General features: G+C 44.0%; 38 protein-coding genes and 2 tRNA genes. 26 read left to right on the top strand and 14 right to left on the bottom strand.

Going from position 1 to position 40,524, the window contains the following annotated elements:
- The first annotated feature begins 279 nt into the window (after positions 1–279).
- The 4 genes from VPNCDNU1_RS26275 to VPNCDNU1_RS26290 all read left to right on the top strand — a co-directional run bounded on the left by VPNCDNU1_RS26275 (position 280) and on the right by VPNCDNU1_RS26290 (position 2,214).
- Entirely contained in the window at positions 280–750 is a 471-nt protein-coding gene (locus tag VPNCDNU1_RS26275) for a DUF1842 domain-containing protein (RefSeq protein WP_104403117.1), read from the top strand.
- Positions 751–998: 248 nt separating this feature from the next.
- Positions 999–1,085, top strand: a tRNA-Leu gene (locus tag VPNCDNU1_RS26280).
- 24 nt (positions 1,086–1,109) lie between these two features.
- Positions 1,110–1,183 (top strand) — tRNA-Cys (locus VPNCDNU1_RS26285).
- 227 nt (positions 1,184–1,410) lie between these two features.
- Entirely contained in the window at positions 1,411–2,214 is an 804-nt protein-coding gene (locus tag VPNCDNU1_RS26290) for a tetratricopeptide repeat protein (protein WP_371410818.1), read from the top strand.
- A 66-nt stretch (positions 2,215–2,280) separates the two neighbouring features.
- Here VPNCDNU1_RS26290 and VPNCDNU1_RS26295 read toward each other — a convergent pair whose 3' ends face one another.
- Genes VPNCDNU1_RS26295 through VPNCDNU1_RS26310 form a run of 4 tightly spaced genes read right to left on the bottom strand, consistent with a single transcriptional unit; the run spans position 2,281 to position 6,001 of the window.
- Positions 2,281–3,090, bottom strand: a complete 810-nt coding sequence (locus tag VPNCDNU1_RS26295; protein WP_104403118.1) for an ATP-binding cassette domain-containing protein — start codon at positions 3,088–3,090, stop codon at positions 2,281–2,283.
- A gap of 3 nt (positions 3,091–3,093) precedes the next feature.
- A complete protein-coding gene (locus VPNCDNU1_RS26300) occupies positions 3,094–4,071 on the bottom strand; it encodes an iron chelate uptake ABC transporter family permease subunit (RefSeq protein WP_104403119.1) in 978 nt (325 codons plus the stop codon).
- Positions 4,068–5,120 (bottom strand): FecCD family ABC transporter permease, encoded by a 1,053-nt coding sequence (locus VPNCDNU1_RS26305; RefSeq protein WP_237324226.1) that lies wholly within the window; start codon positions 5,118–5,120, stop codon positions 4,068–4,070. Before VPNCDNU1_RS26305 ends, VPNCDNU1_RS26300 begins: the two co-directional genes overlap by 4 nt.
- Complete coding sequence (locus tag VPNCDNU1_RS26310) at positions 5,120–6,001, bottom strand: Fe(3+) dicitrate ABC transporter substrate-binding protein (protein WP_104403120.1); 882 nt, start codon at positions 5,999–6,001, stop codon at positions 5,120–5,122. Before VPNCDNU1_RS26310 ends, VPNCDNU1_RS26305 begins: the two co-directional genes overlap by 1 nt.
- A 150-nt stretch (positions 6,002–6,151) precedes the next feature.
- Between VPNCDNU1_RS26310 and VPNCDNU1_RS26315 the strand changes: the two genes are divergently transcribed.
- Positions 6,152–6,367, top strand: coding sequence for a DUF3820 family protein (locus VPNCDNU1_RS26315; RefSeq protein ID WP_101114321.1), 216 nt, complete (start codon positions 6,152–6,154; stop codon positions 6,365–6,367).
- Positions 6,368–6,406: 39 nt separating this feature from the next.
- Complete coding sequence (locus VPNCDNU1_RS26320) at positions 6,407–6,649, top strand: hypothetical protein (protein ID WP_104403121.1); 243 nt, start codon at positions 6,407–6,409, stop codon at positions 6,647–6,649.
- A 252-nt stretch (positions 6,650–6,901) separates the two neighbouring features.
- Here VPNCDNU1_RS26320 and VPNCDNU1_RS26325 read toward each other — a convergent pair whose 3' ends face one another.
- Entirely contained in the window at positions 6,902–7,780 is an 879-nt protein-coding gene (locus VPNCDNU1_RS26325; protein WP_104403122.1) for a LysR family transcriptional regulator, read from the bottom strand.
- A 103-nt stretch (positions 7,781–7,883) separates the two neighbouring features.
- On the opposite strand from VPNCDNU1_RS26325, the gene VPNCDNU1_RS26330 reads away from it, so the two are divergent.
- The 3 genes from VPNCDNU1_RS26330 (at position 7,884) to VPNCDNU1_RS26340 (ending at position 10,508) form a co-directional block, all read left to right on the top strand.
- Positions 7,884–8,555 carry an HAD family hydrolase gene (locus VPNCDNU1_RS26330; RefSeq protein WP_104403123.1) on the top strand — a complete coding sequence of 224 codons (672 nt, stop codon included), beginning with the start codon at positions 7,884–7,886 and terminating at the stop codon, positions 8,553–8,555.
- 363 nt (positions 8,556–8,918) lie between these two features.
- Positions 8,919–9,056: a CIA30 family protein gene (locus tag VPNCDNU1_RS29370; RefSeq protein ID WP_371410819.1), complete on the top strand. Its 138-nt coding sequence runs from the start codon at positions 8,919–8,921 to the stop codon at positions 9,054–9,056.
- A gap of 171 nt (positions 9,057–9,227) precedes the next feature.
- Entirely contained in the window at positions 9,228–10,508 is a 1,281-nt protein-coding gene (locus VPNCDNU1_RS26340) for a serine hydrolase domain-containing protein (RefSeq protein ID WP_104403124.1), read from the top strand.
- Between the two features lie 77 nt (positions 10,509–10,585).
- On the opposite strand, the gene VPNCDNU1_RS26345 is transcribed toward VPNCDNU1_RS26340, so the two are convergent.
- Positions 10,586–10,834 (bottom strand): hypothetical protein, encoded by a 249-nt coding sequence (locus VPNCDNU1_RS26345; protein WP_101114331.1) that lies wholly within the window; start codon positions 10,832–10,834, stop codon positions 10,586–10,588.
- Between the two features lie 354 nt (positions 10,835–11,188).
- Between VPNCDNU1_RS26345 and VPNCDNU1_RS26350 the strand changes: the two genes are divergently transcribed.
- The gene (locus VPNCDNU1_RS26350; protein WP_104403125.1) at positions 11,189–13,648 is read left to right on the top strand and encodes a M9 family metallopeptidase; all 2,460 of its coding nucleotides are present in this window, start codon (positions 11,189–11,191) and stop codon (positions 13,646–13,648) included.
- A 442-nt stretch (positions 13,649–14,090) separates the two neighbouring features.
- Here VPNCDNU1_RS26350 and VPNCDNU1_RS26360 read toward each other — a convergent pair whose 3' ends face one another.
- On the bottom strand, positions 14,091–14,474 hold the full coding sequence (locus VPNCDNU1_RS26360; RefSeq protein ID WP_104403126.1) for a helix-turn-helix domain-containing protein: 384 nt from the start codon (positions 14,472–14,474) through the stop codon (positions 14,091–14,093).
- A 90-nt stretch (positions 14,475–14,564) separates the two neighbouring features.
- Here VPNCDNU1_RS26360 and VPNCDNU1_RS26365 point away from each other — a divergent pair, with 90 nt between their 5' ends.
- From VPNCDNU1_RS26365 to VPNCDNU1_RS26375, 3 genes are all read left to right on the top strand, one after another.
- On the top strand, positions 14,565–15,047 hold the full coding sequence (locus VPNCDNU1_RS26365) for a DUF2938 domain-containing protein (protein ID WP_174715170.1): 483 nt from the start codon (positions 14,565–14,567) through the stop codon (positions 15,045–15,047).
- A 164-nt stretch (positions 15,048–15,211) separates the two neighbouring features.
- Positions 15,212–15,478 carry a hypothetical protein gene (locus tag VPNCDNU1_RS26370; RefSeq protein ID WP_104403128.1) on the top strand — a complete coding sequence of 89 codons (267 nt, stop codon included), beginning with the start codon at positions 15,212–15,214 and terminating at the stop codon, positions 15,476–15,478.
- A gap of 229 nt (positions 15,479–15,707) precedes the next feature.
- Complete coding sequence (locus VPNCDNU1_RS26375) at positions 15,708–16,994, top strand: DEAD/DEAH box helicase (RefSeq protein ID WP_104403129.1); 1,287 nt, start codon at positions 15,708–15,710, stop codon at positions 16,992–16,994.
- Positions 16,995–17,105: 111 nt separating this feature from the next.
- Here VPNCDNU1_RS26375 and VPNCDNU1_RS26380 read toward each other — a convergent pair whose 3' ends face one another.
- Positions 17,106–18,074: a DUF6929 family protein gene (locus tag VPNCDNU1_RS26380; protein WP_104403130.1), complete on the bottom strand. Its 969-nt coding sequence runs from the start codon at positions 18,072–18,074 to the stop codon at positions 17,106–17,108.
- Between the two features lie 623 nt (positions 18,075–18,697).
- Entirely contained in the window at positions 18,698–19,672 is a 975-nt protein-coding gene (locus tag VPNCDNU1_RS26385) for a DUF6929 family protein (protein ID WP_104403131.1), read from the bottom strand.
- A 255-nt stretch (positions 19,673–19,927) separates the two neighbouring features.
- Here VPNCDNU1_RS26385 and VPNCDNU1_RS26390 point away from each other — a divergent pair, with 255 nt between their 5' ends.
- From VPNCDNU1_RS26390 to VPNCDNU1_RS26400, 3 genes are all read left to right on the top strand, one after another.
- Positions 19,928–21,310: a DNA-3-methyladenine glycosylase 2 family protein gene (locus VPNCDNU1_RS26390; protein WP_104403132.1), complete on the top strand. Its 1,383-nt coding sequence runs from the start codon at positions 19,928–19,930 to the stop codon at positions 21,308–21,310.
- On the top strand, positions 21,307–21,795 hold the full coding sequence (locus VPNCDNU1_RS26395; RefSeq protein ID WP_104403133.1) for a methylated-DNA--[protein]-cysteine S-methyltransferase: 489 nt from the start codon (positions 21,307–21,309) through the stop codon (positions 21,793–21,795). The genes VPNCDNU1_RS26390 and VPNCDNU1_RS26395 overlap by 4 nt, the downstream gene beginning before the upstream one ends.
- 215 nt (positions 21,796–22,010) lie before the next feature.
- Positions 22,011–23,243, top strand: coding sequence for a sensor histidine kinase (locus VPNCDNU1_RS26400; RefSeq protein ID WP_145959494.1), 1,233 nt, complete (start codon positions 22,011–22,013; stop codon positions 23,241–23,243).
- A 47-nt stretch (positions 23,244–23,290) separates the two neighbouring features.
- Here the strand turns inward: VPNCDNU1_RS26400 and VPNCDNU1_RS26405 are convergent, their stop codons facing one another.
- From VPNCDNU1_RS26405 to VPNCDNU1_RS26425, 5 genes are all read right to left on the bottom strand, one after another.
- A complete protein-coding gene (locus VPNCDNU1_RS26405) occupies positions 23,291–24,226 on the bottom strand; it encodes a LysR family transcriptional regulator (RefSeq protein ID WP_104403135.1) in 936 nt (311 codons plus the stop codon).
- A gap of 211 nt (positions 24,227–24,437) precedes the next feature.
- Positions 24,438–26,909 carry a nitric oxide reductase activation protein NorD gene (locus tag VPNCDNU1_RS26410; protein ID WP_237324227.1) on the bottom strand — a complete coding sequence of 824 codons (2,472 nt, stop codon included), beginning with the start codon at positions 26,907–26,909 and terminating at the stop codon, positions 24,438–24,440.
- 34 nt (positions 26,910–26,943) lie between these two features.
- A complete protein-coding gene (locus VPNCDNU1_RS26415; protein ID WP_104403136.1) occupies positions 26,944–27,765 on the bottom strand; it encodes a CbbQ/NirQ/NorQ/GpvN family protein in 822 nt (273 codons plus the stop codon).
- A gap of 205 nt (positions 27,766–27,970) precedes the next feature.
- Complete coding sequence (locus tag VPNCDNU1_RS26420) at positions 27,971–28,330, bottom strand: ribulose bisphosphate carboxylase small subunit (protein ID WP_104403137.1); 360 nt, start codon at positions 28,328–28,330, stop codon at positions 27,971–27,973.
- 50 nt (positions 28,331–28,380) lie between these two features.
- A complete protein-coding gene (locus tag VPNCDNU1_RS26425; RefSeq protein ID WP_104403138.1) occupies positions 28,381–29,799 on the bottom strand; it encodes a form I ribulose bisphosphate carboxylase large subunit in 1,419 nt (472 codons plus the stop codon).
- Between the two features lie 528 nt (positions 29,800–30,327).
- Between VPNCDNU1_RS26425 and fba the strand changes: the two genes are divergently transcribed.
- From fba to VPNCDNU1_RS26475, 10 genes are all read left to right on the top strand, one after another.
- Positions 30,328–31,392 carry a class II fructose-bisphosphate aldolase gene (gene fba / locus VPNCDNU1_RS26430; protein WP_104403139.1) on the top strand — a complete coding sequence of 355 codons (1,065 nt, stop codon included), beginning with the start codon at positions 30,328–30,330 and terminating at the stop codon, positions 31,390–31,392.
- 12 nt (positions 31,393–31,404) lie between these two features.
- The gene (locus VPNCDNU1_RS26435) at positions 31,405–32,331 is read left to right on the top strand and encodes a phosphoribulokinase (RefSeq protein WP_104403140.1); all 927 of its coding nucleotides are present in this window, start codon (positions 31,405–31,407) and stop codon (positions 32,329–32,331) included.
- 10 nt (positions 32,332–32,341) lie between these two features.
- Positions 32,342–33,388 (top strand): class 1 fructose-bisphosphatase, encoded by a 1,047-nt coding sequence (locus tag VPNCDNU1_RS26440; RefSeq protein WP_104403141.1) that lies wholly within the window; start codon positions 32,342–32,344, stop codon positions 33,386–33,388.
- Between the two features lie 33 nt (positions 33,389–33,421).
- On the top strand, positions 33,422–34,114 hold the full coding sequence (gene rpe, locus VPNCDNU1_RS26445) for a ribulose-phosphate 3-epimerase (protein WP_104403142.1): 693 nt from the start codon (positions 33,422–33,424) through the stop codon (positions 34,112–34,114).
- A gap of 496 nt (positions 34,115–34,610) precedes the next feature.
- A complete protein-coding gene (locus VPNCDNU1_RS26450) occupies positions 34,611–36,452 on the top strand; it encodes an NAD(P)H-dependent oxidoreductase subunit E (protein WP_104403143.1) in 1,842 nt (613 codons plus the stop codon).
- Positions 36,449–37,153, top strand: coding sequence for a 2Fe-2S iron-sulfur cluster-binding protein (locus VPNCDNU1_RS26455; RefSeq protein ID WP_104403144.1), 705 nt, complete (start codon positions 36,449–36,451; stop codon positions 37,151–37,153). Before VPNCDNU1_RS26450 ends, VPNCDNU1_RS26455 begins: the two co-directional genes overlap by 4 nt.
- The gene (locus tag VPNCDNU1_RS26460) at positions 37,150–37,776 is read left to right on the top strand and encodes an NADP oxidoreductase (protein WP_104403145.1); all 627 of its coding nucleotides are present in this window, start codon (positions 37,150–37,152) and stop codon (positions 37,774–37,776) included. The genes VPNCDNU1_RS26455 and VPNCDNU1_RS26460 overlap by 4 nt, the downstream gene beginning before the upstream one ends.
- Positions 37,777–37,829: 53 nt before the next feature.
- Positions 37,830–39,296: a Ni/Fe hydrogenase subunit alpha gene (locus VPNCDNU1_RS26465; RefSeq protein WP_104403146.1), complete on the top strand. Its 1,467-nt coding sequence runs from the start codon at positions 37,830–37,832 to the stop codon at positions 39,294–39,296.
- Positions 39,280–39,774, top strand: coding sequence for a hydrogenase maturation protease (locus tag VPNCDNU1_RS26470; protein WP_104403147.1), 495 nt, complete (start codon positions 39,280–39,282; stop codon positions 39,772–39,774). Before VPNCDNU1_RS26465 ends, VPNCDNU1_RS26470 begins: the two co-directional genes overlap by 17 nt.
- 26 nt (positions 39,775–39,800) lie before the next feature.
- On the top strand, positions 39,801–40,304 hold the full coding sequence (locus tag VPNCDNU1_RS26475; RefSeq protein WP_104403148.1) for a Crp/Fnr family transcriptional regulator: 504 nt from the start codon (positions 39,801–39,803) through the stop codon (positions 40,302–40,304).
- The last annotated feature ends 220 nt before the right edge of the window (positions 40,305–40,524 follow it).

A 40,524-nucleotide genomic window follows, 5' to 3' on the forward strand; every position in this document is an offset into this window, starting at 1 on the left:
TTACATTATCAATTATTATTGAACTTAACAGGCGCTATTTTAAGAATGGTGTCAGTTTGGTTTCAGTTATGAGAGTGTGTCGATTTTAAATGAGTAGACTGAATTTTAAACTGATTGATTTGTTTCATGTTTCACTTTCCTAAAATAATTCTTCCCATTTAAATTTTTTCTAACTGAATCTGAACTGAGACGGTTGCACGTAAACTTTAGTTCTAAATTAATAAAGTCATTTAACGACACATTAAAATTAACAACGTCATAGTAAGTTGGAGAAAAATAATGAGTACAGCACAATCTGAGAATGAAGTTTTTGTAGCCAGCTATAAGATTGGTAAGGGGCTTATGGGTGCAAAAGAGTTTATCGTGAACTTGTTGATTAGCCGAGTAGACAACTCAGTAGTCGGTAAGGGGCATATATTCCAACCAATTAGTCGACCACTTAATGTTTACACAGAGTTGAACGGTACCTTTAACTACCAATGCACCATGAAAAACTGTCACATCATGCTCAATCTGCAAGGCTATCAGCCTTATCCAGGTATTCCGCCTATTGGGATGGATCTACATAACGTTTCACTGCGTGTATTGCTCAATGAAGATTGGAAATCAGGTGTCGCATTCTACAGCTATAAAAATGACGAAGGCGTTTGGGTTGAAGAAGAAAACCAACCTGTAACCTTACTTGATGCGAAACAGATTAAGTCTGTCGAGCAGTTTGATTATGAACCTCGCGAGTTAGCTGAAGCATAACGGAACTTTATAAAAGTAGACCAGTTGCAACAACGTTGTAATTGGTCTTTTCGGCTTTTCTGTGTGCGACTTGGATAGAATCTGACCGAACAAACAGGAATTTCAAATTTACCGTTGACTGAAAACAGAATTGCGATAAAGTACACCTCGTCTTCAGCGCTTAAGGTGCTGAAAAATAGAAATAGTTAAATCGTTTCTATGATGGTGTCTTACTTCTTCAGTAAACAGCATCGCAAGAATATTGCGTTGCCCTGGTGGTGGAATTGGTAGACACAAGGGATTTAAAATCCCTCGGCGTTCGCGCTGTGCCGGTTCAAGTCCGGCCCGGGGCACCATCAATATACAAAAAAGCAAAAAATGGCGCCTTGGCAGAGTGGCTATGCAGCGGATTGCAAATCCGTGGACCTCGGTTCGACTCCGGGAGGCGCCTCCATTTTCTTGTTCCCTTTCTTTGTAGTTCCTCCCTAAAGAACTTTATTCCTTAAAAAATTCAGACTCTACTGATTAACCGTTATTTTTGTAGCGTTAGCTCACATCATTAAACACACGTTATTTCCATTCTTTGAATCAGTTACTGGTATTGCTAGAGTTAATTAAATACATATTTATTTTATCAATAGGCCAGCCATGCAAATGCGTTTTTTGCTCCTGCTCACTGTTATGTTGTCAGGTTTTGTCATTGCAGAAACTCCCCAGAAGTACTCTGATACCGAAATGTTAGATAGACCATTAATGGAGCGCTACATTTTGGATGAACTGAAAGCGCTTAGATCGGAACAGCAATCGCTAGAAAAACGGCTTACTGTGCAGTTTACCGAAAGGGAATTGCAAGTCGCTGACAAGTCATTGAACTATGCGAATGTGACCGTGACGTATTTCTTCTACATCATTGCGGGTGTTGCCTCACTTATTGCACTGGTGGGCTGGCAATCGCTCAGGGAATTTAAAAACAACACCAAAGAGATGGCGGATAAGCGATTGGGTGATATCGCGTTGGAGTATGAAAAAAAATTCTTGGAGCTGGAAAGAGACTTAAAACGTAAAACTCGCATTATTAGCCAAAATAACAAAGACATAGAAGTCATCAATGAAATCCATAATCTGTGGCTACGAGCTCAAAGCATGCCGACGCCAGAGCAAAGAATGGAAGTTTACGATGAAATACTGCGTATTCGACCGGGGGATTTAGAAGCGATGACCTACAAAGCGGATGCCGCAATGGAAATCCGTGAATACCACTGGGCGTTAAGCTTGTGTAATCGCGTTTTGGATTTGGATGAATTGAATGGTCCAGCATTGTATCAACGAGCCTGTGCGTATTCTCGCTTAGGTGCAGAAGATCAAGCTATCGAGGATTTGGAAAAAGCCATCCAATCTAGCCCATCTGTTCGGGACCATATCTATGAAGAAAAAGACTTCGAACCGCTACGTGGCAATCCGCGTTTCGACGATCTCATCTCCTGATTCTGTCCTTCACCTATACCTATACCCAAGCCACCTCAAGACGCTTGGGTATAGAGAAATACAGGATTAGGCAAGGTTCTCTATCGGCTTAGCTGCTCTTGGAATCGCCATTGGCGTTTGTGTTTCTGGATCTAGAATAATGCGCGCGTTTAGGTTGAACACCTCGCTAAGCATATTTTCAGTAAATACGTTGTTTGGCGAACCTTGGGCGTACAAATCGCCAGCTTTTAGAATGATGAGTTCATCGGCATAACGGCATGCTTGGCTTAGATCGTGAAGTACCACTACAACGGTTTTTCCTTGTTTCACAAGCCGTTCCATTAAGTCGAGCAGCTCGTATTGGTGTGACAAGTCCAGATACGTCGTCGGTTCATCAAGCAAAATGATATCCGTATTTTGTGCCAAAACCATGGCAATCCAAACTCGCTGTCGTTGACCTCCTGAAAGTTCATCAACCCTTCTCGTTGCCAATTCGGTCACGCCTGTGGTTTCCATTGCCTCGTCTACGGCTTGCTTGTCTGCGATTGAAAGCCTTCCCATGGCATTGAGATAAGGTGCGCGACCATATCCCACTAGCTCTTTAACTGTAATGCCTTCAGGAATAATTGGAGTTTGAGGGAGGAGAGAAACCTGAGTGGCGTATTCTTTATCCTTAAAACCTTGAACCGGTTTGTCGCCATAAAGAAAAACATTCCCTTTAGAAGGCATAAGTAACCGAACAAGGGATTTTAAAAAGGTCGATTTACCACAGCCATTTGGGCCAATCAGTGCCGTCATTCTTCCTTTTTGAATAGAGGTGCTGAGTGACTCGATAATGATGTTATGTTGGTATTTTAATTCCAGGTTGTTCACGCGGAATGCAGGTGATTGATTCATAAATTACCAATGTTTGTAACGGCTGAGTAAATAGATGAAGTAGGGTGCGCCAATGAAGGCAGTGAGCACACCAGCGGGAAGCTCGATAGGTGGCATTAATATTCGAGCAAATAGGTCGGCGCTGAGTAGTAAAACCGCCCCAATGAGAATGGTCGCCGGAATGAGTACAAGGTGGCTCCCTCTAACCATCATTCGTGCCGCGTGTGGTGCAACCAAACCGATAAAGCCAATGTTGCCACAAATAGAAACGGCCACACACGCCAGCGCAATAGAGACCACCAAAGCAAATAACCGAGTGAATGGCACCGCCACACCCAAACTGTGGGCAGTGTCGTCGCCTAGGCTGAGGAGATCCAGCTTATAAGCGAAGTAAACCGCAAAAGGCACTAAACAAAGTAACCAAAGGACCAGTGTCGGCACGTGTGTCCAATTTCGCCCCCAGACTGATCCAGTTAGCCAAACCATTGAGGTATTGATTTCCAGCGGGAAACTCACCAAAAGAAAATCGATACCAGCAGAAAAAACAGCCGCAAGCGCAATGCCGACCAAGGCAAAAGAGGCGGGTCTATCTAGCAAGCCTTTCGCGAGTAACAACAAAATAAGCGTAGACACGGCTCCGCCCGTGAGCGCGACAACAGGCAACCAATGGATGGGCATGTCGTTAAAAAATATATTGGCAACAACAACCGCAAAACTGGCTCCGGACGTTACGCCAAGAATATCGGGCGAGGCTAATGGGTTTCTCACGACGCCTTGAACCAGCAACCCAGAGAGCGCTAATGCTCCTCCAACTAAACTTCCCACCAACATTCTCGGCATTCTGTATCCGTACAACACAAACTCATGCTCGGTGGACTGCCCGAATAATGTCGAGAATATTTGATCCCATGGAATAACAACCGCGCCTGCGCTAACGTGCCATGTCGCGAATCCTACCCAAATAAAACCGAGCAACGCAGTCCAGTGATACCAACGAATCATCGGATCTCTCCCATTTTCAAACGAACGAAACCAAGGAAGAACAACGCACCAATCATCGTGGTAATAATACCGACGGGCGTTTCTTGCCCTTGTGAAAGGTATCGACTTGCAATATCAGAATACATAACGAGATTTGCACCCAGAAGCGCCGTTACAGGCAGTTGAGATCGAATATCCGAGCCCACCAAAAAGCGGGCAAGATGCGGAGCAATCAAACCAACAAAGGCGATTGGCCCTGCGACACTGACGCTGGACGCAATAAGCAATACAACAACAATGCTGCTTATCGTTCGAACACGAAAAAGATTTCCGCCAACCGAGCGCATCAATTCTTCTCCCAGTTTGAGCAGGTTGAGCTGAAACGCCAAATAGACCGAGACCAAAAAGCCAATGGTTACACTAGGTATCACTAACAATGCGTCGTCCCAATCCGTGTTCGCGACGGAACCCGTTAGCCAATGCAGCACACCATAGGCATTTTCGTCGGCAAAGATAACGGCAGCACGCGTAAGAGAGATAAACAAAAAGTTCAGTGCGATACCGGCAAGAATAATACGAAGTGGATGTGGTCTAGCAGTATGAAGCCCAGCAAGGAAGAACACCAACGTGCCAGCAAATGCAGCACCTGCAAACGTAACAACCAGAACAGGGACGGACTCAAGCCACGGAAGTAAACCCGTAGATGCGAAGGCAAACGCAAACGCGGCACCTGCACTTACCCCCAAGATAGAGGGAGAGGCGAGTGGGTTTCGCGTGATCGACTGCATTAACAAACCTGCGACGCCAAGCCCAGCGCCCACAAAGGTCGCGGCTAAAGTGCGAGGTAAACGAATGGAATAGATAATGTGTTGGTGGATAACATTGCCTTCTCTGCCCAGTAGGAAATCGGCAACATCAGCCCAGTTCATAGGAAAACTGGCCGCATTAATCAGCGACCAGCCCATACCCAAAATAAGAAAAAACATCAGCCCTAAGATCATCGCCGGAAAGCGGTAGGACTGACGTTTTACTTTTGGAAGTGTATGACTTCGGAATTGAATGAAAGCCATTACTGTCTTAGCAAATGCTCAATTTCTGAAGCCATGATTTCAGCAGCGATCATTCCACGGTTTAGAGACCACAACCTTGCATCTGTTTCTACGTATTGGTCGTTCTTAACCGATGTCATTAGTGACCAAAGTGGGTTTTGCTTGTATTTATCGACGGTGGTTTCAGAGCCGTACTCACCCACAAGGAAATAGTCTGGGTTCAGCTTAACCAAGTTTTCTAATGTCGTACCGATGTAAGCTTTGCCACCATCTTCTGTAATAGGAGAGCTAAGACCTAATCGAGAAACGACACCGCCAGCGTAAGCTTTAGGGCCGTGCATCCAAACGCCCTTCGATGTTGAGACAGCAAACATAACCGTCGCTTTTTTGTTAACGCGATTCGCAACCTCATCCATACGTTTACTGTGCGCGGCAACCAGCGACTTCATTTCTTTTTCACGATCAAATGCAGCGGCGATTTTTACGCCCGCAGCGAGGTTATCTTCGTAGGTTTCGCCACGGCTTTTAAGAATAAGCGTTGGCGCAATACGCTTAAGATCTTCATAGATCGCTTCATGGCGTTCGATATCGGCGATGATTAAATCGGGCTTTAGCGACGAGATAACTTCTAAGCTCGGTTGAGAGCGAGAGCCTACCGACGTCCAATCTGAGATTTTATTGCGTATTGGCTCTATAACTCGGTTAACGTCGCCATCGTCGGCGACACCAACAGGAGAAACACCAAGGTTAGCTAACGCATCAACAAAGCTGAATTCAAGCACCACAACTCGAACAGGCGCTTTTTCTAGTTTTAGCGTGCTCAATTCGTCTTTAACTTCAATGGATGCAAATGCCTGAAAGGTGAGGAGCAAAAGGGTGGGCATTAACCACTTTTTAAACATATTTAAATCCTTAATATGATTATTATTTAATTGCGTCCCTTATATCACAAATGATAATCATTATCATAATCAAGGTTGAGATAGAATCAGCTTTTGTTCAAAAGATTTGGTATTCTGCTGCGAATTAATTTTTTTGGGTGATTTGGGTATATGTTGGAAAAAGAAAATTTAATCAAACTCGCTCGAATGCAAATGCCATTTGGAAAATACGCAGGCAGGGTACTAATCGATTTGCCAGAAGAATACCTACTCTGGTTTGATAAGAAAGGGTGGCCACAAGGCGAACTGGGGGAGCTTTTGAAGCTTTGCCTAGCACTGAAAATTGAAGGGCTTGATAGCGTGGTTAAGCCTTTAAAGCGAATGTAACCCACCACTGCACGCTTCATTAAAACGAAAAGACATACTATGAATTTAGATATCAATGCACTGAGACACCACCAACTGGTCGAAGATGGTCAACTAGAGGGGTGTTACATTCATCAACCAGCCCAAGGCAGCCAGCAAGACGACAAAGCCGTTTTAGCAGAGCGCCAAGCGCTAGAAAAAATGGGCTACAAGGTAATACAGGTTAAAGCAAAAGGCGGATCAACCACCTTTGCCGAGGCTATGCAAAAGCTCGCGAAAAAGACGGGGCATCAGCCTAAGTAATTAGCGGTTGTAAGCTGTCACCGTATCCTGAATCTATCTCAACAGAAATCTGTTCCTATTCAAAAGTGTCAGACCGTTTGGTGGCTCTTTATTACCTCAATCGCGCTATTACTCTAGCTATTCTTAACAGGTATTCAGAAGTTCAGATTTCGAAATCAGAAAAGTGAGGACAGACAGTTGAAGAGTATTATTTCTCAGAACGATAATTTAACATACTTTTGACCATACTAAATGTGGCTATTATGCTGGAGGCTATTCAGAAGGTAACTTTGTTTTTGTGATGACAAATTCAATAAATTGTTCCATGACTTTATTTGTATTGGATTTATTCCAAATCATGCATATATCCCACTCGTTGTGCTTGCCATCTAGCGGGATGAAGCGCACTCCTGATTGCACGAGTTGCTTGGTACTTAACGGGAGTATTGAGAATCCCAAGTTGGCAGATATCATTGAAAGCAAAGTTAATATGCTGTCATACTCTTGCTTGACATCAAGTGATATGCCGCTATTCGCGAGATAAAACATCAACTGCTCTGAGAATCCAAATGAACTTGACTGCCTGAATTTTAAGTAAGAAGCACTCTTCATGTACGTCATTGGGTCATCATCTATGATTGCTGAATCCGGCACGACTAAAGCCAAGCTATCGAGAAATAATGGATGACACATTAATTCATCATTTGGGCTGAAACGACAAAAGCCCACATCAAGCTCTTGACGCTTTAACTTCTCTATCTGAGTCTGGGACTTCAGATCACATAAAGTAACGTCTGTGAAGGAAAACTTCTCCTTAAATGACGAAATTAGGTTCGGTACTTCTTGATAAACTGAAACACCAAAGCCAACCTTTAACCTTCCTTTGATACCATTTCTAAACATTTTTGCCGATTGGGCTAATTGATTGTAGCTCTGTATAACCAAGAGAGCCTCAGGCAATAGCAGTTCCCCGCTAGAAGTGAGAGTAGTTCCGGTTCGGCTTCTTTCAAAGAGTGGAACATCAATACTATTTTCTAATTTTTGAATTTTTTTTGTCAGAGCGGGTTGAGTAATACAAAGCTTCTCTGCTGTTAATTTATAGCTACCATACTCCGCTAATAAGCAGAAAGCTCTAATTTGATCAATATCCACCCATTCATTCCATTTGGTTATCTAATGATGACAGATATTCAATATATGTTATTTGTCGTTTGTTTTAAAGTATCAAATCATTGAACAGAATGTCGGAGTTTAGATGCTAAAAGCGATACTATTTGATCATGATGGTACGTTGGTCGATTCAGAAGAAATCCATTACAAATTACTATCAGAAATACTTTTAAAGTATGGAGTTTCTCTGTCATACGATGAATATCAGACGAACTATGAGGGGTGTCCTCTACCAGAAACCGCTCAAAAATTAGTGCTAAATTATTCTTTGGACGTATCTCCAGAAGAGATAGTGGTCGGAACGAAACAAGCAACGGAACTATTTTTGGCTGACAATGCCTTTCCGCTGATAGACGAGGCAAGAGAAACTATCATGCACTATCACTCATTAGGCTTAAAGATTGCCGTTGTAACAGGAGCTGCGAGAACTGAAGGGGTTTTGAACACGATAGAAAAGTATCAGTTGAGTCAATATATCTCAGTCGTTGTAACGAGTGATGACGTTAAGCGTAGCAAGCCAGCTCCTGATTGTTATTTGTACGCTATGGAAAAACTTGGCGTCAAGCCTGAGCAATGTGTTGCTTTTGAAGACTCTCTTTATGGTTGCATTTCTGCGGTTGCTGCTGGAATACCATGTATTGGCGTTTCGTCAATGGTAAGTCAGTACGATATTTTTCAGGGCAAAACTGTAGTTTCGTTTACTAATTTAGCAGAAGCGAATGCATGGCTTAAACGTAAGTCTTTCGTACTCTTCTAACACAACTTGAAGGTACTTTTTCTAATTTACCATGACTGTGTTAGTGCAATAGCACTAACACACCTGTGTCCAATTCCAAGTTCAGCAACAAACAAAACGCCCTTAGAAAGCTGTTCTTTATTGGTTTAACTAAAACAGCCGGTCAGAACTGGTTTAGCTTCAGCTCGCCATAAAAAATGGGACTTTTAAGTCCCATTTTTCGTTACACGCTCAGCTTGTTAACTGGTGTTTAGTGGCTGAGCTGGTACAGGTTGGCATCTACTTCTTTGCCTTTCGCTGGGCGAGGGACAATTTCAAAGCTGGAATCGAAGTCTACGAGCGTGTCTTGTAAAACGACGTCGTTATTCACTAGCCTTAGATTTTATACCTGTCTTTCGAGGAAGTCGCGTTGAGAATGCCGCTGATTTTCGTTTTAAGGACACCAAGCAATTTGGTTTTCTTTTAGCCGACAAACAGGCAGGTAAGTTCCACCTAGAAGTTTCTCATTTTTCATTTCAATGAACGCACATACCAAAACGACTTGAAGCTTTTGGTTTCCGCGGATTGAGCCATCCTGCTAGTAAATAGACTGATATTTCAATAAGGTTTGATGTAAAATAATGTTTAACTTGTTTACCCTCTTATATTGGTGCTTAATGAGTTTCATAATTAAGATAAAAATTGGGGAAGAACATGAAAAATAGCAGCTTAGTAACCGCGTTACTTATGTCATTTACGTTCAGTACCAATGCCGCGACCTTTCACCAGGAAGATGTAGAGTTTATTAAACAGGCTGAATCACTTGGTCTCGAACGTTCTGCGTGGGATCAGGGGGAGTTTGCGGCAATGACTTTCCCAAATGCTTATAAACTGACTCGCCACTACAGCATTTCCACAGGCGAAGGTACTGTGCCTCCTCAACGCTTAGTTGAAGAAAACTTATTGGACTTGAACAAGCTTAAAGGGTTTGACGCAGATGGTAAGCACAGCCTGTATACGATATTACGTGACCGCCTAAAAAATCATACCATGGTGGTGATCAAAGGTGACAAGATCATTCATCAGCACTACTTCAACGGTATGACTAAAGACTCTACGCATCTCGATATGTCGGTCACCAAATCTTTCACTGCGACGCTTGCGGGTATTGCTGTTAGCGAAGGCAAGCTGGATATGTCGAAGAACGTCGAGTTTTACCTTCCTCAATTCAAAGGAACCGCTTTTGAAGGATCTACTGTTCAGGAAGTCTCTGATATGCGAAGCGGTTTAGCCATTAAAACGCCACCACATATATCATGGGATCCAAGGTTAACCGAGTCACAGGAATGGCATGGTAAGAACGATTCGGGGCTTCACGGTATTAAAGATTACCTGGTGCTAATCGACGAGCGTAAGTATCCAACCGGTGAGGTTTACCAGTACCAAGACCCAAATTCTGAGGTACTGGGTATGGTTGTAGAAAAAGTCACGGCGAAAACGCTGGCTGACTACCTAGAAGAAAAAATCTGGAAAAAGCTGGGTGCTGAAAACAATGCATACTGGATGGCTGATCCAGCGGAGTTTGTTGTTGCTTCTGGTGGTTTGAATATGACGACACGAGATCTGGCTCGTGTTGGCAAAATGATTGTGAATGACGGTAAAAACTACTTAGGTGAGCAGGTCATTCCAAAAGACTTTATTGATGCGTTGTGGCAGGGCAATGATGAAGTACGTTCTGCATGGAAGAAAGGCAAAGAGTCTGCATTGATCAGCGATGCTTGGTATAAAGACCAGTATCGAGTTTTGAATCTGGGTGAACATAAGGTACTTGTGATGATTGGTATTCATGGTCAGGTGTTGGCGATGGAGAAAGATACAGGAACGGTCATCGCGATGAATGGTGGTTACCCGCAAACTGAAACTCCACGTATGGCGAATTTGATCTTTGGTCAGGTTATTCCAGCCGTTTTGGCTGAAGCGAAGAACATCAAGTAATTATCTTTGTTTCTTGCCTTCTCTGCGCTATAAAAAAACCGGCAATCTAGCCGGTTTTTCTGTTTATGCCTACTCTGTTAATGCTTTTTGCTCGGGCCGTTTCGCACACGATCTTTACCATTTTCGTAGACATCTTGGGATACCCAGCGACCAAGCAGCAGTTGATGTTTCTCACCTAATACAGCGACGAAAGGGCGACCATCAGAGTTACTCGTTGCCATCGCAATACCCGTTACACCTTCTAGCCCCAAACCGCCACTTTCAACTGCGGTTAAAAACAGTTCTAGCTCATCTAAGGTTTCAATTATCGGGAGATCGTTATTCATTTTCTTTTCCTGTACTTCGTATTTCTATGGCGCGCTGTCGAGGCACCCTATGTATGGGCGTACTGTACCGACAAATCTGAGTGAATGGAATCTCGGTGGTAAACGCTGCTAACCAAAAAGACAGGCGCATTTCAGTTCTCTCTGTTTTTAATTTGTTGATTTTTTTGACAATTCAACGTTTCGTGAAGTTTTTGGAGAGAGGTGATCAACACATTTAGTGAACAATTTTAAAATTAGAGTATATATTCTAATTCCTGAACTGAGTTCATAAATTTTATGCAACTGAATTCATCTTATTGAGTACAAAGAATATAACAGCGCCCTCAAACATATAACTAATTAATGAGTGTAGCTATGTCCCATCCCCGTTTATTTCCACGTCATCGCTTGGCGCTAGCTTGTATGCTTGCCAGTGTTTCCAGTTTTTCCTTTGCTCAAGAGCAGTGTGATATTCCTGAGCTCCAACAGGCACCTGATCTTGCTTTAGCCGTCTCTGACGCAAATCACAATTGCTATAGTGCTTGGTTCTCTGCACCTGCTGATTCCCTGAGCGATATATACAGTGAAGCTAGCCTAAGCCGTATTCAAATCGCGTTAAACCAAGCCATTGCTACTTACAAAGGTGAGGCAGAGCAAGCACGCAAACTAGAAAACCTTGGTGAATTTGTACGCGCGGCTTATTACGTTCGCTATAACGCCCAGCAGCCGGACTTTTCACAGGCATTAGGTCAACGTTTTGCTCAGTCGATTAATGCGTTTTTAGCTAACCCACACGCTTTCGATCAAGGTCGTGAACAAGTGGGGGCAATGAAAAGCCTGACTTTGATGGTCGATAACGTAAAACAGCTTCCTTTGACTATGGATTCACAACTTGCCGCACTGCGTCAGTTCAATCGTGAAACGGCGAAAGACACGCAGTGGGTGGATGGGCTGAACAATCTCTTTCGTGCAATGGCCGGTCACTCTGCGCGAGATGACTTCTACAACTATATGGCGAGCAATACGCAACACATCGACACGCTGGCGGTGTTTGCTCGTGATAACGGGTGGGCACTGGATACGGACGCGAGCTTCTTGGTTTACAACGCAGTGCGCGAAACCGGACGTTTGTTAGCAAGCCCAAACCAAAAAACCAAAGAAAAGGCACTGCGTGTGATGCAGCAAGTGATGGAACAAAACCCACTTGGTAGTGAACACGACAAGCTTTGGTTGGCGGCTGTTGAGATGATGAACTACTTCGCGCCAGAGCACTTGAACGGCCTGGATTTAGACCAAGCGAAACGTGATTTGGCGGCTCGCGTGCTGCCTAACCGTCATGAGTGTGATGGTCCGGCAATCATTCGCTCTCAAGATTTAACCCAAACCCAAGCGGTTGAAGCGTGTGAGGTTTTAGCGGCAACAGAGGCAGACTTCCACCAAGTGGCGAACACGGGTAATCAGCCTGTGGCAGACGACAACAACGAGCAAGTCGAAGTTGCGGTGTTTGCGAATAATGGAAGCTACGAGGATTACTCGTCTTTCTTGTTTGGTAACTCGACGGATAACGGCGGTCAGTATCTTGAAGGGGATCCGGCAAAGGTAGGCAACGTGGCGCGTTTTGTCGCTTATCGTTTCGCAAATGGTGATGAGCTATCAGTTCTCAATCTAGAGCATGAATACGTTCACTATCTAGATGCACGCTTCAACCAATATGGCTCATTCAGCGATAACTTGGCTCATGGTTACATTGTGTGGTGGCTAGAGGGTTTTGCTGAGTACATGCATTATAAACAAGGCTACGACGCGGCGATTGGTGTGATTGCCGATGGAAAGATGAGCCTGTCTGATGTGGTTGCGACGACTTATTCTCATGATACGAATCGCGTGTATCGTTGGAGCTACCTAGCGGTACGTTTTATGTTGGAAGAGCACCCGCAAGAGGCAGACAGTTTACTCGCGCTTTCTCGTTCTGGTCTGTTTGCCGAATGGGCAAAACAGGTTCAATTATTCGGTGAGCAATACAATGGTGAGTTTGACCGTTGGTTAGATTCAATCTCTAGTGAACCAGAACAGCCTGATCCAAACCCAAACCCGGGTGAACCAACAGAGCCTTCGGATCAAGTAACACCGCTAGCAGTAAACCAAAGCGTGGTGTTAAGCGGTGAGGCATACAGCGAGCAGTTGTTCTACGTTGATGTGCCAGAGAACGCCACTCACTTTGAAGTTGAGATCCAAGGTGGCAGCCAAGGCGATGCGGATCTGTACATGAGCTTTGAGAAAGTCGCTCATTACTACGATTTTGAGTTCAGCCAATATGACGCGGGCAACAATGAGATCGTAGCGTTTGAGCCAGAGCCATCGGGTTACATCAAACCAGGCCGTTACTACATGAGCATCGCGGGTCGAACTGCATTTGATGCGGTGACGCTCACGGCTTCATTGGAAACCAAAGCGCCAACACCACTAAAACCGGAGCAAGATGACTTAGCGCCAGTGGTATTGGAATCGGGCCAAGCACAAACCCTAACGGTAATCCAACAACGCTATGCTGCGGTTTATGTCCCGCAAGGAATTCAAGAAGTGCGCGTGTGGCTAACAGATAAGAACCCCAATACTGATGATGCTAACGATTCCACCAGTGCAAACAATGGCAACGTGGATCTGTACGCGAGCCAAGCATACTGGCCAACAGCAGAGCAGTACGAATACGCATCTAATTATTCTGGCAGCAATGAATATCTGCAAATCCCCGTAACGGAAGCGGGCTATTTGCACTTCTCGTTGAACGCGCCGCAACAAGGGGATGAGGTTGAGATGTTGGTGCACTTCCACTAGGGTCTGTTGACCTTTCGAGCTGATTTTTGCAGCAATTTGTGGGTTCTTTATACAAGGCAGCGCTTATTCGGTGTAGTCGCTCTACATCAATAAGCGGTAACGCAGTAGAAAGGAGCCACAAATGCTGCCCAAAGGGTTCGACTAGGCGTCCCCGGTCTATACCCTTTACTCTTTGTTGCAAGGTATTTGCTTAGAATTGCTTTTGTTCTTAAAGAATGGGCTAAAGACCTTGCGCCGCGATTAAAACACATAGAACTCGAACAAAATTTAACCGCGAAAGGTCAACAGACCCTAACAAACGCATGGTAAACAAACTTAAAGCCGAACCTCTGTGTTCGGCTTTATTTATTCGAGTTTTGTATCTAATGAATATTCATTGATGCCAAAAGCGAGTCGATAACAAAAGTTGAACGATACGAAAAGTGAATCGATGCCAAAAACCTTACAACTCATTGAGCATTTTTTGAAAAGAAGGGCAAGTCAGGTGATCGTCTGCCGGGCAGTTAGCGACATGTAAAAGGCTCTCTTTAACGCATATCAGTTGTCGGATGGACTTTTCTATTTCAGACACTTTCTCAAGTAAAGCGTCACGATTGATATCCAAGTTACCGTCTTGATTAAACATTGCTTTTATCTCTTCGAGCGATAATCCTGCCTTTCTTCCCAAATGAATCAAAGCCAATTTTTGCAAAACACCTTCGGAATATTGCCGCCTTAAGCCATTTCGCCCAATGGAGTGAATCAGACCAATGCTTTCGTAATAACGGAGCGCCGAAGAATTCAAACCGCTTCGCTTTGCCACGACGCCGATATCGAGTGTTTTCATCTTGACCTCAAGTTAACTTCAAGTAGTACATTTAAACATCGAAAACCCGCCAAATTCAAGGCGTTGAAAATAAGATAAGGAGAGGTCGTGGTGGAAACAGCAGTAAATGCAGTGGTCTTGGGCATCGGTGCCACATTGTTCATGGATATCTGCGCGTGGGTACAAAATCGGTTTTTCGGTGTGGCATCGCTGGATTATGCGTTAGTCGGTCGGTGGCTATTGGGGTTAAGAAAAGGGAAATACTTTCACAAACCCATATTCAAATCACCTAAAGCGCACGGAGAGATCGTCATAGGGTGGGGGGCGCATTACCTGATAGGCATTGTGTTTGCAGCTGCTTTGCTCCTTGCCTTTCCAGATTGGCTAAGATCACCAAGCTTAGTTGTCGCACTATCTGTGGGTGTAATCAGTGTTCTCGCCCCATTTCTTATTCTGCAACCTGCCTTTGGGTTGGGGATTGCAGCAGCGAAAACACCTAATCCAAGCGTGGTAAGGGCAAAGAGTATGCTCGCACATATCACTTACGGGGTAGGATTGTATTTGAGTGGAATCTCAATAACCATATGGCTATAAGGTAAATAATAGGGGTTATCATCATTTGATATAAGAGATAAGAACTTTGCCTTGTCATTTTTAAACTTTAGTTGCATATTAATTGTTCAGTCTTCGGTGTTGGATAGGCTAGCAATACTAAGAAAAGAAGGTTTGACAAAGAACTAAAAGAAAAAGGAGAGGTTATGAGTAACAACAGTTGGAATGATTTTGGGGTGCTTAAAAGCGTCTCAAAAGACGAAAAATTTGTTTGGGTATCTAATGAAGAAGGGTGCCAACTGAAAATGAGTATCGTCAGTTATAAAGAAAGTGCAGAGCGAGTGTATTCGAAGGCTCAAGAACTGGTTGGAAAAAGCGTTCGGGTACGCTCTAGCCAAGATATTTCGGACTTACGCGATTTAGTATGGTTTAACAGCATTGATAACGGTTCTTATCTCTTGTCGACTCATTGAGTTATCTTCGCTCCCTTTTTATTAGGGGCTATAGCCTCTAAATAACCGATCTTTTGATCGGTTTTTTTATGTCTTCTAATTAAAGGCAATACTTGATGAGCCTAGCATCTTTAAGCTATTTGGGTATACTATGCCGCTAATTGAAATTCATGTACCAGTTTGGCTGGCAAGCGAAGTATAGGCTTGCGTTTCAGCCATCAAAGGTTGTCTGATAAAGGACCTTGCTTCAATGTCATTTTCTTCTCAAGGTTTCGCTCCTGAAGTAGCGAAAGTACTGACCGAAATCGGTTACGAAAAACTTACGCCAATCCAGCAAAAAGCCATCCCTATGGCGCGTAAAGGGCACGATATTTTTGCCACTGCGCAAACGGGTACAGGTAAAACGGCGGCGTTCTCGTTACCAGTGATCCAACACTTATTGGATTCGGGCAAGCAGCCTTCGCGCCGTACTGCACGTGCTCTGATTTTGGCTCCGACTCGTGAATTGGTTGCACAAATTTCAGACAACATCAAAGCCTACACCAAATATACCTCTCTTAGTGTGGCAGCCGTTTACGGTGGCAATAAGATGTCATCTCAGGTTCGCCAATTAGAAAGTGGTGTGGATATTCTTGTTGCAACACCTGGTCGCTTGAGTGAACACATGCAAGAAGGCAACGTTTCAATAGCTAACCTTGAATTTCTTGTATTTGATGAAGCCGACCGAATCCTCGATATGGGCTTCATCAACGCGGTACGCGAAATCATGATGGAAGTCGAAACAGCACCTCAGATCATGATGTTTTCTGCGACAACATCTAGCCAGCTTAACCAGCTTTCTGCGGACATTTTGCGCAAACCTAAACGTATTAGCGTTGACCATGAAAACTCGACAGCAGCGACTGTTGCCCATGTTGTTTATCCTGTAGACCAAGAGCGTAAAACCGAACTGCTTTCTGAACTGATTGGTCGTAAGAACTGGCAACAAGTTCTGGTGTTTGTGAACTACAAAGAAACGGCTAACGATATTGTTAAAGAGCTTAAATTAGATGGCATAAAAGCGGTACTTTGCCATGGTGATAAAGCGCAAAGTGCTCGCCGACGCGCATTGGATGATTTTAAAGAAGGCAAAGCACGAGTGATGGTTGCAACAGACGTTGCTGCTCGTGGTTTAGACATTGAAAGTCTGCCTCACGTAATCAACTACGACATGCCTTTCCTTGCGGAAGACTACGTTCACCGTATTGGCCGCACGGGTCGTGCAGGTAAACAAGGTCATGCGGTTTCATTTGTTAGCCGCGAAGAAGAACTGACGTTGGTTCAAGTAGAAAACCTTATCCAACAACGTATTCGCCGCGTAGAGCAGCCTGGGTATGAGCCAAAACGCCGTGAAGCTTATGTTGAAAAGCTCAACAGCAAAGATGCGTTTAAGAAACGTCGTGGTCGCACCAATAACCCAGACGCACCGAAAGATCAGGCTTCTGCTGAACGCAGACTCTCTATGATGAACCGAATTAAAGCGCGTCGCGGTAAATAGTCACCATTTAGACTAGATAACGTAAGAACATAAAAAGAGCATCCATTTGGATGCTCTTTTAGGTTGTATTCTTGAAAGCGTTTGGAATAACGTTTTTATTGCTTCGTAGCGCTACTGAGTAAGGCGGAATTTGAAAAACTCGCTGGTTCCATCATCGTTATCACTGGCAAGAACGCCTTTGATTGCTTGCGAACCGTCTTGGGTAACGGATACCGATTCAACCTTAGTGATAACTTGCTTACCTTTAATTGAGACGGGTTTGGCTACGTTAGTAAGATTGAGTTCTTTACCAGACTCAAGTTGAGAAACGGGGAATGATCCGACAAAGCTGCCAAGGATTTCACCATCATTATAAGCGTCGCCTGTTGCCTCAACTGAAGCTGTAAACACCAATCGTTTCGCTTGTTTCCAATAGGTCGCACCAGAAAGACCCGCTTCAAATCCACCTACTTCTGGCAACGTGATTTTATTGGTACCTAAGTTAGCGATCGTGTCTGTTTTACCCGTGAGGTAATCTTCAAACTGCTGCATAGGGGCAGTGAATATCACGTTTGAGCCACCATTTCCGCGATTAAGAATGAAAACGGTTCCTTCTGAAGCTGCCAAGCCTTCAATATTTAACTCTTCTACACCGTATTCGCGGCTTGCTCGGTAAAGTTGTTCGTATAAAGGAATGAGTGAACGTTCGATACGGATCTGCTTATCTTGGCTAACCACAAATGCCCACTCACGAATGCCGGATTTACTTCCAGAGCCAAGCATAACGAATGAAGGCTTTCCGTTGATGCTTAACAACTCCATCGCTTCAAAGTCGGGTTTTACTTTCTTAAGAATTCGCCCGCTTTTTTCTACTGGATAGTGTTTGATGAGGTCTTTATCTGCGATTCGAAAGTTCAAACCAATCTTGTATAGCCATGGAGAATCGTCACCTACGGCATAAACCATATCTTCGGTGTAAACAATTCCAGAGGCGGACGGAAAGGCAGTGTTTAGTTTTGGTGTCGTAACGGTTAAATCTGCTGAGGAAGCGGAAAATGGTAATCCAATAGCGAGAGCCGTAAATAAAATTCCTTTTTTCACTGATAGTCCTTAGGGTCTGATGACCTTTCGAGATGATTTTTGCAGAGATTTGTGCGCTATTTATGCAAAGCAGAGCTTATTCGGTGTAGTCGCTCTACATCAATAGGCGATAACGCAGTAGAAATAGCACACAAATACTGCCCAAAGGGTTCGTTTCAATGCGCTTTACTGTTTGTTACAAGGTATTTACGTAGAGTGACTAGGCTGCATACCTTGAGCCGCGATTAAAACGCATTGAACACGAACAAAATTTAACCGCGCAAGGTCATCAGACCCTAATGTGTTGCGATGCATATCTCGAAAATTAGCACTTACCAACAATATGAACCAGATGTTCATTCCAAAAAATGAGACGGTCGGACGGAAATATGAGTGAAATCACAATCATGGTGACGTTTTATGATTTCATACATTCGGCATGCATGGTCTTCATTTAATCGATATCCAAAAATAAATGAGCTATATATTAAAATATTTGAACTAACTTTGAGATAGGAAACTCAATAGAAGAAGCTAGGGGTAAAAAGGAGAGACAATTACGCTGCCATACTTCTACAACCCATGCCTATTTCGATAGCGAGAACTGGCTGAGGTTTTAAATATGGCAGCGAATGGGTTAAGTTCTACTTGTGTAAGCTAAACGAGAAAAACTCGCTTGTACCGTCATCGTTATCGCTGGCTAATGCGCCTTCAATGGACTCTGGGGTACTGACTTTTATCGAAACGGATTCAACCTTGGTAATAACCGGCTTGCCATTCTTGTCGATGGATTGAGCGTATGGGCTAAGATCCAATGTCTTTGTTTCGCTGAGTTGTCCTACTTCAAAATGACCGACAAAGCTTCCTAAGATCTCTCCATCGTTGTAGGCATCTCCTGTTGCTTCTACCGAAGCAGTAAATACCAAGCTATCCGTTTCTTCCCAATATGTGCCACCAGAAAGACCCGCTTCAAACCCTTGAACGTTAGGAAGCGAAACGTGATACGTACGTAAAGAATTTACTTTGTCTTGCTTACCTAAAAGGTAGTCTTCAAACTCAGCTGCCGTTAAGGAAAAGATAATGTTTGAACCGCCATTTCCACGGTTGAAGATGTAAACCGTGTCTTCGGAAATAGCCAACCCTTCGATGTTTAGTTCTTGTTTGCCACTGAATTTACTTGCACGGTATAACTGCTCATAAAGCGCGACCAGCGAACGCTCAATTTTTACGCCTTTATCTTTGCTGATGATGTATGCCCATTCGCGAATGTCTTGTTTGCTTCCCGAGCCGAGAAGAACCAAAGCACGGCGACCGTTTACGGTGAACGACTCCATGGCTTCAAAGTCTGGTTTTACTTTTTTAAGAATTCGACCATTGTCGCCAACAGGGTAATGCTTAATCAGGTCTTGGCTAAGGATATTGAAATCCAAGTCCATGTTGTAAAGCCAAGGCGAGTCATCACCAACTGCATACAATGTCGTCCCGTCTATCACCACACCGGAAGCAGAAGGGAAGGTGGTATTTAAAAGAGGCTCAGATACAGAAAGGCTGGTTGCCTGAGCAGAAAACGCCAACGCACTGCTAATGGTAATTGCTAAAGCTGATGCTTTTTTAAACATGGAAAAATTCCTTTAAAACTATTGAGTTACGATGGCTGGAATCTATCACTCACGTTTTATATCCACTAGTTGAATATCGCTTTATCGATAGGAAAGTTTATTATTTTGGGGCTGACCTCACGTCTATAAATTTCGCGATTGAGCGAAATCTCATTTGGTTCCGAAAATGGCTAGTTTGCGTTTCAAAATTGAGTAGACTGGATAACATCAGCTTCACATATAAAATCAGAGTTTTCAGCTAAGGATGCGACGCCAATGAATAATCAGCCACTTTCAATTGAGGAATGTCAGCGAGCGAGAATGGCACGAGATCAGCGGTTTGATGGTCGTTTCTATGTAGCCGTAAAAACAACTGGCATTTTTTGCCGTCCTATATGCCCTGCAAATTTACCGCAGGAAAAGAATGTGACTTACTATTTCGACCAAGCACAAGCTTTGCAGGCTGGGTTTCGTCCGTGCTTGCGTTGTCGGCCAGACAGTGCACCCAGCTCTTGGGCTTGGAAAGGGGCAGAAACGTCCTTTCAACGTGCGATTAAATTGATAGAGCAAGGGGCTCTGCAATCCGGTGGTATTTCCGATTTGTCTGATCGTTTAGGTATATCTGATCGCTACCTAAGAAAACTCTTTGATAAGTACCTCGGCATGTCTCCCAAGCAATACGCCCAATATCACAAGCTGATGTTCGCAAAACAGCTTTTGCATGAAAGTTCAATAAGCATTAGTGACATTGCGTTTGCCAGTGGTTTCAATAGTGTGAGGCGGTTCAATGATGCATTTAAAAGCATGTTAAAGTTGACGCCCACCCAAGTAAGAAAATCTGAGGGGGATGCATCGAAAACCAATCATGTGCGTTTAGGCTTCAAATCGCCTTTGCATTGGCAGCACATGTTGGGTTTTTATCGGATGCGAGCCATTGAAGGCGTCGAAACCATTGGAGATGATTTTTACGAGCGGCATTTTAGTTTAAATGGATCAAAAGGCTGGTTTCGGGCTTCCGTGATTTCTAAGCAGCACATGCAGGTTGAATTTGAACTTGATGATATTACCCAATTGAAAGCATTGGTGGTCAAGTTACGTCGAATGTTTGATCTTGATGTGAGCATTACCGAAGTTGAGCACCACCTAACAGCGATAGCGCCAGATCTAATCCGAGAAAGTGGGATCAGAATCCCCGGTGTTTGGAGCCCTTGGGAAGCAGGGGTAAGAGCCATCTTAGGGCAGCAAGTATCGGTTAAAGCGGCGATAGGTCAGCTTAATTTATTAACGGAAAAACTGAATTTGGAAGGCAATTCAAAAGACAGTTCGGGTATCCGATATTTCCCCACGCCAGAGCAAGTGGCGAATGCGGATTTAACCTTTCTTAGAATGCCCAACAGCCGAAAAGAGACGCTGGCTCGATTTGCAGATTATTGTTTGAACAATCCCGATGCCGATCCATCTGAATGGATAGAAATAAAAGGGGTTGGACCGTGGACCATTAATTACGCTCAGCTTCGTGGTCAGTCCATAGCCAATTGCTTTTTAAGTGGCGATCTCGTCGTTAAGAAGGCGATGGTCCACTATCCAGAAATGTCACCTGAAAATGTTGCTCCTTGGGGCAGTTACGCCACCTTACACTGTTGGAATTTACCGCTATGAAAAATTTATCTGAAAACGTTTATACCATTTTGTCCAGTAAACTGGGGGATGTCACGATCCAAGCGAACGACGACGGTTTGTTAGGCATTTGGTTTGAAACGTATACGACAAAACCAAATGAACTTGGACGTGAAGATTGCAAGCACAATGTATTAGCCCAAGCTTGTAAGCAGCTTACGGAATATTTCGAAGGAAGCCGAAAAACCTTTGATGTACCACTTGCAGCAAAAGGCACCGATTTCCAAAAGCAGGTGTGGCAGACATTAACGCAAATTCCCTTCGGAGAAACATGGAGTTATCAAGATCTCGCAAACACCATTGGTAACCCGAAAGCGGTTCGAGCAGTTGGGCTTGCCAATGGAAAAAATCCTATATCAGTGATTGTGCCGTGCCACCGTGTGATAGGGAAAAGCGGTAAGTTAACTGGATACGCTGGTGGCTTAGAGCGCAAAGAAGCGTTATTGAAGTTAGAGGGGATTCTTTAGACGGCTGAGTAAAGAATAGTATGAATTGTAATGTAAATTCAGATTCAAAAATGTCGTCATTGAATTGATTTATGACCTATAAACAAAGCGGCACTTAACCCTGATGAAGGTAAATATTCGATCAAATTTCGCTGAACCTAGTACCCGGAGTTCGTTTGGGTATATGCTAAAGCATGAGCGAGAAATAATTTATTGGGATAGGGTTGCTGACGTTTGTGGCTAAAAAAACAGAAGATACACGTCAAGAAAAACAGGAAAAAATTGTAGTTATTGATGATTCCAAAACTTTGTGTGACACGTTTTGTGAGTTACTTGCAGATTTAGGGTTTCGTACTGAAGGTTATTATTCGGGTATTGCTGCCTTAGAAGGCATGCAAAAAGATATCCCAGATCTTCTGTTACTTGACTTGAATATGCCAGATATGGATGGCTACGAGGTATGTCGGCGGATGCAGTCCAATGAAGCATTGTCAGAGATTCCTGTGCTTGTAATAAGTAGCTACAGTAATATCGATGAAAAGCTAAAGGCGTTTGAGGTCGGTGCTGTGGATTATGTAACCAAACCAATCCAAATGGCGGAGGTGCAGGCTAGGATAGAAACTCATTTGTCTTTGCGTCGTTACCAGTCAGCTCTGGAGGACAAGAATACTCAATTAACTCAAACTCTCGAAGAGTTGAAAAATGCTCAGCGACAACTGGTACAGACTGGCAAGTTAGCTTCGCTAGGCAAATTAGTAGCTGGGGTCGCACACGAAATTAATAATCCTGTCAGCTTTATTATTGGTAATGCTCATATCATTCAACGTGATCTAACTAAACTTCTTGAGTTACACCGTAACAATGAGTTTTCTTACGAAAGAGATTCCAATAAAGATAATCACCTTGAACATACATTGAAGGAGTTGGTTCCTGCTGCTGATGATGTTCTTGAAGCATCGCTAAGAATCAATAATATCGTTAAAGATCTGCAATCGTTCAGTGCTAAGGGAACTACAGAAAAACTAGCCATTAATTTTTCCGCATTAGTTAAAAAAGCAGTGAATTGGATTAATAAAAGTAACCAATCTATGGCAGATATTGAGCTAGTGCTCCCGAAGAATTTACCAGTACAAGGAAATGAAGGTCAATTAACGCAGGTGATACTGAACTTGCTTACCAATGCTCTAGACGCTTTGAAAGAAGAAGCCAAACCAAAAGTCACGATAACCGGTGAACGTTGTGGGGACAGTGTAGTACTAATAATCAAAGATAATGGTACTGGTGTTAAACCGTGTCATTTAGAGTATCTATTTGATCCTTTTTTTACCACCAAGGAAGTTGGAGAAGGAACCGGACTAGGTTTATCGATCAGTTACGGCTTAGTGGTTGAACACAAGGGGACTCTTACCGCAGAAAATAACCCTGACAAAGGGGTATGCTTTACGTTGACGCTACCTTGGCATGACTAGGGTCTGTTTACCTTTCGTTGTCAATTTTCTTGTATGGTAAACAAACTCTATCCGTTCACTATATTTTCCACGTTTAGGAAATCAGTTGGTGACATATTCTGTACCTGATTCAGTAAGAATTGCTGAAATGCCTCCGCGATAGGTGACAACCTTTTTTCTTTGTGGCGGACTAAGTACCAATGCCTGATTATAGGCATATTTTCTACATCAAGAACGACCAGTTTGTTTGCTTCCAACTCAAGTTGAATGGTATGTAAAGAGACGATCCCTAACGATAATCCAGCAGACACAGCCTGTTTAATTGCTTCACTGGCGCTCATTTCAGCGGACACATGAAGTGAAAGACCGTGTAAATCGAAAAAACGCTCAATAGCGCTACGCGTACCCGAGCCTTTTTCTCGTACCACAATCGACTCCTGCGTTAAGGTGGTAAGAGGAATAGCTTTTCTCTTTGAAAGAGGATGATTTGGGGGGGCAATAACGACTAAGGGATTCTCCATTAACACCGTACTCTCGGTGTCCAATTCTGAAGGTGGTTTACCCATTATTGCTAAATCACAGAGGTTGTTTTTTAGATCTTTTAGTAAATGATCTCGATTCGTCACATTCAACACAAGTTGTACGTGCTCGTACTGTTGAGAAAAGGCGGAAAGTAAACTCGCCGCAAAGTAATTGGCTGTGCTTGCCACGGTGATTTTTAACTTCCCCCTAGAAAGTGTTTTCATGCTGTTGAACGTATTTTCGGCATCATTAACGATATAATTTATTCGCTCGCAATACCCAACCAACTCTTCACCTGCCGAGGTAAGAAAAAGTGATTTACCCAATTGTTCGAATAAGGGAAGTCCGATATTTTCTTCAAGTTGCCTTACCTGCATAGAAACCGCTGGTTGCGTTAGGTGAAGAATTTCTGACGCTCTTGTATAACTGAGCTGGCTTGCAACGGCATAAAAAATATTCAGTTGGCGAAGAGTTAGGTGCATGTACAGTCCTGAACAAAGATTCGATAGCCTACTGGTTCTGCATAATGTGTGCCTTTAGAAATATATTCACCTAACGTTTTGCTTTTAATCCAGAATGCATAAATTATGTCATCAATGGAAAGAGATAATACCTATGCATTGGAAAGTGCCTATCCATTCATTGGTTAGGTACTATCCGTTCATTGGTTAGTATTATCCGCTAACCCGTTAGCTAATCTGTCTTTTTCGTCAAGCTCGCAAAAAGGTGCGGCAGTAAGGATGGCAATCGAGTTACATCGTTCAAAATGGTGTAGCGCCCTTGCCCAAAAAGCGCATCGATGTAGGTATCTGCGTTTTTGTCGATGGTTAGGCAATAAGGTGTAATACCTTGACAAAGTAATTCATCCACCGCTTTGTGTGTGTCGGATTTTAAGTACTCAGGGTCACGTACATCAATATCTGACGGCTCTCCATCACTGAGTAACAAGATCAGCTTCTTACTTTGGGATTGTTTCATGAGATAATGACCAGCATGGCGCATGGCTGCACCTATACGAGTGGACAACGCTCCTTTTACCCCCGCCAGCTTTGCTTTTACATTATCATCAAAAGCCTGATTAAACGCTTTAATACATTGGTATTGGACTTCATGACGTCCATTAGATGAAAAGCCATGAATGGCGAAAGGATCGCCAATTTGTTCAATCGCGCTTGCCAATAAAGTTGTTGCTTCTTTGGTAATCTTGATGACAGTCGTACCATGTTCGTTAACTGAGTCGTTTGTTGACTCAGACAAATCTAGTAACAAGACGACCGCCAGATCGCGTTGATGCCTTTTTAAACGCTGATCAACGTTTAAATCGGGTAAGCTGCCACGCTTGATTTCTTTATAAACTTCGATCAAGGCATCCAGATCAAAATCATCACCATCGCTTTGTTTTCTAAGTCTTTGTAATCCTTTGGGCTGAACTGTTTCCACTAATCGTCGGAGCTGTTTAACTAAGGGGCGATGAATATCAAGCAGTTGTTCAATGTTAGCCGGTGATCCTATTTTACCTGAGTGTTCAGTAACCGTTGTCCAGTTTGCTCGCGAACTTGCAGAACGATAATCCCACTCCGGATAATAAAAAGGAGAAGACACTTGCGTTGTACCTTCGAGTGTATTGATACTAACATCCTCAGGATCACCATCACGGAAAAATTCTGATTCAAGAACCCATATCTCCTGAGCATTGTCATCGGCAAGCTCACAATCCAGTTCATTAACCATTTCCATAACACTGACGCTTTTTTTCACCTGAGGGGGGTTGAGTGATGTCCATTTATCCAATTCCTCTTTGTCTTGCCAAAGAGACTGGTTATCGTCGCGATAAGGGATGACTTCCCGAGAATACTGAGTAACCGACGTATGACGACATTGCGATGGTAGGGCTTCGGCTAACCATACCCCTAGTTGATTAACAGCGGCTGTATGTGTGGGATTGGGCTGCGCTAACAGTTCAGTAAAGCGTTGGCACGTTTTTGCGACCAGTGGATGAGGATCACGGGAGTCTTGATTCAATAATGCAACGACTACTCGTTCGACCAAGGTTAACCCTGAATCAGGCAAGCAGACTTGATGACGGGGAATAGTAAGAATTGAGTGCCAAAGCGTTTTGAGCCCTGGAAACACCTCGATGGCAAGCGCCTCAACACGAGCATCTTCAATGACACCAATAAAAAACTGTTGAATTGGCGTGAAATCACAACGGCGACGGGGTGTAGAAAACCGAATATGGGCAGCGCAGTGAGCTGCGGCAGCTCTATACATCAGTTTAGCAGGAATACTTACCTGATCCGTTTGGTGGTCGCAGTCGGGAAAAGAGCTCATGTAATCATCAATTGCATCTGGCAATAGAATCATCTGGTGCAATATTGAAGGTCGCATATTGGAGGTAGCAGCGCTCTCGTCATTAAATTGAACACTAACAGGGCGGAGCAAAAAATCCTCTCCCCAAATAGCGCATAAAAAATATTGCAGCTGACGTTGGGTATCGACGAACAAAAGACCATTTTTTTGTTGCTGAAATACAGAAAGGCTGTCACTGGATTGTAATGAAAAATAGCTATGCAATGATTCATTTTGGTGGGCAAACGCGCGAACACCCCACATTGCCCAATGTTCTAAGCCGGATATCGATAACTGGCGAAGGTACCTATCTAAATAATTAAAAAAAGGCGCTAAACATCGGGGGGCTTGTGTGGCGAGAGACTCGGTTAAAGAGAGATATTGCTTCAATGCTGCAACAGATTTTAAACGATTGGATGCGATTAGAAGTGAGTCTAAAAATTGTATAAGGCGCTCTGTCCCCATCAATTCACTTAGCACAAATAGTGTTGACTCTGTTTGTTGAACCAGTGCACATAGTACTTCAACATTGTCTTGGTAAGGCGTATCGCCGTGGCAGGTATTGACCATTTCTGAGACGTTGTGAAACCAACAATACAATAGAGATCGATTAGGGTTTCGTTGATAAATAAAGCAAGCTGCGCGAACACAATAACAAACCACAGGCTGTGGTAGTGTCGCTGTTGTCTGAACGATGGCTTCCTCAAGCTGAGTAAGGTCATCGTCTCGATTCTTTTCTCCTTTAACATTGATAGATGGAGAACCAGCTCGAATCGATTCAAGTAATTGGCTTGTCAGTGCCTCAGTCGCTTCCATATTCCAATCCTCGTATCTTTGCCAATATCAGACTCTAAAAACAGCCTCTAACCGCCGTTTCTATGATTTCACAGATGTCTGGGTCATCACTAAGAGGATGAACCAGTGCCATTTTACAGGCAGTAATGGGGGTGATTCCCTTTTTAATTAACTGACCTGTGTACACCAGTAAACGAGTAGATATCCCTTCATTCAGCCCATGCCCAACCAGATTTCTAGCATGACCAGCAATACGGATCAGCCGTTCTGCTGTGTCACTGTCCACACCGGCTTCGTGGCAAATAATGGCGCCTTCAACCATCGGCTCGGGATAATCGAAGACCAGCGAGGCAAAACGTTGCTTGGTCGATGTTTTTAGATCTTTCATCAGAGTTTGATAACCTGGGTTATATGAAATCACTAGCTGGAAATCAGGATGAGCAGAGACGAGTTCGCCTTTTTTTTCGAGCGATAGGGTACGGCGGTGATCCGTCAGCGAGTGAATGGCAACTGTGGTGTCCTGACGTGCTTCAACGATTTCATCAAGATAACAAATTGCTCCGACCCTCGCTGCCGTAGTCAATGGACCATCTTGCCAGTAAGTACCGTCTTGATTGAGAAGATAACGACCAACCAAATCCGATGCAGTCATATCCTCATGGCACGATATGGTGATCAACGGTCGTTTTAACTTCCAGGCAATATGTTCAACAAAACGGGTTTTGCCGCAACCGGTTGGACCTTTGAGCATCATTGGGATACGCGCATCATACGCGGCAAGATATGCAGCAAGTTCGTCACCTGTTTCTTGATAATAGGGCTCAGTTTCAATCATGTATTGATTAAGGGTGGGTAACGCTTTGATTGCTTGATTCATCGTTTAAAGCTCCATCCTATGAGTGGAGAAAAGAGCCGGATATGAGGTATTTCACCACCTTTACCAGCTTACCTATTTTGCGTCGTCTGCTGACCTGATTTTTTGTTCCCAAATAACGGGCGCACTGGTGTGTCGCCTATGCTATTCGAAGCGAGGGTTACTCTAGGCCTAGGTTATTCGAAGTCAGGGTTATTCGAAACCTGGGTTATTCGAAGCCAGGCGCACGATAAATGACGGTTGCCATTCCCTGAGTTTGGCTTAGGTTGTCGTAGCCGATAATACGAACATGGTGATTTGGATTACTGTTATGACAGAGCTGAGCTTCTGACAGAATCTGGTCTACATTTGTCTCACCAAACATGGGGAGTTTCCACATATACCAAAAGGAGGAACTCGCTTCTTCCGGCTCTGTGTGCTCGATGGCAGGGTTCCAGCCCTGCTTCACTATATAGTTTACCTGTTTACGAATTTGCTCTGCCGTTAAACGCGGTAAGTAAGAAAAGGTTTCAAATTTTCGGCTGTGCGGGTCGGTTAGCCTTGATGGGTAATCTCTAACTTCACTCATCGTCATTCTCCTTAATGAGGTGGCTGTGAATCTGGCATAACTGTGGATTATTAAGCGTGAGCGGTATCTAGCTTGTCTACCGTATCAAACTCAAACTTAACCTCTTTCCATGTTTCCATTGCGACTTTGAGCTCGGGGCTGTGCTTCGCGGCAGCTTTCAGTATTTCTTTACCTTCTCGTTCAAGATCCTTGCCTTCATTGCGAGCTAAAGTGCAAGCTTCAAGAGCAACACGGTTTGCAGCTGCACCTGCCGCATTTCCCCAAGGGTGACCCAACGTACCGCCACCAAACTGGAATATCGCGTTGTCACCAAAAATGGAAACCAATGCTGGCATGTGCCAAACGTGGATACCACCTGATGCAACAGGGAATACACCCGGCATGGAGCCAAAATCTTGGTCAAAGAAAATGCCACGTGAACGATCTTTTTTAATGGTCCGTTCACGCATAATATCTATCCATCCAAGTGTGGCGTTGCGATCCCCCTCCAGCTTGCCCACGACTGTTCCTGAGTGGAGATGATCCCCTCCTGATAAGCGAAGACACTTTGTCAGTACGCGAAAGTGAATACCATGACGAGGGTTGCGATCGACCACCGCATGCATAGCACGGTGAATATGCAGTAACATGCCATTCTCTCGGCACCAATTTGCCAATCCTGTATTGGCGGTAAATCCGGCAGTGAAGAAGTCATGCATAATGATTGGCATGTCTAACTCTTTTGCATATTCTGCGCGACGGTACATCTCTTCCGGCGTCGCTGCGGTAACATTAAGGTAATGACCTTTGCGCTCTCCTGTTTCACTTTCCGCGCGGTGTATCGCTTCGGCGACGTAGCCAAACCTGTCACGCCACCGCATAAAAGGCTGTGAGTTGACGTTTTCATCATCTTTTGTGAAATCCAGGCCGCCTCTTAACCCTTCATAACAAGCACGACCATAGTTTTTGGCAGACAAACCTAACTTCGGTTTGATGGTACAACCTAGCAAAGCTCGACCGTATTTGTTTAGACGATCACGCTCAACAAAAATACCATTTGGTGGACCGCCACACGTTTTGACATAAGCGATTGGGAAACGTACATCTTCTAACCGTAATCCACGTATCGCTTTGAAACCAAATACGTTTCCCACTAGAGATGTCAGTACATTGACAACCGAACCTTCCTCAAATAGGTCGATAGGATACGCGACAAATGCATAGAAGGCGGTATCATCCCCAGGCACGTCCTCAATGGCATATGCGCGACCTTTGTAGTAGTCCAAATCGGTTAACAAGTCAGTCCAGACTGTCGTCCATGTTCCGGTTGAAGACTCGGCTGCGACGGCTGCTGCTGCCTCTTCTCTTGGAACACCTGGCTGAGGGTCTATTTTAAAACAAGCTAATAGATCGGTGTTCGCAGGTAGGTAAGTCGGATCCCAATAGGTTTCACGATATTCCTTAACCCCCGCCTGGTAGTTTTTAGCCATAATTATTTCCTTCTTAAAATAGTGGGTCATCAGCTCTATGGTATGAGCGCGATGTATATATATTGTTATAGGGAAATTTAAATTATGAAAATTGGAAATAGTTATGATTTCCATAAGTAAAAGTTAACTCGTTTTTTCTATATTCCTCTGTTTTCCTATGGATAATTATTAACTATTTGTTTTTATTGGGGTAAGTGGGATTTATTATTTTACTTTCTAAGCGATGCAAGCTGTATGTTGTTGATATTTAATATTACCGATTGTCATATAAATTATATTTATCATCTGGCAAATTAATTCTTATTGGTTTGTGTTGTCATGCTGTGAATTAATGATGTTAGATGATTATTCTTGAAGTCAATAATAAGTATATTGTGAATTTGTATCAGAATTTTTACCTATCTAATTTGCGAAGCTATTTATATGAAAAATTTATTTATACTAATGAAGAATTGAGTAATAAAAATAACCAAGTAATAAATGGGTCCAATTTAAATTATTCTTTCTTAGGATAAGGAGACAACTATTATGGCGTTAATAAGTCTTAGACAAATGCTCGATCATGCAGCGGAATACAGTTATGGCGTACCTGCATTTAATGTGAATAACATGGAACAAGTCCATGCCATTATGCGTGCAGCAGCAACCTGTAATGCACCTGTTATTTTGCAAGCGTCTGCCGGTGCTCGGACATATGCAGGTAGTACATTTCTTCGTCACCTGATGTTGGCAGCTGTCGAACAGTGGCCACAGATACCTATTGTTGTCCATCAAGATCATGGTGCGTCACCAAGTGTGTGTTTACAAGCGATTCAGAACGGATTTACGTCCGTGATGATGGACGGTTCGTTACGAGATGACATGAAAACGCCAGCTAGCTACGAATATAACTGTGAAGTTACCCGACAAGTCGTAGAGATCGCCCATGCGGGGGGCGTTTCTGTTGAAGGTGAACTCGGCTGCTTGGGTTCGCTAGAAAGTGGTATGGCGGGAGAGGAGGATGGTTCTGGAGCAGAAGGCAAACTGGAATGGGAGCAACTGTTAACCGACCCAGAACAGGCGGCCGAATTTGTTTCGATGACCGATGTTGATGCATTGGCGATTGCCATCGGTACCAGTCATGGCGCGTATAAATTTACTCGAGAGCCGACTGGAGACATTCTCGCGATAGATAGGGTTAAGGCTATCCATGCACGTATTCCTAATACTCATCTTGTCATGCACGGTTCTTCTTCCGTACCACAGGATTGGCTCGCCATTATTAATGATTTCGGTGGTGACATGGGGCAAGCCTATGGTGTCCCTGTTGAAGAAATTGTTGAAGGGATAAAGCATGGAGTGAGAAAGGTGAATATTGATACCGACTTACGCATGGCGAGTACGGGGGCGGTTAGAAAGTACTTGTGTTTGAACAGAGAACAGTTTGATCCACGTAAGTTTCTGCAAGCGGCTACGGATGCAATGCAAGCACTGTGTCTAGAGCGCTACGACGCGTTTGGCTGTACAGGTATGGCTTCGAAGATAACACCAATCAGCCTGGAATCAATGGCATCCCGTTACCAATCTGGAGACTTAGCCGCAATCACAAGCTAAGGAGTACTCATTATGTCTATTAAACACCCCATTATTGCCGTTACCGGATCTTCTGGTGCCGGAACGTCAACGGTAAAAAATGCTATGGAGCAGATTTTTCGGCGAAACAGCTATAAAGCAGCAATCGTCGAAGGTGACAGCTATCACCGATACGACCGTACAGAGATGCGATCACGCCTTGATAAGGCTCAGAAAGATGGAAGGAACCTCAGTCACTTTGGTCCAGAAGGTAATCTCTTTAAGGATCTTGAAAAAACACTTAAAACCTATGGCGAAACAGGATCAGCGAGATTTCGACATTACGTCCACAATGAAGAGGAAGCACAACAGTTTAATCATCGGGTTGGCACTTTTACGCCGTGGGAGTCTATTCAGGAAGGTACTGATCTGCTGTTTTACGAAGGTCTGCATGGCGGTGTGGTGACCGAATTTTGTAACGTTGCTCGTTATGTGGATTTGCTTATTGGTGTTGTCCCGATAGTGAATTTGGAATGGATTCAGAAAATTCACCGTGATACCAGCGTACGTGGGTACAGCCGTGAAGCGGTTACTGACGTCATTTTACGTCGTATGCATGACTACGTACATTACATCACACCTCAATTTTCCTGTACTGATATTAATTTTCAACGCGTACCTATGGTCGATACGTCGAACCCGTTTATTGCACGTGCTATTCCTACATTGGATGAAAGTATGGTCGTGATTCGGTTTCAGGATCCAAAGAAAACGGGTGTTGACTTCCAATACCTGTTGAACATGATTCACGGCTCGTTTATGTCCCGACGTAATAATATTGTTGTTCCCGGAGGGAAAATGGGGCTCGCTATGGAGCTTATTATGCAGCCTCTGATTGAAGATTTAGTATTCCATGGTTCAAACCGAGTTAGTGTCGAAACTACTCATGATCGTTTCGCCAAAAATGAAATAAGAGCATAAGGAGGTTGTGATGAGAAAAGGAATTACGTTTACTCGATTTATCATGGAAGAGCAGCGCCGCATTCCGGAGTCCACTGGTGAGTTTACATTGCTCCTAAACGCCATTATCACTGCCTGCAAAGAGATAGCAGACGACGTTAACCGTGGTCAGCTTATTGATGTGTTAGGCAGTACAGAAAGTGAAAACATCCAAGGGGAAACACAGAAGAAATTGGATGTAATCACTAACGAGATCTTACTGCGATCACTTGAGTGGTCTGGTCATCTTGCGGGGATGGCGTCTGAAGAGATGGAAGATGTTTATCAGATCCCGAAGCGATACCCAAAAGGAAAGTATTTGTTGGTATTTGATCCGCTAGACGGTTCATCAAATACCGATGTCAATGTCTCGATCGGGACGATTTTCTCTATCTTACGTTGCCCTGAAGGCGTGAGTGAACCAACGGAACAGGATTTCCTACAATCCGGAGTACGTCAGGTTTGTGCAGGTTATGTGCTTTATGGACCGTCGACAACACTGGTTCTTACAGCAGGGCATGGCGTGAATGGATTTACGCTCGATCATGATATTGGAGAGTTCATTCTTACTCACCCAGCAATGACCATCGCCCCAAAAACAAGCGAATTTGCCGTCAATGTTTCTAACCATCGTTATTGGGACAATGTCATTCGCCGCTATATCGATGAACTGATTAAAGGCGAGGACGGACCAAGGGGACGCAACTTCAATACCCGCTGGATCGCATCAATGGTGGCAGAGGTTCATCGCATTCTGATGCGAGGAGGTATCTACCTCTATCCCGCAGACAGTCGAGAAAATATAAAAAATGGTCGTTTGAGGCTGTTGTACGAAGCAAATCCGATGAGCTTTATTATTGAGCAGGCTGGTGGAGCGGCGACAACCGGCCACAAGCGCTTGCTTTCCGTTGTTCCTGAGTCACTACACCAGCGTGTACCGGTGATTCTTGGTGCCAAAGAAGAAGTTGAACGATTGACGCGCTATTACAAAGAAACGGATGACTCAAACCAATTGAATTTGAAAAAGCAAACAAGTTGAACCTGAAAGATCAAACAAAGTAGGAAGAGAACAATGAAACCATGGATAGCCCCTTCGATTTTAGCCGCCGATTTTGCTTGCTTAGGTAAAGAAGTCGAAAAAGTGATTGATGCTGGCGCTGATCTAATCCACTTCGATGTTATGGACAACCATTTTGTGCCGAATTTGACTTTTGGTCCGGATGTTTGCGGTGCCTTGCACCAGCATTTACGCAAACGTGATATCGCCGCACCGTTAGACGTTCATCTTATGGTTGAACCTGTTGATCAATTGGTCGAGAGCTTTGCAAAAGTGGGCGCAGAATGGATTACCGTCCACCAAGAAGCGTGTCCGCACCTCGATCGTACACTGCAACTCATTCATAGCTGTGGCTGTAAAGCCGGTGTTGCACTTAACCCTGCAACTTCGCCTGAAACGATCAAATATGTGATGGACAAAATTGACCTCGTTTTGGTTATGTCGGTCAACCCTGGATTCGGGGGACAAGTGTTTATTGACTCGGCATTCGACAAAATAGCGCAAGTCAAAAAAATGATTGAAGCATCGGGTCGTGGAATCCGCTTGCAGGTTGATGGAGGAGTTAACCTAGATAATGTTGCGCAACTGGCAGAAGCAGGTGCAGATTGCTTTGTTGCTGGTTCCGCTATTTTCCGAACTCCAGATTACAAGGAAACATTTGCAGCGTTTCATGAAGCACTCGAATTAGCCTCCCAAAAGACTGAGTGATTTTGGAACCATGAAGGAAAAAGTATCCATTAGGCGAAAATTGGATTGCGCCTAATAACTGGAAGTTGAGTAACCAGTCTAAGAAAAAAGTGGAAGGGAATTGAGTATTCAGCCACTTCTAGGTAACAAGTGTTCACTTTTATCTATCTGAAAAAAAGAACAATTAACATTTATTTAACTAATGGCTTGCCCTTTGCATAACCCCATAACCTAAGGGAAAAACACGAAAGTGACACTCGTTTCAGCGAGTGGGGTTATCAAGGATGGAATTAAGCACAGCGCACGCTTGCGTCGTTGTCTTTTATTCGAGAAACATTTTTGTCGAGAAACACGTTTTTAGCTTTCCTCTAGCCATACAGTTTTTTCCTCTAGTCATACTGATTGAGTCTCATCAGATTCTCGAATTAGTAACAGCAAATAAAAATTAAATAATTGAATTACTGGGAAGTGGCTTGGATGAGCTGGTAGCCGGCAATACGTGACAAGGAGTGCACATATGAGCAATGACGTATCTTCAATTTTAAACCATTATCAACATCGCCGAGAAAGGCTAATTGATATGCTATGGCAAGTTCAAAACCAAGACGGATTTATCTCCCCGTCAGCAGCAGAAGAGTTAGCTACTGGTCTAAACCTGTCTTTTCTGGATGTACAGGAAACACTGTCGTTTTACCACTTTTTCCATGACAGACCATCTGGTGAGCACAAAATCTATCTTGCCGATACCGTGATCGCACGTATGAATGGCTACGAAGCGGTTCGAGAAGCGCTGGAAGAGGTGGTTGGGTGCCAGTTTGGAGCGGTTTCAGCAGATGGTCGTTTTGGACTCTTCGATACCCACTGTATTGGATTATCTGATCAAGAGCCCGCGATGCTGGTTGATGGCGTTCCCTTTACAAACCTTGATCCCGAAAAAGTCCGATCCGTTATCACAGCCTTGCAAAACGGCACTACAGCGCAAGCTTTAGCAAATCCGCAACAGTTACCGGACGATACGATTGAATATATTGAAGCCCTAGCGGGGAGTCAGATCCATCAATCGGGTCCGATTTTCTTTCAAGATGATTTTGATATAAAAGCTGTTGTGACTGATATTCTCGCTAAGCGTCCTGAGGAAGTGGTTTACTCCACCAGTGCCTCAAAGCTACGTGGTCGTGGTGGTGCCGGTTTCTCTGCAGGATTGAAATGGCAGCTTTGTCGTGACGCACCAGGGAAGGAAAAATACCTGATTTGTAATGCGGATGAAGGGGAGCCAGGTACTTATAAAGACCGAGTGATTTTGACAAAAAGTCCGGAACAAGTGCTTGCAGGTATGATTGTAGCGGCGTATGCCATTGGCGCTAAAGAGGGGATACTTTATCTTCGTTCAGAGTACACCTATCTCGTGCCATACCTTGAGAAAAAATTGAGCGTTTTGAGAAGCCAGAATTTATTGGGTGATCAAATACAGGGTAGAACGGACTTCAGTTTTGACATTCGTATCCAATTGGGGGCTGGAGCCTACATATGTGGCGACGAGTCTGCGCTCATTGAATCTTGTGAGGGAAAGCGAGGAACACCTCGAGTTAAACCACCTTTTCCAGTTCAGCAAGGGTATCTCGGTCAACCCACCGCAGTAAATAATGTAGAAACGTTTGCCACCGTTGCAAGCATTATGCAAAAAGGGGCGAAGTGGTATGAGGCGATGGGAACAAACTCCTCTGCGGGCACTCGATTAATCAGTGTGGCTGGAGATGTAGAGAAACCGGGTATTTATGAAATCGAATGGGGTTCGACGCTCTCTGACGTATTGTTACTAGTCGGTGCACAGAATGCCCGCGCGGTACAAGTCAGTGGTCCTTCCGGTGAATGTGTTTCCGTGTCTAAAGGTGCGCAAAGAACGTTTGACTACAACGATTTATCCTGTAATGGCTCGATGATGGTGTTCAATCACCAGCGGGATCTGTTAACCATCGTACGTGAGTTTATCCACTTCTTTGTGGAAGAGTCATGTGGGATTTGCGTTCCTTGCCGTGCTGGTAATGTGGCGCTTTACGACAAACTTAATTTAGTCATTGCAGGTCACGCCGTTGAGGAGGATCTAGATGAAATTATTGCTTGGTCGAACATCATACACAGTACAAGCCGTTGTGGTCTGGGGACGACATCTCCTAAACCCATTCTGACAACCCTGAACCAGTTTCCGGAAATCTACCAAGAAAAGCTCACTCAGCAGCAAGGTCCTTTATTGGCGTCCTTTGATCTCAATGAAGCGATGGAAGGATATGCGGTGGCATCTGACATCCTGATGCCGAAGACAAGGAAAGGCACTGTGGAAGCACCGGAGGCAGTCAAATGACAATTAAACTCACAATTGATGGAAAGACCGTAACCGCGGAAGAAGGTCAGGGGTTGATTGATGTCGCCAATGACGCAGGAGTATACATCCCATCATTATGCTACCAACGAGGAAAACCTTGTTTGGGAACGTGTAGGGTCTGTACTTGTAAGGTGAATGGTAATGCCGTCGCTTCATGTACGGTACCGGTTCAAGATGGGATGGTTGTGGAAGTGGAAGAACCTGAAGTTCAAGATATGCGTAAGGCATTGATTGAATTATTGTTTGTAGAAGGTAAACACAATTGCCCAAGTTGTGAAAAGAGTGGTAGGTGTGATCTTCAGGCTGTCGGTTACGAAGTCGGCATGATGGTGTCTCGTTTTCCATATCGTTTTCCCATCACCGAAAATGATTTCCGCGCCGATAACATTTGGTTAGAGCGTGATCGTTGTATTTTTTGCCAGCGCTGTGTGGAGTTTATTCGTGATGAAGATACTGGGCAGAAAATTTTCAACATCAGTCATCGAGGAGCAAAATCTCGGATAGAGATAGACGTTGAATTGGCGAACAAAATGAGCGAAGAGCAGACGAAATCCGCGATGGATATCTGCCCAGTAGGCTGCATCCTCAAAAAGGCGGTGGGGTTCGATGCTCCGATAGGTAAACGGAAATTCGAGATCGAAACCGTTCGTGAACGCGCTTTAAGAGGAGAACACAAATGAATACGAGTAATACCAACGTGATTTACTCTCACGAACTACCTAAGACTCCGCTGGATGCGGAAACGAAGGCACTTCGTGAAGAAAAGATTAAAGTGGCCATGATCGGGTTATGCGGTTGTTGGGGCTGTACTCTCTCTTTCCTCGATATGGATGAACGCATCCTCGGTTTACTGGGAAAAGTAACGATTACTCGTTCATCCATTACTGATGTGAAGCGTATACCAGAGCGATGTGTGATCGGGTTCGTTGAAGGAGGCGTCGCTAACGAAGAGAATATCGAAACGCTTGAGCATTTTCGAGAGAACTGCGATGTCCTTATATCTGTCGGTGCTTGCGCTGTATGGGGCGGTGTTCCGGCTATGCGCAATCAAGTCAGTTTAACCGAATGTTTAGAGGAAGCTTACATCTCTTCAACGACACGTCCACCTGGCTCGGACAATGTCATCCCTCATATTGATGTTCCTCGTATCACAACCAAAGTATACCCCGCGCATCAAGTTGTAAAAATGGATTACTTCATACCCGGTTGCCCACCTGATGGGGACGCCATTTTTAAAGTCTTGGATGATTTCGTGAATGGTCGTGAAATCGACTTACCATCATCGATAAATCGGTATGACTAACACATCGGTATAGCTAACACATCGGTATAGCTAACACAATGGAAGGGATTCTCATGAGCAGAACATTGGTGATTGATCCGGTTACCCGAATAGAAGGGCACGGCAAGGTAACACTTCAACTTGATGACAGCAATAAAGTAACAGACGCAAAACTGCAAGTTGTCGAGTTTAGGGGGTTTGAGCGATTTATTCAGGGGCACCCATATTGGGAAGCCCCAATGTTGTTACAACGCATTTGTGGTATTTGTTTTGTGAGCCACCATTTGTGTGGCGCGAAAGCACTTGATGACATGGTCGGCGTAGGATTGAGTGATGGCATCCAAATGCTGCCTACGCCAGAAAAAATGCGTCGTTTAGGGCATTACGCACAACAATTGCAGTCACATGTTACGGCGTATTTCTACCTGATCGCTCCGGAGATGGTGTTTGGAATTGAAGAGGCACCAGAAAAACGGAATATCTTAGGGCTTGCTGAAGCAAATCCTGATTTAGTTAAAAGAGTGATTGAGCTTCGTCGCTGGGGACAAGAGCTTATTCAGGCGGTATTGGGTAAACGGATGCACGGGATCAGCTCCATTCCGGGAGGAGTGAATAGCAGTATGTCTGAGGAGCAAAGGGATCGTTTTCTAAACGGTGACAAAGACATTCTTTCAATCGATCAAGTCATTGATTATGCGCAAGATGCTCTTGATCTTTTTTATGATTATCATGAAAAACATAGGCAAGAAATTGACAGCTTTGGTGTCGTGGAAGCTTTGGATATGTGTCTTGTAGACGAAAACGGAGACGTTGACTACTACCACGGTACATTGAAAGTTATAGACAAAGACAAGAATACGGTTCTAGAAACGGATTATCATAACTATCTTGATTACTTCTCTGAAGCGACAGAGCCATGGAGCTATATGAAGTTCCCTTACCTCAAGTCTTTGGGTAGAGATAAGGGTTCCGTTCGGGTTGGCCCGCTCGCACGGGTTAACGTAACGCGCCGTTACAACACACCTTTAGCTCAAGAAGCACTGGAAAGCTTTCATAGTTATACACACGGTAAAGCGAATAATATGACGCTACATACCAACTGGGCGAGAGCGATTGAAATTCTTCATTCTGCAGAACTGATTAAAGAGTTGTTGGTTGATCCAGACTTACAAGGAGAGCAACTGATCATCACCCCAGAAAAAGGGGCTTGGACGGGAGAGGGAATTGGAGTTGTTGAAGCACCTCGTGGAACGCTGCTTCACCATTATCGCGCTGATGAAGCCGGTAATATGACGTTTGCCAATTTGATCGTCTCTACCACTCAAAACAACCAAGTGATGAACCGAACGGTGCAGTCAGTGGCACAGGACTGGATTTCGGGTAAACCAGAGATCACTGAAGGTATGATGAATGCAATCGAAGTAGGGATTAGAGCCTATGATCCCTGTTTAAGTTGTGCGACTCATGCAATGGGGCAAATGCCGTTGAAAGTCTCCCTTATTGATAAATCAGGGAGGCTATTGGATGAAAAATACAGATAGTCCGATACCACTTAACTCGTTTGACCTAATCTATGGAATTGGCAATATCGGTAGGCAAGATGATGGTTTGGGATGGGCTTTTATTGATGAAATTGAAAAGAAGTACGATATCAATGGCGTACTGGTTCGACATTATCAGCTCTTTTTTGAAGATGTGGATTTATTGCGGCGCCACAAAAGAGTGTTGTTTGTTGATGCCACAAAATGCTCTGATACCGAGAGTTTTTCCCTATCAAGAGTCGAGCCAAGACTGGATGATTCATTTACTTCACATGCCATTACGGTGCAGACTATTTTAGCTCTGTGCCACAACGTGTATCAGTCGTATCCGGATGTTTGGCTGTTAGCGATAAAAGGTGATGAATGGGAGCTTAAGCTTGGTCTTACTGATCGTGCACGGAAAAGGTTAAATCGCGCTATCAATGAGGTGATGACGGTGGGTGTTTATCCGTGCGGGTTGGCGATGGCTAACGTTTAAGTCTTATTAAATCAAGGAGTGAAGTAATGAACAAACCTCAAATAGAGCAAGTAGTGAAGCAGATAATTCAGGCACCGATAGGCTCCTATATTGGCGAGGAGGGAGCGCAGGTACTCGCTCAGCGAGCAGCTCGAATTGAAAAGCTGAAAGATAGTGCATTTTTATATCATCAGGGAGATTCAGCAAGCAGTTTTTATATGGTCACGACTGGTCGGCTTGGATTAGTAAGGGAGAACCAGAAAACGGGTAAAATTACGCTACTGCATGTACTTGAAGAAGGCGATCTGATTGGTGAGCTGAGTTTTATTGATGGTGAACCAAGAAGCGTGTCTGTGCAGGCGCTCGGCGAAGCATCTGTCTTATGCTTTGATCGGCAGGATATCGACCCATTAATTGATGAGTACCCAAAAGTTATCTTTAACTTTATGCGAGCGATTGTGAAACGGGTTCATCACACGGTGTCAGCTATCGGTCAGCAGCAATCTGAGCTAACGCATTATATTGCCACCGGTGGCAGAGGTCGTTCGTAATTCCGTCTAGCTATCCAGCCTTATACAAGGCGTAGGTAGCCATATTCACTGCTTACGAAAGTGATAATTTTCCGACAAATGGAATTCGCCAACCGAGCCCTTATGCTGATGCTAGGGCTCTTTTCTTATGTTCCCTCCATAAATCCCAGAGTAAATATGAATATGCCAACTGAACAGTTTCTTTGCAGTTTTGAAAAAATTTGCAAAGAAACTGTTCAGT

The organism is Vibrio penaeicida (genome assembly GCF_002933855.1).
GTDB classification, from domain to species: domain Bacteria; phylum Pseudomonadota; class Gammaproteobacteria; order Enterobacterales; family Vibrionaceae; genus Vibrio; species Vibrio penaeicida_A.

Coding starts and splice junctions, on each gene's coding strand:
- VPNCDNU1_RS26300 (WP_104403119.1), bottom strand. CDS start 4,071: ATGATTCGTTGGTATCACTGGACTGCGTTGCTCGGTTTTATTTGGGTA.
- VPNCDNU1_RS26420 (WP_104403137.1), bottom strand. CDS start 28,330: ATGAGTGAAGTTAGAGATTACCCATCAAGGCTAACCGACCCGCACAGC.
- VPNCDNU1_RS26465 (WP_104403146.1), top strand. CDS start 37,830: ATGAGCAGAACATTGGTGATTGATCCGGTTACCCGAATAGAAGGGCAC.
- VPNCDNU1_RS26330 (WP_104403123.1), top strand. CDS start 7,884: ATGCTAAAAGCGATACTATTTGATCATGATGGTACGTTGGTCGATTCA.
- VPNCDNU1_RS26305 (WP_237324226.1), bottom strand. CDS start 5,120: ATGGCTTTCATTCAATTCCGAAGTCATACACTTCCAAAAGTAAAACGT.
- VPNCDNU1_RS26425 (WP_104403138.1), bottom strand. CDS start 29,799: ATGGCTAAAAACTACCAGGCGGGGGTTAAGGAATATCGTGAAACCTAT.
- VPNCDNU1_RS26385 (WP_104403131.1), bottom strand. CDS start 19,672: ATGTTTAAAAAAGCATCAGCTTTAGCAATTACCATTAGCAGTGCGTTG.
- fba (WP_104403139.1), top strand. CDS start 30,328: ATGGCGTTAATAAGTCTTAGACAAATGCTCGATCATGCAGCGGAATAC.
- VPNCDNU1_RS26340 (WP_104403124.1), top strand. CDS start 9,228: ATGAAAAATAGCAGCTTAGTAACCGCGTTACTTATGTCATTTACGTTC.
- rpe (WP_104403142.1), top strand. CDS start 33,422: ATGAAACCATGGATAGCCCCTTCGATTTTAGCCGCCGATTTTGCTTGC.
- VPNCDNU1_RS26475 (WP_104403148.1), top strand. CDS start 39,801: ATGAACAAACCTCAAATAGAGCAAGTAGTGAAGCAGATAATTCAGGCA.
- VPNCDNU1_RS26415 (WP_104403136.1), bottom strand. CDS start 27,765: ATGAATCAAGCAATCAAAGCGTTACCCACCCTTAATCAATACATGATT.
- VPNCDNU1_RS26295 (WP_104403118.1), bottom strand. CDS start 3,090: ATGAATCAATCACCTGCATTCCGCGTGAACAACCTGGAATTAAAATAC.
- VPNCDNU1_RS26395 (WP_104403133.1), top strand. CDS start 21,307: ATGAAAAATTTATCTGAAAACGTTTATACCATTTTGTCCAGTAAACTG.
- VPNCDNU1_RS26435 (WP_104403140.1), top strand. CDS start 31,405: ATGTCTATTAAACACCCCATTATTGCCGTTACCGGATCTTCTGGTGCC.
- VPNCDNU1_RS26345 (WP_101114331.1), bottom strand. CDS start 10,834: ATGAATAACGATCTCCCGATAATTGAAACCTTAGATGAGCTAGAACTG.
- VPNCDNU1_RS26390 (WP_104403132.1), top strand. CDS start 19,928: ATGAATAATCAGCCACTTTCAATTGAGGAATGTCAGCGAGCGAGAATG.
- VPNCDNU1_RS26370 (WP_104403128.1), top strand. CDS start 15,212: ATGAGTAACAACAGTTGGAATGATTTTGGGGTGCTTAAAAGCGTCTCA.
- VPNCDNU1_RS26405 (WP_104403135.1), bottom strand. CDS start 24,226: ATGCACCTAACTCTTCGCCAACTGAATATTTTTTATGCCGTTGCAAGC.
- VPNCDNU1_RS26440 (WP_104403141.1), top strand. CDS start 32,342: ATGAGAAAAGGAATTACGTTTACTCGATTTATCATGGAAGAGCAGCGC.
- VPNCDNU1_RS26315 (WP_101114321.1), top strand. CDS start 6,152: ATGTTGGAAAAAGAAAATTTAATCAAACTCGCTCGAATGCAAATGCCA.
- VPNCDNU1_RS26290 (WP_371410818.1), top strand. CDS start 1,411: ATGTTGTCAGGTTTTGTCATTGCAGAAACTCCCCAGAAGTACTCTGAT.
- VPNCDNU1_RS26320 (WP_104403121.1), top strand. CDS start 6,407: ATGAATTTAGATATCAATGCACTGAGACACCACCAACTGGTCGAAGAT.
- VPNCDNU1_RS26350 (WP_104403125.1), top strand. CDS start 11,189: ATGTCCCATCCCCGTTTATTTCCACGTCATCGCTTGGCGCTAGCTTGT.
- VPNCDNU1_RS26275 (WP_104403117.1), top strand. CDS start 280: ATGAGTACAGCACAATCTGAGAATGAAGTTTTTGTAGCCAGCTATAAG.
- VPNCDNU1_RS26470 (WP_104403147.1), top strand. CDS start 39,280: ATGAAAAATACAGATAGTCCGATACCACTTAACTCGTTTGACCTAATC.
- VPNCDNU1_RS26375 (WP_104403129.1), top strand. CDS start 15,708: ATGTCATTTTCTTCTCAAGGTTTCGCTCCTGAAGTAGCGAAAGTACTG.
- VPNCDNU1_RS26360 (WP_104403126.1), bottom strand. CDS start 14,474: ATGAAAACACTCGATATCGGCGTCGTGGCAAAGCGAAGCGGTTTGAAT.
- VPNCDNU1_RS26450 (WP_104403143.1), top strand. CDS start 34,611: ATGAGCAATGACGTATCTTCAATTTTAAACCATTATCAACATCGCCGA.
- VPNCDNU1_RS26310 (WP_104403120.1), bottom strand. CDS start 6,001: ATGTTTAAAAAGTGGTTAATGCCCACCCTTTTGCTCCTCACCTTTCAG.
- VPNCDNU1_RS26460 (WP_104403145.1), top strand. CDS start 37,150: ATGAATACGAGTAATACCAACGTGATTTACTCTCACGAACTACCTAAG.
- VPNCDNU1_RS26410 (WP_237324227.1), bottom strand. CDS start 26,909: ATGGAAGCGACTGAGGCACTGACAAGCCAATTACTTGAATCGATTCGA.
- VPNCDNU1_RS26455 (WP_104403144.1), top strand. CDS start 36,449: ATGACAATTAAACTCACAATTGATGGAAAGACCGTAACCGCGGAAGAA.